This is a genomic window from Pseudomonas sp. MPDS, assembly GCF_013283895.1.
GTDB classification, from domain to species: Bacteria; Pseudomonadota; Gammaproteobacteria; order Pseudomonadales; family Pseudomonadaceae; genus Aquipseudomonas; species Aquipseudomonas rhizophila.
Genome location: NZ_CP054128.1, coordinates 3,643,666 through 3,701,336 on the forward strand (window position 1 = coordinate 3,643,666; position 57,671 = coordinate 3,701,336).

General features: G+C 60.4%; 50 protein-coding genes and 1 pseudogene (1 of these 51 running past the window's edge). 33 read left to right on the top strand and 18 right to left on the bottom strand.

Annotated features, from left to right (window positions below):
* Nucleotides 1-836 carry the 3' portion of a hypothetical protein gene (locus tag HQ912_RS16000; protein ID WP_052915293.1) on the top strand. Its footprint begins 88 nt before the window's first position, so the window shows 836 of its 924 coding nt (coding positions 89-924); the start codon falls outside the window, past its left edge; the stop codon is at nt 834-836.
* Between the two features lie 21 nt (nt 837-857).
* On the opposite strand, the pseudogene HQ912_RS27845 reads toward HQ912_RS16000, so the two are convergent.
* From HQ912_RS27845 to HQ912_RS16020, 4 genes and pseudogenes are all read right to left on the bottom strand, one after another.
* Nucleotides 858-941: pseudogene (locus HQ912_RS27845) on the bottom strand (GNAT family N-acetyltransferase); the annotation flags it as partial.
* A gap of 291 nt (nt 942-1,232) precedes the next feature.
* A complete protein-coding gene (locus tag HQ912_RS16010; protein WP_047226610.1) occupies nt 1,233-2,030 on the bottom strand; it encodes a transglutaminase domain-containing protein in 798 nt (265 codons plus the stop codon).
* Complete coding sequence (locus HQ912_RS16015) at nt 2,027-2,977, bottom strand: alpha-E domain-containing protein (RefSeq protein WP_047226611.1); 951 nt, start codon at nt 2,975-2,977, stop codon at nt 2,027-2,029. The genes HQ912_RS16010 and HQ912_RS16015 overlap by 4 nt, the downstream gene beginning before the upstream one ends.
* A gap of 3 nt (nt 2,978-2,980) precedes the next feature.
* A complete protein-coding gene (locus tag HQ912_RS16020) occupies nt 2,981-4,390 on the bottom strand; it encodes a circularly permuted type 2 ATP-grasp protein (RefSeq protein ID WP_076385079.1) in 1,410 nt (469 codons plus the stop codon).
* A 686-nt stretch (nt 4,391-5,076) separates the two neighbouring features.
* Here HQ912_RS16020 and HQ912_RS16025 point away from each other — a divergent pair.
* From HQ912_RS16025 to HQ912_RS16055, 7 genes are all read left to right on the top strand, one after another.
* Entirely contained in the window at nt 5,077-5,667 is a 591-nt protein-coding gene (locus HQ912_RS16025) for an amino acid synthesis family protein (RefSeq protein ID WP_047226613.1), read from the top strand.
* Nucleotides 5,668-5,712: 45 nt separating this feature from the next.
* Nucleotides 5,713-6,546 carry an alpha/beta fold hydrolase gene (locus HQ912_RS16030; RefSeq protein ID WP_173407017.1) on the top strand — a complete coding sequence of 278 codons (834 nt, stop codon included), beginning with the start codon at nt 5,713-5,715 and terminating at the stop codon, nt 6,544-6,546.
* Entirely contained in the window at nt 6,543-8,024 is a 1,482-nt protein-coding gene (locus HQ912_RS16035; RefSeq protein ID WP_107322613.1) for an aldehyde dehydrogenase, read from the top strand. The genes HQ912_RS16030 and HQ912_RS16035 overlap by 4 nt, the downstream gene beginning before the upstream one ends.
* Nucleotides 8,025-8,036: 12 nt before the next feature.
* The gene (locus HQ912_RS16040; protein WP_047226616.1) at nt 8,037-8,522 is read left to right on the top strand and encodes a flavin reductase family protein; all 486 of its coding nucleotides are present in this window, start codon (nt 8,037-8,039) and stop codon (nt 8,520-8,522) included.
* 116 nt (nt 8,523-8,638) lie between these two features.
* Nucleotides 8,639-9,028, top strand: coding sequence for a carboxymuconolactone decarboxylase family protein (locus HQ912_RS16045; RefSeq protein WP_047226643.1), 390 nt, complete (start codon nt 8,639-8,641; stop codon nt 9,026-9,028).
* 75 nt (nt 9,029-9,103) lie between these two features.
* Nucleotides 9,104-9,856, top strand: coding sequence for a GntR family transcriptional regulator (locus HQ912_RS16050; RefSeq protein ID WP_047226617.1), 753 nt, complete (start codon nt 9,104-9,106; stop codon nt 9,854-9,856).
* A gap of 2 nt (nt 9,857-9,858) precedes the next feature.
* On the top strand, nt 9,859-10,422 hold the full coding sequence (locus tag HQ912_RS16055; protein WP_047226618.1) for an NUDIX hydrolase: 564 nt from the start codon (nt 9,859-9,861) through the stop codon (nt 10,420-10,422).
* Nucleotides 10,423-10,428: 6 nt separating this feature from the next.
* On the opposite strand, the gene HQ912_RS16060 is transcribed toward HQ912_RS16055, so the two are convergent.
* Nucleotides 10,429-10,722 (bottom strand): DUF1330 domain-containing protein, encoded by a 294-nt coding sequence (locus HQ912_RS16060; RefSeq protein WP_107322614.1) that lies wholly within the window; start codon nt 10,720-10,722, stop codon nt 10,429-10,431.
* Between the two features lie 70 nt (nt 10,723-10,792).
* Between HQ912_RS16060 and ribBA the strand changes: the two genes are divergently transcribed.
* The 8 genes from ribBA (at nt 10,793) to HQ912_RS16100 (ending at nt 19,063) form a co-directional block, all read left to right on the top strand.
* Complete coding sequence (gene ribBA, locus HQ912_RS16065; protein ID WP_047226620.1) at nt 10,793-11,902, top strand: bifunctional 3,4-dihydroxy-2-butanone-4-phosphate synthase/GTP cyclohydrolase II; 1,110 nt, start codon at nt 10,793-10,795, stop codon at nt 11,900-11,902.
* A 349-nt stretch (nt 11,903-12,251) separates the two neighbouring features.
* On the top strand, nt 12,252-13,277 hold the full coding sequence (locus HQ912_RS16070; RefSeq protein WP_173407018.1) for an ABC transporter substrate-binding protein: 1,026 nt from the start codon (nt 12,252-12,254) through the stop codon (nt 13,275-13,277).
* Nucleotides 13,274-14,209 carry an ABC transporter permease gene (locus HQ912_RS16075; RefSeq protein ID WP_047226622.1) on the top strand — a complete coding sequence of 312 codons (936 nt, stop codon included), beginning with the start codon at nt 13,274-13,276 and terminating at the stop codon, nt 14,207-14,209. Before HQ912_RS16070 ends, HQ912_RS16075 begins: the two co-directional genes overlap by 4 nt.
* Before the next feature lie 6 nt (nt 14,210-14,215).
* Nucleotides 14,216-15,025, top strand: coding sequence for an ABC transporter permease (locus tag HQ912_RS16080; RefSeq protein ID WP_047226623.1), 810 nt, complete (start codon nt 14,216-14,218; stop codon nt 15,023-15,025).
* A gap of 17 nt (nt 15,026-15,042) precedes the next feature.
* The gene (locus HQ912_RS16085; protein WP_047226624.1) at nt 15,043-16,194 is read left to right on the top strand and encodes an ABC transporter ATP-binding protein; all 1,152 of its coding nucleotides are present in this window, start codon (nt 15,043-15,045) and stop codon (nt 16,192-16,194) included.
* A 40-nt stretch (nt 16,195-16,234) separates the two neighbouring features.
* A complete protein-coding gene (locus HQ912_RS16090; RefSeq protein WP_047226625.1) occupies nt 16,235-16,720 on the top strand; it encodes a flavin reductase family protein in 486 nt (161 codons plus the stop codon).
* A gap of 29 nt (nt 16,721-16,749) precedes the next feature.
* Nucleotides 16,750-17,793, top strand: coding sequence for an LLM class flavin-dependent oxidoreductase (locus HQ912_RS16095; protein WP_047226626.1), 1,044 nt, complete (start codon nt 16,750-16,752; stop codon nt 17,791-17,793).
* A gap of 262 nt (nt 17,794-18,055) precedes the next feature.
* Complete coding sequence (locus HQ912_RS16100) at nt 18,056-19,063, top strand: acyltransferase (RefSeq protein WP_173407019.1); 1,008 nt, start codon at nt 18,056-18,058, stop codon at nt 19,061-19,063.
* A gap of 276 nt (nt 19,064-19,339) precedes the next feature.
* Here HQ912_RS16100 and HQ912_RS16105 read toward each other — a convergent pair whose 3' ends face one another.
* From HQ912_RS16105 to HQ912_RS16120, 4 genes are all read right to left on the bottom strand, one after another.
* Nucleotides 19,340-20,365: an IS110 family transposase gene (locus HQ912_RS16105; protein WP_047230568.1), complete on the bottom strand. Its 1,026-nt coding sequence runs from the start codon at nt 20,363-20,365 to the stop codon at nt 19,340-19,342.
* A gap of 122 nt (nt 20,366-20,487) precedes the next feature.
* On the bottom strand, nt 20,488-22,614 hold the full coding sequence (locus HQ912_RS16110; protein WP_173407020.1) for a TonB-dependent siderophore receptor: 2,127 nt from the start codon (nt 22,612-22,614) through the stop codon (nt 20,488-20,490).
* Nucleotides 22,615-22,781: 167 nt separating this feature from the next.
* Nucleotides 22,782-24,551 carry a sodium:solute symporter family protein gene (locus HQ912_RS16115; RefSeq protein ID WP_173407021.1) on the bottom strand — a complete coding sequence of 590 codons (1,770 nt, stop codon included), beginning with the start codon at nt 24,549-24,551 and terminating at the stop codon, nt 22,782-22,784.
* An 11-nt stretch (nt 24,552-24,562) separates the two neighbouring features.
* Nucleotides 24,563-24,829, bottom strand: a complete 267-nt coding sequence (locus tag HQ912_RS16120) for a DUF4212 domain-containing protein (RefSeq protein ID WP_047230535.1) — start codon at nt 24,827-24,829, stop codon at nt 24,563-24,565.
* Nucleotides 24,830-25,076: 247 nt separating this feature from the next.
* Between HQ912_RS16120 and HQ912_RS16125 the strand changes: the two genes are divergently transcribed.
* Complete coding sequence (locus tag HQ912_RS16125) at nt 25,077-26,873, top strand: methyl-accepting chemotaxis protein (protein WP_107322619.1); 1,797 nt, start codon at nt 25,077-25,079, stop codon at nt 26,871-26,873.
* Between the two features lie 441 nt (nt 26,874-27,314).
* Here the strand turns inward: HQ912_RS16125 and HQ912_RS16130 are convergent, their stop codons facing one another.
* Nucleotides 27,315-27,512, bottom strand: coding sequence for a YbdD/YjiX family protein (locus HQ912_RS16130; RefSeq protein WP_047230563.1), 198 nt, complete (start codon nt 27,510-27,512; stop codon nt 27,315-27,317).
* Between the two features lie 16 nt (nt 27,513-27,528).
* On the bottom strand, nt 27,529-29,589 hold the full coding sequence (locus HQ912_RS16135; RefSeq protein WP_076385097.1) for a carbon starvation CstA family protein: 2,061 nt from the start codon (nt 29,587-29,589) through the stop codon (nt 27,529-27,531).
* Nucleotides 29,590-29,937: 348 nt separating this feature from the next.
* On the opposite strand from HQ912_RS16135, the gene HQ912_RS16140 reads away from it, so the two are divergent.
* Both HQ912_RS16140 and HQ912_RS16145 read left to right on the top strand, forming a co-directional pair.
* The gene (locus HQ912_RS16140) at nt 29,938-31,299 is read left to right on the top strand and encodes a cache domain-containing protein (RefSeq protein WP_092398613.1); all 1,362 of its coding nucleotides are present in this window, start codon (nt 29,938-29,940) and stop codon (nt 31,297-31,299) included.
* Between the two features lie 31 nt (nt 31,300-31,330).
* Nucleotides 31,331-31,963 carry a response regulator gene (locus HQ912_RS16145; RefSeq protein WP_047229883.1) on the top strand — a complete coding sequence of 211 codons (633 nt, stop codon included), beginning with the start codon at nt 31,331-31,333 and terminating at the stop codon, nt 31,961-31,963.
* A gap of 23 nt (nt 31,964-31,986) precedes the next feature.
* On the opposite strand, the gene HQ912_RS16150 is transcribed toward HQ912_RS16145, so the two are convergent.
* A complete protein-coding gene (locus HQ912_RS16150) occupies nt 31,987-33,147 on the bottom strand; it encodes a GGDEF domain-containing protein (RefSeq protein ID WP_197685212.1) in 1,161 nt (386 codons plus the stop codon).
* Nucleotides 33,148-33,334: 187 nt separating this feature from the next.
* Here HQ912_RS16150 and HQ912_RS16155 point away from each other — a divergent pair, with 187 nt between their 5' ends.
* From HQ912_RS16155 to HQ912_RS16165, 3 genes are all read left to right on the top strand, one after another.
* Nucleotides 33,335-34,126: a transporter substrate-binding domain-containing protein gene (locus HQ912_RS16155; protein ID WP_076385101.1), complete on the top strand. Its 792-nt coding sequence runs from the start codon at nt 33,335-33,337 to the stop codon at nt 34,124-34,126.
* 96 nt (nt 34,127-34,222) lie between these two features.
* Nucleotides 34,223-36,100, top strand: a complete 1,878-nt coding sequence (locus HQ912_RS16160; protein WP_076385103.1) for a DUF294 nucleotidyltransferase-like domain-containing protein — start codon at nt 34,223-34,225, stop codon at nt 36,098-36,100.
* Nucleotides 36,097-36,807, top strand: a complete 711-nt coding sequence (locus tag HQ912_RS16165; RefSeq protein ID WP_076385105.1) for a 3'-5' exonuclease — start codon at nt 36,097-36,099, stop codon at nt 36,805-36,807. Before HQ912_RS16160 ends, HQ912_RS16165 begins: the two co-directional genes overlap by 4 nt.
* 4 nt (nt 36,808-36,811) lie before the next feature.
* On the opposite strand, the gene HQ912_RS16170 is transcribed toward HQ912_RS16165, so the two are convergent.
* From HQ912_RS16170 to HQ912_RS16185, 4 genes are all read right to left on the bottom strand, one after another.
* A complete protein-coding gene (locus tag HQ912_RS16170; protein ID WP_173407022.1) occupies nt 36,812-38,482 on the bottom strand; it encodes a BCCT family transporter in 1,671 nt (556 codons plus the stop codon).
* A 277-nt stretch (nt 38,483-38,759) separates the two neighbouring features.
* Nucleotides 38,760-39,779 (bottom strand): TRAP transporter substrate-binding protein, encoded by a 1,020-nt coding sequence (locus tag HQ912_RS16175; RefSeq protein WP_047229889.1) that lies wholly within the window; start codon nt 39,777-39,779, stop codon nt 38,760-38,762.
* Nucleotides 39,780-39,835: 56 nt separating this feature from the next.
* Entirely contained in the window at nt 39,836-41,116 is a 1,281-nt protein-coding gene (locus HQ912_RS16180; RefSeq protein WP_047229890.1) for a TRAP transporter large permease subunit, read from the bottom strand.
* Nucleotides 41,113-41,661 carry a TRAP transporter small permease gene (locus HQ912_RS16185; protein ID WP_047229891.1) on the bottom strand — a complete coding sequence of 183 codons (549 nt, stop codon included), beginning with the start codon at nt 41,659-41,661 and terminating at the stop codon, nt 41,113-41,115. Before HQ912_RS16185 ends, HQ912_RS16180 begins: the two co-directional genes overlap by 4 nt.
* Before the next feature lie 1,013 nt (nt 41,662-42,674).
* Here HQ912_RS16185 and wecB point away from each other — a divergent pair.
* The 6 genes from wecB (at nt 42,675) to HQ912_RS16215 (ending at nt 51,424) form a co-directional block, all read left to right on the top strand.
* Complete coding sequence (wecB, locus tag HQ912_RS16190; RefSeq protein WP_409936829.1) at nt 42,675-43,832, top strand: non-hydrolyzing UDP-N-acetylglucosamine 2-epimerase; 1,158 nt, start codon at nt 42,675-42,677, stop codon at nt 43,830-43,832.
* A 37-nt stretch (nt 43,833-43,869) separates the two neighbouring features.
* Nucleotides 43,870-46,083 (top strand): hypothetical protein, encoded by a 2,214-nt coding sequence (locus tag HQ912_RS16195; RefSeq protein WP_107321720.1) that lies wholly within the window; start codon nt 43,870-43,872, stop codon nt 46,081-46,083.
* Nucleotides 46,084-46,095: 12 nt separating this feature from the next.
* Nucleotides 46,096-48,210 carry a glycosyl transferase family protein gene (locus HQ912_RS16200; RefSeq protein ID WP_047229894.1) on the top strand — a complete coding sequence of 705 codons (2,115 nt, stop codon included), beginning with the start codon at nt 46,096-46,098 and terminating at the stop codon, nt 48,208-48,210.
* Nucleotides 48,207-50,012, top strand: a complete 1,806-nt coding sequence (locus tag HQ912_RS16205) for an NfrA family protein (RefSeq protein WP_173407023.1) — start codon at nt 48,207-48,209, stop codon at nt 50,010-50,012. The genes HQ912_RS16200 and HQ912_RS16205 overlap by 4 nt, the downstream gene beginning before the upstream one ends.
* A gap of 39 nt (nt 50,013-50,051) precedes the next feature.
* Nucleotides 50,052-50,927 carry a hypothetical protein gene (locus tag HQ912_RS16210; RefSeq protein WP_076386684.1) on the top strand — a complete coding sequence of 292 codons (876 nt, stop codon included), beginning with the start codon at nt 50,052-50,054 and terminating at the stop codon, nt 50,925-50,927.
* A gap of 200 nt (nt 50,928-51,127) precedes the next feature.
* Nucleotides 51,128-51,424 (top strand): hypothetical protein, encoded by a 297-nt coding sequence (locus HQ912_RS16215; protein WP_047229897.1) that lies wholly within the window; start codon nt 51,128-51,130, stop codon nt 51,422-51,424.
* A 99-nt stretch (nt 51,425-51,523) separates the two neighbouring features.
* On the opposite strand, the gene hpaR is transcribed toward HQ912_RS16215, so the two are convergent.
* Entirely contained in the window at nt 51,524-51,946 is a 423-nt protein-coding gene (gene hpaR / locus HQ912_RS16220) for a homoprotocatechuate degradation operon regulator HpaR (protein WP_047229898.1), read from the bottom strand.
* Between the two features lie 123 nt (nt 51,947-52,069).
* Complete coding sequence (gene hpaA, locus HQ912_RS16225; protein ID WP_076385117.1) at nt 52,070-52,975, bottom strand: 4-hydroxyphenylacetate catabolism regulatory protein HpaA; 906 nt, start codon at nt 52,973-52,975, stop codon at nt 52,070-52,072.
* Between the two features lie 186 nt (nt 52,976-53,161).
* On the opposite strand from hpaA, the gene HQ912_RS16230 reads away from it, so the two are divergent.
* The 5 genes from HQ912_RS16230 (at nt 53,162) to HQ912_RS16250 (ending at nt 57,628) form a co-directional block, all read left to right on the top strand.
* Entirely contained in the window at nt 53,162-53,839 is a 678-nt protein-coding gene (locus HQ912_RS16230; protein WP_047229900.1) for a fumarylacetoacetate hydrolase family protein, read from the top strand.
* Nucleotides 53,836-54,606 carry a fumarylacetoacetate hydrolase family protein gene (locus HQ912_RS16235; protein ID WP_107321715.1) on the top strand — a complete coding sequence of 257 codons (771 nt, stop codon included), beginning with the start codon at nt 53,836-53,838 and terminating at the stop codon, nt 54,604-54,606. The genes HQ912_RS16230 and HQ912_RS16235 overlap by 4 nt, the downstream gene beginning before the upstream one ends.
* Nucleotides 54,607-54,611: 5 nt before the next feature.
* A complete protein-coding gene (gene hpaE, locus HQ912_RS16240; protein ID WP_047229902.1) occupies nt 54,612-56,072 on the top strand; it encodes a 5-carboxymethyl-2-hydroxymuconate semialdehyde dehydrogenase in 1,461 nt (486 codons plus the stop codon).
* Between the two features lie 229 nt (nt 56,073-56,301).
* Nucleotides 56,302-57,159 (top strand): 3,4-dihydroxyphenylacetate 2,3-dioxygenase, encoded by an 858-nt coding sequence (hpaD, locus tag HQ912_RS16245; RefSeq protein ID WP_107321714.1) that lies wholly within the window; start codon nt 56,302-56,304, stop codon nt 57,157-57,159.
* Between the two features lie 76 nt (nt 57,160-57,235).
* The gene (locus tag HQ912_RS16250) at nt 57,236-57,628 is read left to right on the top strand and encodes a 5-carboxymethyl-2-hydroxymuconate Delta-isomerase (protein WP_047229904.1); all 393 of its coding nucleotides are present in this window, start codon (nt 57,236-57,238) and stop codon (nt 57,626-57,628) included.
* Nucleotides 57,629-57,671: the final 43 nt, after the last annotated feature.

A 57,671-nucleotide genomic window follows, 5' to 3' on the forward strand; every position in this document is an offset into this window, starting at 1 on the left:
ACGGAGTCCAGGTACTCGATGGGCCTGAGACCGCCAGTTTCCTTACCACGCTTTACCATCGCAAATTTCCCAACTGCAACAATTCCGACTCGCAACCCTCGTTCCTCTGCTCGGGTGTCACCCTCAGGGTGACGGTAAAAGACCCCGAAGAACAATACAAAGTCTGGGACCCCAGCCCAACCTCAATAACCAGTGGCGGAGTGTCTTTCTCTTATCTACGGGCAGACGCCAATTTCGGGCGGCTGGCGTGGGGCCACGGCAACGGCCTTATCCTCTACCCCATCTTCGGCGCACCGCCTGACAAGATTGACCTGGACTATCTGTGCTCATACCCGATGGATGCCTGGACCTGGCACCGTACCAGCCCTTGTGGCCACCACGTGGACTATCCCGCGTTAAGCCAACTCTGCCATCTGGCCGGCGTGACCACTGCGCAACAATGGCTGGGCATATGGACTATGCCGGGGGGTAATGAACACCTGCGCCAATGCGGATTCGATGTCAACGATGACCGCAATCAACTGGCCGGACCGGCGTTCTACGCCTCGGTGCTGGGCAAGGTTCTGATAGGGGCGAGAGGATTCGCTGAGCATAACGAGATCATCATCAAGACCTGGACACCAGGACGGCCAAACACTTTCCCCATCATGGCGTTCTTCTTTGTTGCAGGAGGCACCAACGAGGGGTTGCCCGACGCTCGCTACAACCAACGCGACTTTTATAACTCCACCAATCCGAAAATTGTCGTGCCGATCATTCGTCTGACACCTGCCAACAGTGCCACCGAAAGCGCCACGTTCACCTACGTCGCGTCCGATCAGGCGGTGACTCAGTGATTCGTTCGTGCTGGGACCTACTCAGCGCAACCGCGCCATCGCCAGGGTGTCCACCCATCGCCCGTCACGCACGGCGTAGTCGCGCAGCAGGCCTTCGGTTTCGAAGCAACATCTGAGGGGCGACCCCGGGTCGTTGTAGAGCGCGGTGACCCCACCGATATGAGCTTCATTGAAGCGAGTGAGGCTGATCGAATGCTCGGACATGCGGCTCCTCCCTGGAGACCTGAAAAGGCCGTTCACTATAAGCCAGCGAACATTCAGGTATCCAGGGCCAAGCCTGTGGGAGCAAAGCTTGCTCGCGATTGCGGTGATCCGATTGCATCAATACTGACTGTGCCGCCGTCTTCGCGAGCAAGCTTTGCTCCCACATGGGGTTGGGCTTGAGTGCTCTCTTCGCTACTGATGCTGCACCTGAACCATTGAGTTCACCTGCACCCGCGCGTGCATCTGCTCTGCCCCGCCACCGCGGCGCATGCCGCGTACCGGACAGGCGTCGAGGTAGTCCAGGCCGACCGCCAGTTTCAAATGCCGATCCGGACAGGTCAGGCGATTGGTCACGTCGAAGCTGTACCAGCCGTCCTCCAGCCAGGCTTCAGCCCAGGCGTGGCTCGCCAGATGACTTTCATCTTCGGTGCACAGGTAACCGGAGACATAGCGCGCCGGAACCCCCAGGCTACGCGCGCAGGCCAGAAATGCGTGGGTATGATCCTGACAAACCCCCACGCCCCCGGCGAAGGCTTCGGCGGCGGTACTGCTGACCTCGGTCGTGCCCGGGCTGTAGGGCATGCGTGCAGCCAGGCCGTTCATCAAATCGGTCAGTGCCGAGCGATCACGTCGGGCTGCGCATTGCTCCACAGCAAAGGCCGCGAGAGCATCATCGGCCTGGGTGAGGCGGCTGGGGCGCAGAAATGGCAGCGGTGACTGGCTGTCCGGCTCCATCTGCACCGCCTGATGGATTTCCACCTCGCCATAAGCCGTGAGCACCAGAGCGCCATGGGGCTCGTCCATGGTCATCACATGCAGGATATTGCCGTAGGGATCGAGCTGGCTGCGCACCAGACGTGGCAATTCCAGATGCCATTGCAGGATGCGTTGACGCTGAGTGTCTTTGGGGGTCAAGCGCAGGAACTGGATGCTGGTGCACACTTCATCGGCATAGCTATAGGTCGTGTCGTGGCGTATGGAAAGTTTCATACCACCTCCAGATAAGACTCGTGAACGGTCTGGCCCAGGTGGCGAATCTGGCCAATGAGGTCGGTCAGCCATTGATGCAGGCCCGATGCCAGGATCTCGTCGATGCCGGAGTAACGCAGCCGCGCGTTCAGTTCAGCGGCCAGGCGTTGGGCCGGGCGGCCATTGTTGCCCGGCAGGCTGGAGAGGATCTGGTCCAGCTCCTCGATACAGGCATGCAACGAGCGCGGAACGTCGGCGCGCAGCAGCAACATTTCCGAGACCTGCTCGGCGTTGGGCGCATTGCGGTAGATCTCGTTGAACGCTTCAAACGAAGACAACGCCCGCAGCAAGGCGCTCCACTGGTAATAACCGCGTGCCGAGTTGTCGCTGACCTCTTCCGACTCCTCACCAAACATTTCGTAGCGGGCGTCCAGCAGACGCAGGGTGTTGTCCGCCCGCTCGATAAAGGTTCCCAGACGAATGAATCTATAGGCATCGTTGCGCATGATGGTGCCCGACGTCGCGCCACGGAACAGGTGCGAGCGCTCCTTGACCCATTCACAGAAGTGGCTGATGCCGTAGCGGCCCAGACCATTGCTGGCAATGTTGCGCATCTCCAGCCAGGTGGCGTTGATGTTCTCCCACATATCGGCGGTGATGCGTCCACGCACCGCATGGGCATTGGTCCGCGCCGCCCGCAGACAGCTATAGATGCTTCCGGGGTTGGTTTCGTCCAGTGCGAAAAAATGCAACATGCGTTCGGTGTTCAGCGCGTCATAACGGGCGTTGTAATCGTCCAGCGTGCCGGCCGCCAGCAACGACATCGCCAGCTCGGCATGCCCGTCGCTGCGCCCGGCCTGGGGCATGAGCGACAGCGAGTAACTGACTTCGAGCATGCGCGCCAGGTTCTCGGCGCGCTCCAGGTAGCGGGACATCCAGTAGAGGTCCGAAGCGGTTCTTGAAAGCATGTCTTAGTCCTCCACTACCCAAGTGTCTTTGGTGCCGCCACCCTGGGACGAATTGACCACCAGCGAGCCGTCGCGAAGTGCCACGCGGGTCAGTCCGCCGGGCACCAGACGAGTTTCCTTGCCCGACAACACGAACGGACGCAGATCGATGTGGCGCGGGGCGATACCGCTCTCGACGAAGGTCGGGCAGGTGGAAAGGCTCAACGTCGGTTGGGCGATGTAGGCTTCGGGGCGGGCCTTGAGGCGTGCGCGGAAGTCTTCGATCTGCGCCGCTGTGGCTGCCGGCCCTACCAGCATGCCGTAACCGCCGGAGCCCTGGGTTTCCTTGACCACCAGGTCAGGCAGGTTGGCCAGCACGTGGGACAGATCCTGGGGCTTGCGGCACTGCCAGGTCGGCACGTTCTTCAGAATCGGCTCTTCGGTGAGGTAAAAGCGGATCATCTCGTCGACGTAAGGGTAGATCGATTTGTCATCGGCCACGCCCGTGCCCACCGCATTCGCCAGCACCACGTTGCCTGACCGGTAAACGGCGATCAGTCCGGGGACGCCCAACATGGAGTCGGGGTTGAACGACAGCGGATCGAGGTAATCATCGTCAAGGCGGCGATAGATCACATCCACCTGCTGGGGGCCTGCGGTGGTGCGCATGTAGACATGGTCGTCGCGCACGAACAGATCGGCGCCCTCCACCAGTTCCACCCCCATTTCACGAGCCAGGAACGCATGTTCGAAATAGGCACTGTTGAAACGACCGGGGGTCAGCACCACGGCGGTCGGGTTGTCCAGGGGGCTTGAACTCTTGAGGGTGTCGAGCAACAGATTCGGGTAGTGATCAATGGGCGCCACGCGCTGGGCGGCGAAGAGCTCGGGGAACAGGCGCATCATCATCTTGCGGTCTTCGAGCATGTAGCTCACGCCGCTGGGCGTACGCAGGTTGTCCTCCAGCACGTAATAACTGCCATCACCGTCGCGAACCAGGTCAACACCCGCGATGTGGGCATAAATGCCTCGGTGCAAGTCCAGGCCTTGCATCGCGATTTGATAACCCTCATTGGCGAGCACCTGCTCGGCCGGAATGATTTTTTCCTTGAGGATCCGCTGCCCATGGTAGATGTCGGCCAGAAACATGTTCAGGGCCTGGACCCGCTGAATGCAGCCACGCTCGACCATCTTCCATTCGCTGGCCTTGATGCTGCGAGGAATAATGTCGAACGGAATCAATCGTTCGGTACCCTGCTCGTCACCGTAAAGGGTGAAGGTGATACCGGCTCGATGAAACAGCAGATCGGCTTCGCGACGCCGCTGTTCCAGCAGCTCCAGCGGCGTGTCCGCCAGCCAGCGCGAGAAGGCTTGATAGTGCGGGCGGCAGTCACCCTTTGCATCATACATTTCATTAAAAAAAGCTTGGGGCATAGCCAACTCCCAGCCGCGTTCTACACGGCATTTTTTATCACTTCGTCATTCCAATGGTCCGGCCTTGCTTTGTTTTAATGAGCCCTGTTTTTCTGAGTACCTCGATTGCACCGGTCTCTGATCTGGCCTTTGCGTCTGGATGACGTGCGCCCCCTGATTAAATCTGCGCCGTGAATGCTCCTCTGATAACCCCGCGCTGTAGTGGCCTACTTTCTTGAGCTCTAGCAAAGGCTGTGCCTAAGCCCGGTGCACCAGGACATTGCTGGAGAAACCGTCGTAGATGTACGCCCCCGCGATATTTAGTTTCATTTTTGCGACATACGCTCCTTTATACGCTGAAACGTTTATTTCAGCTTTTTCCTACATGCGCCCGAACGAGTCGAATCGGTGCAATAAGTCAGGTAACAGGTCGGTAATGCCCCGAAAGAGGGAAATTTATACTCACCGCCCTTCAGAGCGCTCAAAAGCGACTCTCCTTTTTAAGCAAGAGACTTATCCCGCACTCAGGATTAAAGCACTCATCAGGCAGAGCGCTCAGCGATCACAGCCCCCCCCACGCCCCTCACTATCCGGCTCGGCCATTTGTCGCCTCCCTGCGAACAAACTCAAAGCAGACACTTGCGCCAGTAGTATTATGGTATACCATCATACGCACAGACCAATTCCACCCTCCTACGGAGCAGCTCATGAGTTTCGAAATTCGCAAGATCGTCAGCTATGTCGAAGAAACCTTTATCGAAGGCGGCAAGGCCACCGACAAGCCGGTGACCATGGTCGGGTTGGCGGTGGTGATGAAAAACCCTTGGCTGGGCCGTGGCTTCGTTGAAGACCTGAAACCGGAAATCCGCGCCAACTGCTCCGACCTCGGTGCGCTGATGGTCGAGCGTCTGGTGGGCATCATCGGTGGCGCGGAAAAAATCGAAGCCTATGGCAAGGCCGCGGTGGTGGGTGCCGACGGTGAAATCGAGCACGCCTCCGCCGTGATCCACACCCTGCGCTTTGGCAACCATTACCGTGAAGCGGTGAAAGCCAAGAGCTACCTGAGCTTCACCAATAAACGTGGCGGCCCCGGCACCTCGATCCAGATCCCGATGATGCACAAGGACGACGAAGGTCTGCGCTCGCACTACATCACCCTGGAAATGCAGATCGAGGATGCACCACGCGCCGACGAAATTGTTGTGGTGCTGGGTTGCGCCGATGGCGGTCGCCTGCACCCGCGCATCGGCAATCGCTACATCGATCTGGAAGAACTGGCCGCCGAGAAGGCGCAGTGATCCAGCCTGGGCAACCACTATAAAAAAGGCATGCAGGAGCGCTCCATGATTCGGCTCACCGCTGAACTCACCCCGGCCGGCACCAGTTATCTGGCGACCGGCCAAGGCCAGCCCGTGGTCTTGATCCACGGCGTGGGCCTGAACAAAGAAATGTGGGGCGGCCAGATCGTTGGCCTGGTCACAAAATACCGCGTGATTGCCTATGACATGCTTGGTCACGGGGCCAGTCCGCGTCCCGAAAGCGGCACCGGCCTGCTGGGTTACGCCGACCAGTTAGTGGAGCTGCTCGACCACCTGCAAGTGCCCCAGTCGACAGTGATCGGTTTCTCCATGGGCGGCCTGGTGGCCCGTGCGTTTGCCTTGCATTATCCGCAACGCCTGCAAGGCCTGGTGGTCCTTAACAGCGTATTCAACCGCAGCGCCGAGCAGCGTGCCGGGGTCATCGCCCGCACCGCCCAGGCCGCCGAACATGGCCCGGACGCTAACGCCGAGGCCGCGCTGTCACGCTGGTTCAGCCGCGAGTATCAGGCCGCCAACCCGGCGCAGATTGCCGCCCTGCGCCAGACCCTGGCAGGAAATGATCCTCAGGGTTACCTGACCACCTATGAACTGTTTGCCACCCAGGATATGTACCGCGCCGACGACCTGGGCAGCATCACGGTGCCAACGTTGATTGCCACCGGCGAACTGGACCCGGGCTCGACGCCGGAAATGGCCCGTGAACTGGCCGAGCGAATTCCCGGTGCAACGGTTGCCGTGCTTGACGAGCAGCGGCATATGATGCCGGTAGAATCGCCGCGCCTGGTCAACCAGTTGCTGCTGGAATTTCTCGACAGCGCAAATACCCGACAAAATCCAATAAAGGGGATCGTTGCATGACACTCGCACGCTTTTCGATGTGCATCGGCGGTGAATGGGTCGATGCCCTGTCCGGCAAGACTTTCGAAAGCCTGAACCCGGCCCTGGCCAAGCCCTGGGCCGAGTTGCCCGATGCCGACGAAGCCGATGTCGAGCGCGCCGTGCAGGCTGCACAGACGGCGTTCGAAAGTCCTGCCTGGCGTGGCTTGACCGCCACCGCTCGCGGCAAACTGCTGCGGCGTCTGGGCGACCTGATCGCTGAAAACAAAGAACAACTGGCCCAACTGGAAAGCCGCGACAACGGCAAGCTGATCCGTGAAACCCGCGGGCAGGTCGGTTACCTGCCGGAGTTTTTCCATTACACCGCGGGTCTGGCCGACAAACTTGAGGGCGGCACCCTGCCCCTCGACAAACCGGACCTGTTTGCCTACACCGTGCACGAAGCGATGGGCGTCGTTGCAGCGATCATTCCCTGGAACAGTCCGCTGTACCTGACCGCGATCAAGCTAGCCCCGGCGCTGGCGGCCGGCAACACCATCGTGATCAAACCCTCCGAGCACGCTTCGGCCACCATCCTGGAGCTGGCTCGCCTGGCCTTGGAAGCCGGAATACCGCCGGGAGTGGTCAATGTCGTCACCGGCTACGGCCCGAGCACCGGCGCCGCCCTCACCCGTCATCCGCTGGTGCGCAAGATCGCCTTCACCGGTGGCGCCGCCACGGCCCGGCATGTGGTGCGCAGCAGTGCTGAAAACTTCGCCAAGCTGTCGCTGGAGCTGGGCGGAAAATCACCCAATATCATCTTCGCCGACGCCGACCTGGACAGCGCCATCAATGGCGCGATAGCCGGGATCTACGCCGCATCGGGACAGAGTTGCGTCTCTGGTTCGCGACTGCTGGTGCAGGATGAAATCTACGATGAGTTCGTCTCGCGCCTGGTAGAGCGGGCCCAGCGCATCCGCATCGGCAACCCTCAGGAAGATGCCAGTGAGATGGGCCCGATGGCCACCGCGCAGCAACTGGCAGTGGTCGAAGGTCTGGTGGCCGACGCTATCGCTGAGGGCGCTCGTCTTCGCTTGGGCGGCAAGCGCCCAGCGAACCTGGGCGAAGGCTGGTTCTACGAGCCGACCCTGTTCGAATGCGACCGCAACTCCATGAAGATCATGCAGGAAGAAGTGTTCGGCCCGGTGGCGTCGGTCATTCGTTTCAAGGATGAAGCCGAGGCATTGGCGATTGCCAACGACTCGCAGTTCGGCCTCGCCGCCGGTATCTGGACCCGCGACCTGGGCCGCGCCCATCGCCTGGCCCGGGACGTGCGTTCGGGGATCATTTGGGTCAACACTTACCGCGCGGTCTCGGCCATGGCGCCCATTGGCGGCTTCAAGAACAGCGGCTACGGACGCGAGAGCGGCATCGATTCGGTGCTCGCTTATACCGAACTCAAAACGGTGTGGATCAATCTCTCTCAGGCGCCCATGCCTGACCCGTTCGTGATGCGCTAGGAGTCCTGAGAAATGATCGAGCCCGGCATTTACAAAGAAGTCATGAGTTCGTTCCCATCCGGCGTCACGGTGGTGACCACCCTGGACCCAGACGGCAATATCGTCGGCATCACCGCCAGCGCCTTCAGCGCGCTGTCGATCGACCCGGCGCTGGTGCTGTTTTGCCCCAACTACGCCTCCGACACCTACCCGATCCTGCGTGACAGCAAACAGTTCGCGATCCACCTGCTGTCCGCCGACCAGACCGCCGAAGCCTATGCCTTCGCCGGAAAAGGCAAGGACAAGGCCAAGGGTATCGACTGGCACCTGAGCGAGCGCGGTAACCCGCTGCTGAGCAAAGCCACAGCGATCATCGAGTGTGAACTGTGGCGCGAATACGATGGTGGTGACCACGCGATCATCGTCGGCGCGGTGAAAAACCTGATCCTGCCCGAGCAGCCGGTGACGCCGATGATCTACCACAAAGGCAAGCTCGGCCCACTGCCGGTGCTGGCCTGAGTCTTCCGGGCGCAGATCCAATGTGGGAGCGCCCCATTTTCTCAGGAGCCGGCATGAGCCAAGCAGACGTGCAACTGCACAACCAACCTCTATCGACGATGTTGAGAGCCACCACGATGAGCAACGACAAATATGAACAAGGCCTGAAGATCCGCACCCAAGTGCTGGGCGAGGACTACGTCAACCGCTCCATCGAGAACGCCGACGATTTCACTCGCCCCTTGCAGGAAATGGTCACCGAATACTGCTGGGGCCATGTCTGGGGCCGTGAGGGTTTATCGCTCAAGGAACGCAGCATGATTAATCTGGCCATGATCTCGGCGCTCAATCGTCCGCACGAACTCAAGCTGCATGTGCGTGGCGCCTTGCGTAACGGCCTGAGTCGTGAGCAAATACGCGAAATTCTGCTTCAGGTCGGCATCTATTGCGGCGTCCCTGCTGCCGTAGACAGTTTCCGGCTCGCCCGTGAAGCCTTCGCCGAAGCCGATGCCGAGGCCTCCAGTTAACCCTCGGCTGTTTGATCTGAGCGGGCAAGCCTCTTGCCCCTTCTGCATGGACAGCCACATTACAGAGCGGACCCGATGAAACGCCTGCCACTCGACGACAGCTTCAAGGTCAATCGCAACCCCGTTACCCTGCGCGAAATCGTGCTGGATAAACTGCGAAGCGCCATCATGAATTTCCAGCTTCTGCCGGGAGATCGTCTGGTCGAACGCGATCTGTGCGATCGCCTGGGCGTGAGCCGCACGTCGGTGCGCGAAGCCTTGCGTCACCTCGAATCCGAAGGGCTGGTGGAATTCGCCGATGCCAAGGGCCCACGAGTCGCGATCATCACGTTGGCCGATGCCGGCGACATCTATGAACTGCGCTGTGTACTCGAGGGTTTGATCGTTCAGCTGTTCACCCTGCGGGCCAAGGCCAAGGACATCAAAGCGCTGGAAAAAGCCCTGGAGGAGAACCGCAAGGCCCTCAAGGACGGCGAACTGCAACAGGTCATCGATTCAGTACAGGGCTTCTACGATGTGCTGCTGGAAGGCTCCGGCAACCATGTTGCCGCCACTCAGTTGCGCCAGTTGCAGGCCCGGATCAGCTATCTGCGGGCGACCTCGGTGTCCCAGCAGAACCGTCGCGGTAGCAGCAACCAGGAAATGGAACGCATGGTCGAGGCAATCAAGAGTGGCGATCCGCTGGCCGCCCACCAGGCTTGTGTCGACCATGTGCGCGCCGCCGCCAAGGTCGCCCTGGAGTACCTCAAGCGCCAGCAGGAAGAAACCGGCGACATCCCTGAAATCACGGCGCCCATCGCCCTCAAAGAACCTCGCATAGGTCGCTGATCATGTTCAGCCCCAGCTTTTGTCCAAGGTGCGGCGGCAGCGACTTGAGTCACCGCCTGCCAGCGGGCGATACCCACGAACGCCTGATGTGCGGTGGCTGTGGCTATATCCATTATGTGAATCCGAAGATCATTGCCGGCTGCATCATCGAGCAGGACGGCAAGTACCTGCTGTGCCAGCGCGCAATTCCTCCGCGCCCCGGCACCTGGACGCTGCCGGCGGGCTTCATGGAGGGCGGTGAGACCACCGAGCAGGCGGCACTGCGCGAAGTCTGGGAAGAGACCGGCGTTCGCGCGGACATTCTCTCGCCCTACTCGATCTTCAGCGTGCCGAAAATCAGCGAGGTGTACATCATCTTTCGCGCCATCGCGCTGGAGATCACTGGCCAGTTCGGCCCGGAAACCCTCGCTTGCCAGTTCTTCGCCCCTGAAGATATTCCGTGGGACAGTATTTACTACCCGGCCATCCGCCAGATCCTCGAACGCTACATCGAGGAACGCCAGGCCGGGGTCTACGGCATCTACATTGGCAACGACGACAGCGGCAAGATTCATTTCATCCGCTGACAGGCCTCAGGGCGCAATACCCTCGACGATGATCACCTCAGCCTTGGCTACGTCCAGGCGATAGCGCTTGGCCGCCTGATACTGCTGCGAGTGATAACAGGCCAGCGCCTGCTCGTAAGAATCGAACTCGATCACCACGCTGCGTTGCGGCGTGGCCCTGCCTTCCATCGCCTCGCTACGCCCGCCCCGGGCCAGCATCCGTCCGCCATACAGAGCAAACGCCGCTGGCGCCCGCTGGGTGTATTGGCTGTATTGATCGGGGTCGGTGACATCTACATGAGCAATCCAGTATGCCTTCATGGTGACCTCTCGGTTTATTTTGTATTATGGTATACCACAGGTATTTTAACCTGACACCGAGAATTCCAGCATGGCCTTCAACAGCATCGAAGAAATCATCGAAGACTACCGACAAGGCAAGATGGTGCTCCTGGTTGACGACGAGGATCGGGAGAACGAAGGCGACCTGTTGCTGGCCGCCGACCGCTGCAGCGCCGAAGCCATCAGCTTCATGGCTCGCGAAGCGCGCGGATTGATCTGCCTGACCTTGACCGACGAACACTGTCAGCGCTTGGGCCTGGAGCAAATGGTGCCCAGCAATGGCAGTGTCTTCAGCACCGCCTTCACCATATCCATCGAGGCGGCCGTTGGCGTGACCACCGGCATATCCGCTGCCGACCGCGCGCGCACCGTTGCCGCGGCGGTCGCTGTCGGCGCCGGTCCCGCAGACCTGGTGCAGCCGGGCCATATCTTTCCGTTGCGCGCCAAGGAAGGTGGCGTGCTGACCCGCGCCGGTCACACCGAAGCCGGTTGCGACCTGGCGCGCCTGGCAGGCTTCACACCGGCGTCGGTGATCGTCGAAGTGATGAACGACGACGGCACCATGGCCCGCCGTCCTGACCTTGAGATTTTTGCCCACAGGCACGGGATCAAGATCGGCACCATCGCCGACCTGATCCACTACCGCTTGAGCACCGAGCACACCGTGGTGCGCATCGGTGAACGCGAATTGCCCACGGTGCACGGTACCTTTCGCTTATTCACCTTCGAAGACCGCATCGAAGGCGGTGTGCACATGGCGATGGTGATGGGCGATATTCGCCGGGAAGAACCGACCTTGGTGCGAGTGCACGTGATCGACCCGCTGCGGGACCTGGTGGGTGCCGAATACAACGGGCCTTCCAATTGGACGCTGTGGGCGGCCCTGCAACGGGTCGCCGAAGAAGGCTGCGGCGTGGTGGTCGTACTGGCCAATCACGAATCGTCCCAGGCGTTGCTCGAGCGCGTCCCGCAGCTGACTCAGCCGCCACGCCAGTTCAGCCGGTCGCAATCGCGCATCTATTCTGAAGTAGGCACCGGTGCGCAGATTCTCCAGGACCTGGGCGTCGGCAAGTTGCGGCACCTGGGGCCGCCGCTCAAATACGCGGGGTTGACGGGGTATGACCTGGAGGTGGTGGAGAGTATTCCCTTTACCGGATAAGCATGAGGCATCACCGTCCTCTGTGGGAGCGAGCCTGCTCGCGATAGCGGTAGACCTATCGGTCTCAAATGTTGACTGACACACCGCTATCGCGAGCAGGCTCGCTCCCACAGAGAGTGCAAAAAATCCCGGCCAGACAGATAGCCGGTACGGCAAAATGCTTGCAGAAAGTTTGGAATACCATAATATGATATTCCATAGACCGACCACTCCAGCCAAGTGCGCCCAGCGGGCAAGCACACAAAACCAGCCCTTGGCCCGGTCGCCTGCAAGGCCAGATGGACCTGAAGCTCCCGATAAGCGGGTAAACACAAGCCCGCTCAATAAACACAACAATGAGGGCGTGAAAATGGTGTTGAAGAAAAGTGCAGCCGCAATTTTTTTTGCAGGTCTGCTGAGCGTTACCAGCCAGGCATCGATGGCGGCCGAAAGCATCAACTTCGTCAGTTGGGGCGGCAGCACCCAGGACGCCCAGAAGCAGGCTTGGGCCGCCCCGTTCAGCAAGGCCAGCGGCATCACCGTGGTCCAGGATGGTCCGACCGACTACGGCAAACTCAAGGCCATGGTCGAAAGCGGTAACGTGCAGTGGGACGTGGTAGATGTCGAAGCTGACTTCGCCTTGCGCGCCGCCGCTGAGGGTTTGCTCGAACCCCTGGACTTCTCGGTCATCGAACGCGACAAGATCGATCCACGCTTCGTGTCCAATCACGGCGTCGGCTCGTTCTACTTCTCGTTCGTCCTCGGCTACAACGAAGACAAGCTCGGTTCCGGTAAACCTGAGGACTGGTCCGCGCTGTTCGACACCAAGACCTACCCTGGCAAACGCGCCCTGTACAAGTGGCCAAGCCCTGGCGTGCTTGAACTGGCTCTGCTGGCCGACGGCGTTGCAGCGGACAAGCTTTACCCGCTGGACCTGGACCGCGCCTTCAAAAAACTCGACACCATCAAAAAAGACATCGTCTGGTGGGGCGGCGGTGCCCAGTCCCAGCAACTGCTTGCCTCCGGCGAAGCCAGCATCGGGCAGTTCTGGAACGGCCGGATCTATGCGCTGCAGCAGGACGACGCCCCCGTCGGCGTAAGCTGGAAACAAAACCTGGTCATGGCCGACATCCTGGTCATTCCAAAAGGCTCGAAAAACAAGGCCGCAGCCATGAAGTTCCTGGCCAACGCCAGCAGCGCCAAGGGCCAGGCGGACTTTTCCAACCTGACCGCTTACGCGCCGGTCAACGTCGACAGCATCGCACGCCTGGATTCGGTGCTCGCTCCCAACTTGCCGACCGCCCACGCCAAGGATCAGATCACACTTGATTACGCGTACTGGGCCAAGAACGGTCAGGACATCGCGACACGGTGGAACGAATGGCTGGTGAAATGAAAATTTCGGCAACGGCAACTCCTCGCACCGGGAGCGCCCCTGGCGCTGCCGGCGCGGCAACCGCCAAGGCAGCGATGGTCGCGCAAACGCCGTCGCTGGCACAGCGCTGGCGCGGGGCCGGCAATCTGCTCCCCGCCCTGCTGTTCCTGGGCCTGTTCTTCCTGGCGCCGTTGATTGGGTTGCTGCTGCGTGGCGTGCTGGAACCGGTGCCCGGGCTGGGCAACTACGAGCAATTGTTCGCCAATTCGGCCTATGCAAGGGTGTTGTTCAACACCTTTTCGGTAGCCGGGCTGGTGACGCTGTTCAGCCTGTTGCTGGGCTTCCCCCTGGCCTGGGCCATCACCCTGGTGCCTCGAGGCTGGGGCCGCTGGATGCTGAACATTGTCTTGCTGTCGATGTGGACCAGCCTGCTGGCCCGTACTTATTCCTGGCTGGTGCTGCTGCAAGCCTCCGGGGTGATCAACAAGACGCTGATGGCGCTGGGCATCATCGACCAACCGCTGGAGATGGTGCACAACCTCACCGGCGTGGTCATCGGCATGAGCTACATCATGATCCCATTCATTGTCCTGCCGTTACAGGCGACCATGCAGGCCATCGACCCGATGATCCTGCAAGCCGGCTCCATCTGCGGCGCTAGCCCGTGGACCAACTTCTTCCGGGTGTTCCTGCCGCTGTGCCGGCCGGGTCTGTTCTCCGGCGGGTTGATGGTGTTCGTGATGTCGCTCGGTTACTACGTGACCCCGGCGTTGCTGGGCGGTGCGCAGAACATGATGCTGCCCGAATTCATCATCCAGCAGGTGCAGTCGTTCCTCAACTGGGGCCTGGCCAGTGCCGGCGCTGCCTTGTTGGTGGTGATCACCCTGGTGTTGTTCTACTTCTACCTGAAGCTCCAGCCGGAATCCCCGGTGGGTGCCAGCAACGCGAGGTAAGCCGTCATGCTCCTGACCCCCAATGCCATGAGCCGGCGCATGCGGTTCGGTCTGTACTTCACCACTGGCCTGATTGCGCTGTTCCTGCTGTTGCCGATCGTGTTCATCGTGCTGCTGTCGTTCGGTTCGTCCCAGTGGCTGGTCTTCCCGCCACCGGGCTGGACATTGAAATGGTACGGCCAGTTTTTCTCCAATCCCGACTGGATGAGCTCGGCATTGACCAGCCTCAAGGTCGCGGTACTGACCACCGTCTGCGCTGTCGCCCTGGGCCTGCCGACCGCATTTGCCCTTGTACGTGGACGCTTCCCCGGCCGGGAAATGCTCTACGGCCTGTTCACCCTGCCGATGATCGTGCCACTGGTGATCATCGCAGTGGCGGTGTACGCGCTGTTTCTCAAACTCGGCTACACCGGCACGATGTTCGCGTTCGTGGTCAGCCACGTCATCGTCGCGCTGCCGTTCACCATCATTTCGATCATCAATTCGTTGAAGCTGTTCGACCAGTCCATTGAGGACGCTGCGGTGATCTGCGGCGCCTCACGCCTGCAAGCGGTGTTCAAGGTGACCTTCCCGGCGATCCGCCCAGGCATGGTCGCCGGTGCCCTGTTCGCGTTCCTGGTGTCGTGGGACGAGGTGGTGCTGAGCGTCATGATGGCCAGCCCGACCTTGCAAACCCTGCCAGTAAAGATGTGGACCACCCTGCGCCAGGACCTGACGCCTGTGATCGCCGTCGCTTCGACGCTGCTGATCGGCCTCTCGGTTTTGGTGATGGTGATCGCCGCCGCCCTGCGCCGGCGCAATGAAATCAGCGCCTGAGCGCCTAGGAGAACACGATGAGTGCCGTCAAAGACCCCGCACAACAGAACAACAAGACTCTGGTCAGCCTGCGCAACCTGAACAAGCACTACGGCGACTTTGCTGCCGTGGACGACATCTCCCTGGACATCCAGGACGGTGAATTCCTGACTTTTCTGGGCTCCAGCGGCTCGGGCAAAAGTACCACGCTGTCGATGCTGGCCGGGTTCGAGACCCCCAGCAGTGGCGAGATCCTGGTGGACGGCAAATCCCTGGTAAACGTTCCACCCCACAAACGCGACATCGGCATGGTGTTCCAACGGTATTCGCTGTTCCCGCATTTGTCGGTGCGTGACAACATTGCCTTCCCGCTGGCGATCCGCAAACTGGCCGCTGCTGAACGTGATCGTCGCGTCGACGCCATGCTCAAGCTGGTGCAGCTTGAGCAATTTGCCCACCGCCGCCCTTCGCAACTGTCCGGCGGCCAGCAGCAGCGCGTGGCGATTGCCCGGGCGCTGGTCTACGAACCACGCATTTTGTTGATGGACGAGCCTCTCGGCGCCTTGGACAAAAAGCTTCGCGAAGACCTGCAGGATGAACTGCGTCAGTTGCATCGTCGCCTGGGCATCACCATCGTCTACGTCACGCACGACCAGGAAGAAGCCATGCGCCTGTCCCAACGCATTGCCATCTTCAGCCACGGCAAGATCGTCGGCCTGGGCAGCGGCTACGACCTCTATCAGAACCCGCCGAATGCCTTTGTCGCCTCGTTTCTAGGCAATTCCAACTTTCTCAAGCTCAAGGCCCAGGGCAACGCGGTGGCGACGTTTGAAGACCAGTCCTTGTCTATTCGCCTGACCGCCGGTCTGCAAAGCGATCAGGCTGTATTGCTGATGGTGCGCCCGGAAAAAGCCTTGGCCCTGAGCGTCGAACAAGCCGCCCAGGAGCCCTTGGCGGCCGGCTGGAATGAGGTCTCGGCCAAGGTCGTCGAGGTGCTGTTTCTCGGTGAGAGCCAGACCTGCAGCGTGGTGACTTCGGGCGGCACTGCCATGACGGTCAAAGCGCTTTCCGCCGCCGGCATGCCCCTCAAGACCGGCGACCCGGTGCGCGTGCGCTGGGCCACGACCGATGCGTGCGTCTACACCCAATGGGCCGAAAGCGACCTCAACAAGGCCGCCGGGGCTCATTGAGGAACCGCGTCATAACCGAATTGCGTACGAGGACTGCTAAATGATCGATGCCAGCGTTTACAAACAAGTCATGGGCTCGTTTCCGTCCGGTGTGACAGTGATCACCACACTTGATGACGACGGGCACATCGTGGGCCTCACCGCCAGTGCCTTCAGCTCATTGTCGATGGAGCCGGCCCTGGTGCTGTTTTGCCCCAACTACAGCTCCGATTCCTATCCGGTGCTGATCAAGAACAAGCGCTTCGCCATTCACCTGCTCTCCGGTGGGCAACAGAACGAAGCCTACGCATTCGCCCGCAAAGGCAAGGACAAGGCCCAGGGCATCGAATGGACCCTGAGCGAGTTGGGTAACCCGCTGCTGAGCAACGCCACCGCCATCATCGAATGTGAACTGTGGCGCGAATACGAAGGCGGCGACCACGCCATTATGGTCGGGGCCGTGAAGAACCTGATCGTGCCGCAACACACACCAGGGCCGCTGGTTTACTGCCACGGCAAGATGGGCGCCCTGCCCGTCCTCGCCTGAACCGATCGCCAACCATAAGAGAAAGCGCCATGAAATTTTCCCTGTTCGTACACATGGAGCGCTGGGACGAAAGCGTCAGCCATCGCCAGTTGTTCGAAAACCTGAGCGAGCTGACCCTGATGGCCGAGGCCGGCGGTTTCAGCACCGTGTGGATCGGCGAGCACCACGCCATGGAGTACACCATCTCGCCAAGCCCGATGCCATTGCTGGCGTACCTGGCCGGCAAGACCACCACGATTCACCTGGGCGCAGGCACCATCATCGCGCCGTTCTGGCACCCGCTGCGGGTGGCCGGCGAATGTGCGCTGCTGGATGTGATCAGCAATGGCCGCATGGAAGTCGGTCTGGCCCGGGGCGCCTATCAAGTGGAATTCGACCGCATGGCGGGCGGCATGCCCGCCTCCTCCGGCGGTCAGGCTCTGCGGGAAATGGTCCCGGTGGTGCGTGCCCTGTGGCAAGGCGACTACGCCCATGACGGCGAAATCTGGAAATTCCCCACCTCCACCAGCGTGCCCAAGCCGATTCGCAAACCCCACCCACCGATGTGGATCGCCGCCCGCGACCCGGATTCCCACAACTTTGCCGTCGCCAATGGCTGCAACGTCATGGTTACGCCGCTGATGAAGGGTGATGAAGAAGTCCTGGACCTGAAGAACAAGTTCCAGGCTGCCCTGGACAACAACCCTGACGTGCCGCGTCCACAACTGATGGTGCTGCGTCACACCCACGTGCATGCCGCCGACGATCCCGAAGGCTGGAAAATCGGCGCCCAGGCAATCTCCAAGTTCTACCGCACCTTCGATGCCTGGTTCGGCAACAAGCAAGTTCCGGTCAACGGCTTTCTGGCACCAAGCCCGGAAGAAAAATTCGCCGAGCGTCCGGAGTTCCAGTTGGAGAACATTCGCAAGAACACCATGATCGGCACCCCGCAGCAGATCATCGAACGGATCAAGTATTACCAGGATCTGGGCGTGGATGAGTTCAGCTTCTGGTGCGACAACAGCCTGTCCCATGCCGAGAAGAAGAAGTCCCTGGAGCTGTTTATCCAGCAGGTGGTGCCGGCCTTCAATTGATATCCAACCCTGGAACCCACGGGGTCAGTTCCACCGTCATCGCGAGCAGGCTCGCTCCCACAGGGGGGCTATGGCGTTCACATAATGAGTGAACACCCGCGGCCAATGTGGGAGCGAGCCTGCTCGCGATGGCGGCCTGACTGAGACAACGATGTCATATCTGCCAAATTCCCCCACTTCCCCGTCGCCGCCCCGCAAACCTCTGTTCAGCGCCGATAAACCCCAATAACTTAACCGTTCAACGGATCAACTCTGATTAAGGATGATGGGCGTGGGGAGTTATCGGTTGCTGCTGGCCATGCTCGTGGCGATTTCCCACATGGGCGTGATGTTCGTAGGCTTCAACCCCGGCGTTGTTGCCGTGGTGTCGTTTCTGATTATCAGCGGTTTTGTGATGACGCCCTTGATCGACAGGAGCTACAACGTCCCAGGGAAAATCGGCCTGTTCTACCTTGACCGATTGTTGAGACTTTACCCGCAGTTCCTTCTGTATTTCGTCCTCTCCTGCGCGGTGATCCATTTCCTGCTGCCGGGCACGCCACAGGCAGCGGCGCTGACAATCGAAAACATCGCCACCAGCCTGCCCATCGTGCCGCTGGGTTTCTATATGTTCGGCATCACTGTGCCGGAGATCCTGCCACCTGGCTGGTCTCTGGGGCTGGAGATGTGCTTTTACCTGCTGATCCCGTTTCTGATCCTTTATAAGGCCCGAGGCATTGCGTTCGCGGTGTCCGTAACGGTTTTCCTGGTCGCCTCGCTGGGCTACGTCAACACCGACATCTACGGCTACCGTCTACTGCCGGGCGTGTTGTTCATCTTCCTGTGCGGCAGCTACCTGTACCACGCCCAGGCCAAAGGACTATGGGTCGCCTCCATCACCACGGTCGTGGCAGCGATAATGTTCCTGGCCATTGTTGTCGGGTTCATTCCCCGCCGCCCCTTCAACGCAGAAGTAACCTTGGGCATAGTCTTGGGTGTGCCGGCGGTGCATGTGCTCAGCAGGCTCAAGCATCACTGGATGGATGAGTTTCTGGGGAATATCAGCTATGGCGTGTTCCTCAACCATTTTGTGGTGATGTACGTGTTGCGGGCGTTCTGGCCGGTTGAGTACAGCGCCCTGATGATTACACTGGTGCTGGTGTTGTCGCTGGCATTGAGTGGCTTGTCGTATTACTGCGTTGAGCGACCGGCGCTGAAGCTGCGCCACGCGTTGAGGGCGGGCGCTAAACGTGACATCACGCAGGTACCCGTTGGCCGCACACTGGCTTAGCCGCTGGCCCCGAATAAAAATCTATGGTCACCCCCATTTTTGCAATACTGATTAATGGGTGAAGTGGTTGGCTTGCTTAAATCTATCCGGCGTCGATCCAGGGCATGCCCCGCGCCACGATGAGAGTCGCGCCTGACGATCCTGAAAAATGCCGCGGCTTCTGAAGCCGATTTTTATGTCAGGTTCTTCGTCAGGCCGGTGGGCCGTTCACGTCATCCGTTGTTCAGCTATCGCAAAACCTGAAGGGTGATTCGTGGTACTGCAACAACCGCAGGGTCAGGCGTTCAGCGCGTCTGGCCCTGCTTCATATTGCGTATGGTGAGCCGCTAGCGCCCACGCGATCCGCGCCAGCTTGTTAGCCAGGGCGCAGGCCACCACGTTCGAGTGTCGTCGCCCAAGCAATGAGCGCACCCAGTCGGCCAGAGCCCCTTTCTGGTGTTCTAGCCTCTGCATATAGACCCGAGCACATTGAACCAGCAACTGCCTGAGGTGCTTGTCGCCGCGCTTGCTGATACCCAGCAAATTAGCCCTGCCGCCGGTGCTGTACTGCCTGGGTACCAAGCCCACGGAGGCGGCGAAGTCACGGCTGCATCGGTACTGCCTGCCGTCCCCCATCTCTACAGCCAGCAGGCTGGCGGTGATCGGCCCGACACACGGCAAGCTCAGCAAGCGGCTGCCGAGATCATCGTCGGCCAGTTGGCTTGCCAGCTCTTTATCCAGCGCCTTGATCTGTTCATCCAGATAACAGAAATGCTCATGCAAGCGCTGTAACAGCACTGTCAACCGAACGGGCAACTCATGCTCAGCCAAAATACTCGCCAACCGCTTCATGATCGCCAGGCCCTTGGGCAGGCTGATGCCGAACTCCAGTAGGAAACCATGCATTTGATTGGCGGTTTTGGTGCGATCGCGTACCAGCGACTCGCGCAGGCGATGCAGAACGGAAAGCGTCTGCTGTGCCTCGGTTTTAGGCGAAACGAAGCGCATCGATGGACGCGAAGCCGCCTCGCAAATGGCTTCGGCATCCACGAAGTCATTTTTGTTGCCTTTGACGAAGGGGCGGACGAATTGCGGGGAAATCAGTTTGGCTTCATGCCCCATGGCCATCAGCTGGCGAGCGACGAAATGCGCCCCGGCACAAGCTTCCATCACCACGGTACAGGCCGGCAGATTGCCGAAGAGCGTCATCATCTGTTGACGCGAGAACTTCTTGCGAAACACCTCTCGGCCCAATTTGTCTTGGCCGTGCAGGTGGAAACTGTGTTTACCGAGATCGATCCCGATCAGCGCTGACTCGCTCATAATGATGGCCTCCGAAAACAAAACACCCTGCGAAAGCGTAGCCCTCGCAGGGTGTGGGGGTGACCATCTCATTAATGCCCGGAACTCGGTTCCGGGCATTTTTTGTTTTCAGAACAGCGCACTCAGAACGTCACGCTGGCACTCAGGCGGGCGGTACGCGGTTCGCCGACATTGACCTGCAATTGGCTGCCGGTGGAAGACGGGTAGTAATGTTTATCGAACAGGTTGTCCACGTTCAACTGCAACGAGGTTTTGTGCCCCAATACCGGTGACTCCCAGCGCAGGAAGGCATCAGCCACGGTGTAGCTGCTGAGCCAGAAATCGTTGGCGTTGTTGGCGGCGCGCTCGCCGACGTAACGGGCACCGGCGCCGGCGTGCCAGGCGCCGAATTCGGCAGGCACGTTCAGGTGGTGGGTCAGGTACAGGCTGGCGGTGTGCTTGGGTGCGTTGGCCAGGCGGTGGCCTTCGTCATCCGGATCGTCGAGGATTTCCGTGTGGGTGTAGGCGTAGGTGCCGATCAGATCCCAACGCTCGGCCAGACGACCGGTGACGTCGAGTTCCAGACCTTGGGAGCCGACTTTGCCGGCGGCTTCTGCCAACGTGACGCCATTGACCGTGGAGGACGTTACGACGTTCTTCTTCACGATGTCATACAGCGCAAGGTTGATGTTCAGGCCCGGTAGCGGGTCGTATTTGGCGCCGATTTCATAACTGCGGCCCTCCTCTGGATCGAAGGTGTTGCCGGCATCGTCCACGTCATCGTTGGGCTTGAAGGAGCGACTGTAGTTGCCATAGAGCGACAGGTTGTCGGTGGCTTTGTAGACCAGCCCCAGGAACGGTACAAAAGCGTCGCCGTTGTCATCGCGGTTGACCACATAACGGCTGCCCAAACCTTGGTCGCTGTATTGATCGTAATGCTGGTAGCGGCCACCCAAGACTAGAATCCAGTGGTCGTCGAGGTGCCAGTTGTCCTTGAGATAAACGGAGCTGGAGGTCAACTGGTTACTCAGGTCGCTTTGGGGAGCACTGATCTGGCTTGGCTCTGGCAGGTTGCCGTAGGTCGGCGAAGTGATGTCGAAACCACCCTGAGCAGTATTGCGGTAGGTCTTGCCACGAAATTGGTCAGACACTTGATTGTCAGCCCCAACCAGCAGGTCATGACGCTGACCAAACAATTGCTGCCTGCCGATGAAATCCCAGCTGGCGTAGCGGGTTTCATCGTCATAGTGAGCACCGTTGGCGGCACGGCGCAAATTATTACCCGTCAGCGAATTGGGCTGCGCAATCGAAAGACTATACCGATCATTGTTCCAGCCATAGGTCACGCGGGTCTTCCACGCTTCACTCAGCTCATACTCAAACCGCGCTGTCGCCGTTTCGCGAATCCCCACGCTTTTGGCCCAAGGCTCATCAAGGCGCTTGTTGTAGTTAATGTCGGCCGGATGCCCGTCGGTGAATACAGTGCCGCGGTCGAAGGGATTGGAATATTCGTTGTACTCATAACTGAGGTTCAACGAGGCCCGCTCACCCGTCCAGGCCAGGGACGGCGCCACCAGCGTGCTCTCGTTGACGCCATAGTTGCGCCAATAATCCTCATGCCCACGCTCGGCGATCAACCGATACGCCAGGCCGGTATCGCCCAACGGCCCGGTGGTATCCAGGGCCATGGTGCCGCCACCTTCGCTGTAGGCCGAGCCGCTCAGTGTGGTGCTCTGGGTGTATTCGGGTTTCTTGCTGATGATGTTGACCAGGCCGCCGGGCTCCAGCGCGCCGTATAACATCGAGGCCGGGCCCTTGAGCACTTCGACCCGCTCGGTGGTGGCGCTGAAGTTACGTCCCAGGTTCGAACGCACACCATCGCGCAGGATCGAGCCGTCATCGTTGGTGCCGAACCCGCGCTTGACCAACGAATCCCGCGAACCGCCCAGGGTATTGCCCTGGCTGACGCCGCTGACAAATTTCATCGCATCGCCCAGCGAGCGCACCTGATAGTCCGCCAGGGTCTGCCGGGTCACCACGTTGATCGACTGCGCCTCTTCCTTGATCGGTACATCGCTTTTGCTCGCGGTGCTGGCTTGCGACGCCGTGTACCCTTCGTCCTGAGTGATGCGACTGCCCTGGATATCCGTGGTTGGCAGTTCGAGAATGTCCTGCGCCCACAAAGGGCTTGCGATGAAACAGCAGGACAGCGTTGGCAACACGCGTTTGAAAAAGGCGTTGCGGGTAGCGAGAGGGGTGGAACGATTCAAGACGCAGCACTCACAAAGGGATGTTAATGAGAGAGAATATACTTTGAGAATGATTCCCAGTAAATATTTCTAACGCTTTCCCGCTTGACCCGCGCAAAAAAAAAGACGCCGGATCACTCCGGCGCCTTTGTTCGTTTCCCACCCCTGTTATCAGGGCTTACCGCACATCAATGATCGATGGCCGCACCCGCCCCCCTTGGAACCCGGATATCTTCCACCAGGTGCTGAATGTGCTCCGGCGGCGGCGCGGTAAAGCGTGACACCACCACCGCGGCTACGAAGTTGAAGAGCATCCCCAGGGTGCCGATGCCTTCCGGCGATACGCCCAGCCACCAGTGCTCGGCAGTGTTCATCGCCGGATTGATGAATTTGAAGTAGACGATGTAGGTGAATGTAAACGTCAGCCCCACAATCATCCCGGCGATCGCGCCTTCGCGGTTCATGCGTTTGGAGAAGATCCCCATGACAATCACCGGGAAGAACGAGGACGCCGCCAGTCCAAAGGCGAACGCCACCACCTGGGCCACGAATGCCGGCGGGTAGATGCCGAACAACCCGGCGATCAGCACCGCCACGCCAGCGGCGATCCGGGCGGCCAGCAACTCTTGCTTTTCAGTGATCCTGGGCATGATGTTGCTTTTGAGCAGGTCATGGGAGACCGATGTGGAAATCACCAGCAGCAACCCCGCTGCCGTCGACAGCGCCGCCGCCAGGCCACCGGCGGCAATCAGGGCGATGACCCAGCCTGGCAACCCGGCAATCTCCGGGTTGGCCAGAACCATGATGTCGTTGTCGACATACAGTTCGTTGGCCACCGGTGAAACCTGGTTGCTCAGCAGCCGCTGCTCGTTCGCCCCGCGTTCACCCGTGAAGCTCGGCGCGCCGACCAGGGCTGCCCCCGGGCCATACTGGATGATGCCGTCGTTGTTCTTGTCCGCCCAGGCGATCAGCCCCGAATTTTCCCAGGTCTTGAACCATGTTGGCGCGGTGGCGTAGCTGACGTTGGGGATCGAGGTCAGCAGATTGGTGCGCGCGAAAGCCGCCACGGCCGGTGCGGTGGTGTAGAGGATGGCGATGAACAGCAGTGCGTAACCTGCTGACTTGCGCGCATCACGCACTGTCGGGGTGGTGAAGAAACGCACGATCACATGAGGCAGGCCCGCAGTCCCGACCATCAGCGCCATGGTGATGAAAAACACGTCGGTGGTCGATTTGGTGCCGTCGGTATAGGCCGTGAAACCCAGCTCCGCACCCAGCCCGTTGAGCCGCTCGATCACACTCTGGCCGGAGCCGGTGACCTCGCTGATGAAGCCCAGTTGCGGGATCGGATTACCGGTGATCATGATCGAGATGTAGATAGCCGGCACCATGTAGGCAAAAATCATCACGCAGTACTGCGCCACCTGCGTGTAGGTGATGCCCTTCATGCCGCCCAGCACGGAATAGAAGAACACGATGGCCATACCGATCATCACGCCGGTATTGATATCCACTTCCAGGTAACGGGAGAACACGATGCCCACACCGCGCATCTGCCCTGCCACATACGTGAAGGAAATGAAGATCACGCAGATCACCGCCACCACCCGCGCCGTCTGCGAGTAGTAACGCGCGCCGACGAACTCCGGGACAGTGAACTTGCCGAACTTGCGCAGATACGGCGCCAGACACATCGCCAGCAGCACATAGCCGCCGGTCCAGCCCATCAGGTAGACCGAGCCGTCATAGCCGGCGAAGGCGATGATCCCGGCCATGGAGATGAACGAGGCGGCCGACATCCAGTCGGCCCCGGTGGCCATGCCGTTGAGTACCGGGTGCACCCCTTTGCTGGCGACGTAGTACTCGCTGGTGGAGCCGGCGCGCGTCCAGATGGCAATGGCGATATAGAGCGCAAAGGACGCACCGACGAACAGGTAGATCAGGGTTTGGGTATCCATGCTCGTCGGCCTCAGTCTTCGTGGACGTCATATTTGCGATCGAGCTGATTCATCTTCCAGACATAGAAGAAGATCTCGAGCACAAAGACATAGATGGACCCCTGCTGGGCGAACCAGAATCCCAGGGGCGTACCGAAGAAGCTGATGGTGTTGAGCTGGTCAACCAGCAAAATGCCAAAGCCGAACGACACCAAGAACCAGATTGCCAGCAATACCAGCATCCAGCGTAGGTTCTCCGTCCAGTAGGCACGCGCAGCCTGTTGCTTTTGAGTGGACATGGAAATCAACTCCCGTTGTTTTTATTGTTTTCCACTCAAACCGTAGCAGTCGCTGGGCAGAGCGCTAGTACGACTTTCGTCTACCTTCGCCACTCTGGATATTGACATCCGCGTTCCCTCACTTACTGGGACGGGTTAAAGATCGCGGAAACCGCCGCAGTGATATCAAATCGCCCATTTCCCTAAAGCTTTGCCGTGCGCGGTCGAATGTATGCAATCAAAGTGATTTTTTACCCGGGAGCAACGGATGCAGACGCTAAAGGCCTTGTACGAGTCTATCGAGATGCAGTTTTTCGATACGCTCACCAAAAAGCTGTCGAGCCTTTTCCTGCTGGTCGTGGTCAGTGGCTTGCTTTACTGGGTGGCAGTCAGTGCCCGCGCCGACATTGTGCTGCAGTTGCACACTGCGCAACTGGACCCCGCGCTGCTGGGGCAAGTCGAAGGCCGGCTCGACAGCCTCACCCATGCCCTGCTCTTCGGCGCGCTGCTGACGCTGTGCATGATCAGCTTCATGGTCTGGTACTTTCGCCACCTCATCGTGCGCCCCGTCACGGCCATGACCAAGGCCCTCGAGGAGATCGCCAGCGGCGAAGGCGACCTGTCCAAAGACCTGCCCCTGGTGACCCACGACGAAATCCGCGTGCTGGCCGACACTTGCAACCGCTTCCTGGCCAAGCAGCGGGAGATCATCAGTAATGTCCAGGCGCTGACCGTGCACATTGCGGTCGAATCGGCCCGCTCGTTGAAAAACATCAGCGACTCCAGCGACAGCGCTACTCACCAGGCCCGCTTCGCCAAGGAAGTGATGGACCAGAGCAACACCGCCGTAGGTCGCATCGAAGAAGTCTCGCGCCAGACTCAGGGCATTTCCAGCACCACTGCGCAGAACCTGAGCATGGCTCGCGACTCCTATGCAGAACTGCTGGAAGTGACGGGCAACATCAGTGAAATCTCCAGCAGCCTCAATGAATTCGCCACGCTGGTAGGCGCCCTGAACCAACGTTCTTCGAGCATCAAGTCCATCGTTGGGCTGATCCAGCAGATCTCTGCCCAAACCAACCTGCTGGCCCTCAACGCGGCCATCGAAGCCGCCCGGGCCGGTGAAAGCGGTCGGGGGTTTGCCGTGGTGGCCGATGAGGTGCGCACCTTGGCGCAGAATGTCAGCCGGGCTACCGACGACATCTCACGAAACATCGACGCCATGCTCGAAGAAGTCAGTTCCACACATGAACAGACCAACCAGATCAGCCACAGCGCCCGGGAAACCCAGAAAGTCGTGGAGCGTGCCTCGGGCCATTTCGAAAGCATGATCGGCGACTTCGAATCCACCAATGGCAAGTTGGCCGATATCGCGTCCCATATCCAGCTTTTCGCCGAATCCAACACGGGTATCAACGAACGGGTTACGCAGATCCATGCCGACAGCCAGTCGATTGATCAGCGCATGCAACATTCGGCAACGGCTACCCGTGACTTGTCCGGTGTCGCTGAAAAGGTCCAGGCATTGTTGGGCCGGTTCGTGCTCGGCCATGGCAAGCTGGATGCCGCCATCACCCGGGCCAGCCAGTGCCGCGACAACCTCCAGGTCCAATTGGAGGCGCTGCAGCAGGATGGCCTCAACCTGTTCGATCAGAACTACCAACTGATCCCCGGCACCGATCCCAAGCAATACATGACCAGCTACACCGAGCGTTTTGCCCAAGTCTGCCAGGAAGAATGCGACAAACTCACCCGCAGCACCCCGGGCGGCAAAGTCTCATTCATCGTCGACACCAAGGGTTATTGCCCAGTGAACAACAGCTGGGTTTCGAAACAACCGACCGGTGACCGCGCCGTCGACCTGCCGGTGTGCCGCAACAAGCGCATCTTCAACGACCCGATCGGCCTGCGCGCGGCGGGCAACACCCAACGCTTCCTGCTCCAGACCTACCTGCGCGATACCGGGGAAATCATGACCGAGATCGACGTACCGTTCTTCTTCGGCGGCCGCCATTGGGGCAATTTGCGGGTCGGGTTCGATGCAGCGGTGCTGTTGGCAGAGTGATGCATTGCACCTGGTTCGGTGCTGATGCACATCCCGAGGCCACCCCAAAACAACGGTGGGAGCAAGCCTGCTCGCGAAAGCGGTAGATCAGCAAACATCAATGCTGCTGACCTGATGCCATCGCGAGCAGGCTCGCTCCCACAAGGGGTCTGTGGTGTATGCGAACCCAAGGCCACCCCAAAACAACTGTGGGAGCGAGCCTGCTCGCGATGACGGTGGATCAGTCAACATCATCGTAACTGACCCGACGCCATCGCGAGCAGGCTCGCTCCCACAAGGGGATCGGTGGTGTATGCAAATCCCGAGGCCGCCCCAAAACAACTGTGGGAGCGAGCCTGCTCGCGATGGCGGTCGGTCAGTCAACATCATCGTAACTGACCCAACGCCATCGCGAGCAAGCTCGCTCCCACAGGGTTACCTCATCAACCTGAAATCAGTTGATCAACAGCACTTGGGTCCCGCCTTGCCACCGTATCGGGCTTCCTGGCGTTCGCGGAAGAACGCCTCGTAGTCCATCAGCGGTTTGTCCGGGTGTTTGCTTTGCATGTGCTCGACGTAGTTGTCGTAGTCGGGCATGCCGACCATCAGGCGGGCGGCCTGACCGAGGTATTTACCGAGGCGACTCAAGTCATTGAACATCGTTGCAATCCTCGATTCAGGCGTCCGGCACGGCCTGGAAGGGCGCTTCTTTATCCGTGCGTTCCTTGTGACCCCAGGCAGCGATGCCGACCTTGAGCGCGTAGAACAGGATGCTGAAGACCACCAGCAGGAACAACACCGTCAGCGTTGCGTTGGTGTAAGCGTTGTACACCACGTGCTGCATCTGCTCGATGCTCTTGGCCGGGGCCAGGATCTGGCCGGCGGCCAGGGCATCGTTGTATTTGCGCGCCAGGGCCAGGAAGCCGATCGCCGGGTTGGCGTCGAACAGCTTGATCAGGCCCGCCGTGGTGGTGCAGATCAGCAGCCAGACCGCCGGCAGCATGGTCACCCAGACGTAGCGCTGGCGCTTCATCTTGATCAGTACCACGGTGCCGAGCATCAGGGCGATACCGGCCAGCATCTGGTTGGAGATGCCGAACAGCGGCCACAAGGTGTTGATGCCGCCCAGCGGATCGATCACGCCCTGGTACAACAGGTAGCCCCACAGCGCCACACAGCCGGCGGTGGCGATCAGGTTGGCAACCCAGGATTCGGTCCGCTTGAGGGCCGGGACGAACGAGCCCAGCAGGTCCTGCAGCATGAAGCGCCCGGCACGGGTGCCGGCGTCTACCGCCGTGAGGATGAACAGCGCCTCGAACAGGATTGCGAAGTGGTACCAGAACGCCATGGTGTTCTCACCCGGCAACACCGAGTGCAGGATCTGCGCGATCCCCACCGCCAGGGTCGGCGCACCGCCGGCACGGGCCAGGATGGTGGTCTCGCCGATGTCATTGGCCACCGCCTGCAGCGCTTCGGGGGTGATTGCAAAGCCCCAGCTGCTGACAGTCTGCGCCACGCTCACCACATCACCGCCGACGATCGCCGCCGGGCTGTTCATGGCGAAGTACACACCCGGCTCGATCACCGAAGCGGCGACCATTGCCATGATGGCCACGAACGACTCCATCAGCATGCCGCCGTAACCGATGTAGCGGGCGTTGACTTCGTTATCGAGCATCTTCGGCGTGGTGCCCGAAGAGATCAGCGCGTGGAAACCCGAAACCGCGCCACAGGCGATGGTGATGAACAGGAACGGGAACAATCCGCCCTTCCACACCGGGCCCGTGCCGTCGGTGAACTGGGTCAGTGCCGGCATTTTCAGCTCGGGCATGGTGACCAGGATGCCGATCGCCAGGGCGACGATGGTGCCGATCTTCAAGAAGGTGGACAGGTAGTCGCGCGGCGCCAGGATCAGCCAGATCGGCAACACCGCGGCAACAAAACCGTAGCCGATCAGCATCCAGGTGATTTGCACGCCGGTGAAGGTGAAGGCCTCGGCCCAGACCGGGTCTGCGGCCACTTGCCCGCCGAGCCAGATCGAACCCAGCAGCAACAGCACGCCGATGAGGGAGATTTCACCGATGCGGCCCGGGCGGATGTAGCGCATGTAGATGCCCATGAACATCGCGATCGGGATGGTCGCCATCACCGTGAAGATCCCCCACGGGCTCTCGGCCAGGGCCTTGACCACGATCAGCGCCAGCACCGCGAGGATGATGATCATGATCAGGAAGCAGCCGAACAGCGCGATGGTGCCGGGAACGCGGCCCATCTCTTCGCGGACCATGTCGCCCAGGGAGCGACCGTTACGACGGGTGGACAGGAACAGGACCATGAAGTCCTGCACGGCACCGGCCAGCACCACCCCGGCGATCAGCCAGAGCGTACCGGGCAGGTAGCCCATCTGCGCCGCCAGTACCGGCCCGACCAGCGGCCCCGCACCGGCAATGGCCGCGAAGTGGTGGCCGAACAGGATGTGTTTGTTGGTCGGGACATAGTCCAGGCCATCGTTGTTGAGCACGGCGGGAGTGGCCCGGCGCGCATCGAGTTGCATCACGTTATTGGCGATGAACAGGCTGTAGTAGCGGTAGGCGACCAGGTAGATGGCCACGGCTGCGACGACGATCCAGAGGGCGTTGATCGGTTCGCCGCGGCGCAAGGCCACGACACTCAACGCACAAGCTCCCAGAACAGCCACGGCAAACCAGGCAAGGTGTTTAACCAGACGGGTTGTCATTGCGTGTCTCCTGCCGATATCCAGTGGATTGCGGCGATTGTTTTTATAGTGTGCCCCGACTATTCGGAGCCGGCCCAATATCCGTGGAAGCCGTCAATAAATAAATCCGCAGTACTACGTACGGGCCATCTACGTAGTTCTACGTAGATTCTCGTGGAATCCCTCTGTGTGAGCCCATGCAAAGCCAATGCAGGCTAACGACTGTGGGAGCAAAGCTTGCTCGCGATAACGCTGGGTCTGTTGGCAACAGTCCAGGCTGATCCGTCGCGATCGCGAGCAAGCTTTGCTCCCACAGCGTTATGATGCCGACCATTCGCCTCCCCCCGTTGAGTCCGGACAGGAGTACACATGCTGCTCAAACACAAAATCGTCGCCTTGGGAATTCTGCCCCTGGTCCTGGCGATTGCCGTCATCTGCGCCTTGGTGATCTCGCTTAATCGCCAGTTGGGTGATCAACAGGCGCAACTGATCGAAGACAGCATCCTGGCCAGCAAGCGAGCAGAGCTGAAAAACTACGTCGAAATGGCGCAAAGCCTGATCGCCCCGCTGTATAACAACGGCCAGGGCGACGCACGCGCGCAGCAGCAGGTGCTGGAGGAGCTGCGCAAGCTCAGTTTTGGCATCAATGGCTATTTCTTCGTCTACGACCGCCAGGGGCGCAGCCTGATGCATGCCCGGCAGTCCGAACTGGTGGGCCAATACCTCTGGGACATGAAAGATCCCCAGGGGCTGCCGGTGATCCAGGCATTGCTCAAGAGCGCTGAATCCGGCGAAGGTTTCCAGCGCTACGCCTGGAACAAGCCCTCCTCCGGCCAGGTGACCGACAAGCTGGCCTATGTGGTGATGCTGGATCGCTGGGGTTGGATGCTCGGGACCGGGATTTACCTGGAGGATGTCGAGCGCGCCACCCAGCAAGCCCGCGCTGAAGTGGCCCAGGGCATCCACACCACCATGCAGGCCATCGCCGCCATTGCGCTGGTGGCGGTCCTGCTGGTGTTTGCCGGCGGCATGACCCTCAACGTCAGCGAACATCGCTTGGCCGACAAAAAGCTGCAACGACTGAACCAGCGTATCGTCAGCTTGCAGGAAGAGGAACGCGCGCGAGTTTCACGCGAGCTGCACGACGGCATCAGCCAATTACTGGTGTCGATAAAATTCCAGTTTGAACTGGCCAGTCACGTCCTCGAAAAGGGGCAGGAAAACGGCCTGGGCATCCTGAAGAACGCGACAGACCGGCTGGGGGAAGCCATTGGCGAGATCCGCAACATCTCCCACGACTTGCGCTCCTCCCTGCTCGACACCCTGGGCCTGTCCGCCGCCATCGGCCAGCTCGCGGCCGAATTTCAGCAACGCAGCGGGCTTGAAGTGTCGTACAAAAGCAACGAATTCGATTGCCGCCTGGAAAATGGAGCACCGGTTTCGCTGTTTCGCATTGCTCAGGAAGCCTTGACCAATATCGAGCGTCACGCCGGGGCGAAAAGTGTCGGCATCACCCTGTTCGGGTCCGGCCAGTCCTTGCGCCTGACGGTGGTGGACGACGGGATGGGTTTCAACGTACCGCAGGTCGAACGTGGCCACGCCGGCATCGGCCTGCGCAATATCCGCGAGCGGGTCGAGCATTTCGGCGGACGGCTGGAAATGACCTCGGTGCCGGGACGAAGCGAGCTCGATATCCTGCTGCCCATGAACATGATGGCGACACAAAGCTGATGCGCGCCCAACCTGACAAGAGCACCTGCCGATGAACCTGCCCTCTGTGATCCGCGTCGCGCTGGTCGATGATCATTCCCTGGTCCGCGATGGCATCAGGGCCCTGTTGTCCGTCATGCCCCAACTGGACGTGGTGGGCGAAGCCGAGAATGGTGCACAGGCCATCGAGATGGTCGGGCGCTGCCAACCGGACCTGTTGCTGATGGACATCAGCCTCAAGGACATGAACGGGCTTGAATTGACCCGCTTGCTGGGCAAGCAATACCCCAACCTCAAGATCCTCATCCTGAGCATGTACGACAATTATGAGTATGTGAGTGAGTCCGTGCGCTGCGGCGCCAGTGGCTACGTGCTCAAGAATGCCCCTTCGCGGGAAATCATCGCGGCCATTGAAGCCATCATCAGCGGTGGCACCTTCTACAGTGCCGAGATCGCCCAACGGCTGGCCACCGACCCAACCACCGACAACGAGCTGACGCCGCGCGAGAGTCAGGTGTTGTACAAAATGGTCCAGGGGCTGAACAACAAGGAAATGGCCCGGGAACTGGACATCAGCGTGCGTACCGTCGAAACCCATCGCCTGAGCATCCGCCGCAAGCTCAACATCGACAAGCCCGCGGCCCTGGTGAAATACGCCATCGATCACGGGATCATTTCACGCTAGCAACCCCGGCTCGCGCTCGCGGCTTATGACTGAACCTCGGTGGGCCTTTCGATCCGACCCGGAACTTCATCGGCCACCGTGCGATTGCGCCCGGTTCGCTTCGCCTGGTAAAGCAAGGTATCTACGCGCTTGTAAAGATCCTGCCAGGTTTCCCTGGGGCCTAGACTGCCGACACCGAAACTCGCGGTGACCGGCCCGACAGTATCGCGCGTGACAGGCGTACCGTTCTCGATGGCCGCCCGCAAGCGCTCGGCACATTCGTAAGCTTCCCGGGCATCGGTGTCCGGCAGGAGCACAGCGAATTCTTCACCACCGAGGCGCCCGACGATGTCCCGTTTGCGCGCCGAAGTGCGCAGCAGTTGGCCAACTTCGCGCAAGACGTTATCGCCCACGTCATGGCCATGGCTATCGTTGATGTTCTTGAAGTTGTCGATATCGCACAGTGCCAGCGCTGTCGTGCCGCGCGGGCTCTTCATCAGCAGCATCGACACCCGTTCTTCGAAGCCGCGCCGGTTCAAGACACCGGTCAACGGGTCAAAGTCGCGTTCGCGACGCAGGTCATCGATCACGTCAGCAATGGCCGCGGCGAGAATCACAAAGGCAAGTCCGATACCGAGCACCGCCAGGGACAACTGGAGCGCCTGCCAGAACACCGAGTTGGCGAAAGCGACCCGGTCCAGCGGCACCGACAGCCCGACAGTCAACAGGGTCCGCGGAAAGAAATGCAACGCGAAGACCAGCAACACCCAGAACAGCGCCTTGTCAACGAGTCGCCCGCGTAACAGCGATCTGAGCTTGACCGCCGCCACAAGCAAAATCGCACCATAGCCGAAGTTCTGGATGTAGATGCGCGCAAGCAGGTTGCGGTCGATATAAAAGAACCAGGCCAGTGCCAGGGAAATGACGCATACCACGGCCACGTCCAGCCGCCAGCCGAGGCGTTTTTGCGAGCGCAGCAAAACGCCTTCGGCCACTGCCAGGACCGCCGAGGTATACAGCGCGCCGGACACAATGGCATTGGGCCCGACCCCAGGAGGCCAGCCGAAAAGCTGCGACGTGGCACCACATGCGAACAGGCCACAGCCACCAGCCAGGAGCAGCAGATAGTCGCGTTTTTTGTCGATAAACCAGGCGCAGACGAACGCAACCCCAAAGACCGACAGGATCCCTGGGACCATCAACATAAGCGTAATTCTGACGACTGATGCGTCCATCCGAAACGTGTTTCTCCCCTGACCCAAGTCTGCCATCGCCCATGATGACAGAGGCGAAGGCAGCACACCTGCGAAGTTTGAGGCGCCAATGACAGCCCGCCAACCTTTTCACTACACTGCCCTTCTTGTCCCCTCCCTTGCGAGACGTGCAATCCCTATGAAAAACATAACAAACACAATGACGTTCTGTGGCCTGCTGGCGTTCTGCGGCAGCGCCCTTGCCGAGCCAGCCCCTTCGCACCTTGATCAGGTCCTGCAGCGCGGCGAGCTGAAAGTGTGTACGACGGGCGATTACAAGCCTTACACCTACAAAGCCGAAACAGGTGAATACGAGGGGATCGACATTGACATGGCCCGTTCGCTGGCCGCCAGCCTAGGGGTCAAGGTTCAATGGGTGCAGACCAGCTGGAAAACCCTGATGCCGGACATGGTCGCCGGTAAATGCGATATCGGCATGGGTGGGATTTCCGTGACCCTGGAGCGTCAGAAAAAAGCCAACTTCAGCACCACCCTGGATGTGGATGGCAAAATCCCGCTGGTGCGTTGCGAGGACCAGGCGCGCTACCAGACCATTGAGCAGCTCAACCAGCCTTCGGTGCGCCTGGTGGAACCGGCCGGCGGCACCAACGAAGCTTTCGTCCGGGCGTTCCTGCCCAAAGGGCAACTCAAGTTCCACGACAACGTGACCATCTTCCAGGAACTGCTGGACAAGCGGGCAGACGTGATGATCACCGATGCCTCGGAAGCGCTCTACCAGCAGAAACTCAAGCCCGGTCTTTGCGCCGTCAACCCCAGCCGCTACTTGCAGTATGGCGAGAAGGCCTACCTGCTGCCACGGGACGACATCACCTGGAAAATGTACGTCGACCAGTGGCTGCATCTGAGCAAAGCAAATGGCAGCTACCAGAAGGTCATCGGCCAGTGGCTGGCGGTGCCCCAGCAACAGTGACAACGCCTGCGCCGCACACGACTCACTCACCCAGGGTTTGTGTGCGGCCCCTGGAACTGGCATGTTGGTCTCTCAATTGATCAGCCACGAGGTTCCATGCAGATCGAGTTACTGGAAATCAGCGAGCACCTGCATCGTTTTCCCCCTTTCGATGCCCTGCCCCAGCAAACCCTGGAGGCCATAGCGCAGCGCGTCGAAGTCAGCTACTTCAAGGCCGGCAGCGATATTCTTGAGGCCGGCTCCATCGTCCACGACCTGCATTATGTGCGCAGTGGCGCAGTCGAGATCTACCGGCGCAACGGCCAGTTGTACAACCGGCTGGTGGAAGGCGACATCTTTGGTCAGGCCAGCCTGCTGCGCAGCAACAAAGTGCGTTTTCCGGCGCGGGCCCTTGAAGACAGCCTGATCTACTTCATCCCGGCGGATGTGTTTGCCCAGCTGTGCGAGCAACATGACAGCTTCGCCGACTTTGTCGAGGCCGAAGGACACTCCAGGCTCAAATCCGCCGTCGAGGCCCAGGGCCGCGCCAGCGAACTGATTCAATTGAAATCCCGCGCGCTGATTTCCCGGGACCTGGTCTGGGTCACCCCGCACACCAGCGTTCACGAAGCAGCACGGTTGATGTCCCAGGAAAGCGTTTCCTGCGTCGTCGTCCTGGAACCTGCCGGGCATCACCCGGAAAAAATGCTCGGCATCGTCACCGACCGCGACCTGCGCACCCGGGTAGTGGCCGCCAACCGCAGCGGCGATACCTGCATCGGTGAAGTGATGTCGACCGATCCGGTGGTCATCCAGGCCGACGACTCGTTGTTCGAAGCCATGTTGTGCATGCTTCGCAGCAACATCCACCACCTGCCGGTGGTGCACAAGGGGCGCACGCTGGGGTTGATCAACCTGTCGGACATCATCCGGCACGAGTCCCAGAGCAGCCTGTACCTGGTCAACAGCATCTCCAACCAGACCTCTGTCGAGGGCTTGCGCTCATTGTTGCGAGATCTGCGCGGCACCTACATTCGCATGGTGCGCGACGGTGCGACGGCTCACATGATCGGCAGCGCCATCTCGGGCATTGGCCGCGCCTTCACCCAGCGGTTGCTCGAATTGGCCGAGCGGGAACTGGGGCCGCCGCCGGTTCCGTACTGCTTCATGGTGCTGGGATCGATGGCGCGGGACGAACAACTGCTGGTAACCGACCAGGACAACGCCCTGGTGCTGGATGATCGTTTCGACCCGGCCCTGCACGACGAATACTTCAAAAGCCTGGCCACCTTCGTCAGCGACGGCCTGGCAGAGTGCGGCTACAGCTACTGCAAGGGCGGCATCATGGCCACCAACGCGCAATGGCGGCAGCCGTTGCGAGTATGGCGCGAGTATTTCAGCCAGTGGATCGAGAAGCCCAATGCCGCCACCCTGCTCAACAGTTGCATCTTCTTTGACCTGGACGGGGTCTATGGGCAACTGGAAATGGTCAACGAACTCAAGGTGCTCTGCGCTGAAAAATCCAGGGTGACCCCCGCCTTCCTGGCGGCGATGGCCCGGAATGCCTTGAACCGCACGCCCCCCTTGGGTTTCTTTCGCACCTTCGTAATGGAAACCGACGGCAAGCAAAAACAGATCATCAACCTCAAGGGCCGTGGCACGGCGCCATTGACCGATCTGATCCGTATCCACGCCCTGGCCTGCGGGACCACGGCACAGAATTCCTTTGATCGTCTCGAAGCCATCAGCACCACACAGCTCGTGCAACCGCAGGCCATTGAGCATCTACGCTACGCCTTGGAGTTCCTGTCGATGGTGCGCATCCGACACCAGGTCGACGCCATCGAACAGGGCCAGAAACCGGATAACTACATCGAACCGGAGCGGTTTTCCACCACTGAGCGGCACAACCTCAAGGAAGCGTTTCAGGTATTGAGCAATGCGCAGAAATTCCTGCGATTCCGCTACCCCGGTCACGCTCGGCCATCCCGATGAACAATCCGAAGGGGCAAGAAACGCTGGATTGGGCGGCACGTTTCAAACGTCTGGAACAGCAAGCCCGGCACCCGCTGCTGCAACGCTTCTACCAACAGGGTGTCATCGATGCCGGGACTGCACTGGAGCAGGTGGAACTGCTGGCCATGGACCTTGAAACCACCGGTCTGAACGCGCGCACCGACAGTATCGTCAGCATCGGCCTGCTGCCGTTCACCCTCAGGCGCATACGCTGCGGTGAAGCCCTGTACTGGGTGATCAAGCCCTCGCAGCTCAGTCATGAGTCGGTGACGTTTCACCACATCACGCACTCCGACATCCGTCATGCTCCCCGATTGCCGGACGTCATGGAGAAAGTGCTGGAAGCCATGGCGGGGAAGATCATGGTGGTGCATTACCGGGCCATCGAACGCAACTTCCTGGATCAGGCGTTACGCAATCACCTTGGGGAGGGCCTGCAATTTCCGGTGATTGACACGATGCAGCTGGAAGCGCGGCAGGTGCGCGGTCAGCGGCGTTGGCTGGACCGGCTGTTACGCCGTCCACCCGAGTCCATCCGGTTGGCGGACAGTCGCTTGCGCTACCACCTGCCGCCCTATCACGCCCATCATGCCTTGACCGATGCCCTGGCGACGGCCGAGCTGTTGCAAGCGCAAATAGCCACTCACTACAGCCCGTCCGTCCCTATCGGCCAGCTGTGGGATTAAAAGGTCAGGTGCGCGGTTCCGACATCAATCCCTTGACCAGGGAAACACAGCCCAGCAGCAGGACGATGGCAAACGGTAAGCCGGTGGAAACCGCCATGGCTTGCAACGCGATCAAACCGCCGCCCAACAACAGCGCAATAGCGATCACACCTTCGATGATGGCCCAGAACACCCTCTGTGGAACCGGCGCATCGACCTTGCCGCCAGCAGTGATGGTGTCGATGACCAGCGAACCGGAATCCGAAGAGGTGATGAAAAACACGATCACCAGCACGATACCGAGCAGTGACGTGATTTCCTTGAGCGGAAGCCCTTCGAGCATGGCAAACAGCTTGAGCTCCAACACCGCATCCTTGACCCCACTCAGCCCCTGGAGGGTGGCTTGGTCGATGGCTGTCCCGCCAAAGGTGGTCATCCACAATACCGACACCAGCGAAGGCACCAACAGCACCGAGATCAGGAACTCGCGAACGGTACGGCCGCGACTGACGCGGGCAATGAACATCCCCACAAACGGCGACCAGCTGATCCACCAGGCCCAGTAGAACGCCGTCCAGCCTTGGGTGAATTCAGTGTCTGTGCGACCGAAGGGGTTGGACAATGCCGGCAGGTACTCGGCGTAGGTCACCAGGTTCTTGAAGAAGCCGGTGAGGATCGCCAGGGTTGGTCCCACCACGATAATGAACACAAGCAACAACAGGGCCAGGCCCATGTTGATTTCGGAGAGCAGCTTGACGCCCTTCTCCAACCCGGCGAGCACCGACCACAGGGCAATCAGGGTGATGCCGATGATCAGCACGACTTTGCTCACGCTGGTCGATTGAATGCCAAACAGGTGTTCAATCCCCGCAGCGGCCTGCTCGGCACCGATGCCCAGCGAAGTCGCCAGCCCGAACAGGGTGGCGAATACCGCCAGGATGTCGATGATATGGCCGGGCCATCCCCAGACGCGCTCACCCAGCAGCGGGTAGAAGATCGAGCGTATCGACAGCGGCAAGCCTTTGTTGAAGGAGAACAGGGCCAGGGACAACGCGACAATGGCGTAGATGGCCCAAGGGTGCAGACCCCAGTGGAAAATGGTCGCGGCCATGGCCAGGTCGGCGGAGGCTTTCATATCGCCCGCCGCACCGCCCAGAGGCGCCCAGTCGGTACGCGCCCCGCTGGCGTCGAGTGTGACACCGCCCATGGCGGCAGCGTAATGGGACATGGGTTCTGCCACGCCGTAGAACATCAGGCCGATGCCCATCCCGGCGGCGAACAACATGGAGAACCAGCCCACATAGGTGTGGTCCGGCGTGGCATCCTGACCGCCCAATCGAACCTTGCCCAAGGGCGAGACGATCAGCGCCAGACACAGCACTACGAAGATGTTGGCCACGCTCATGAAGAACCAGGCCAGATGCTTGGTCAACCAACTGCGCATGGCGCTGAAAAGCGGTTCGACTTCATTCTGCAGTGCAAGCGTCACGATGACGAACAGCAGAATGGTCGCCGCGGAGATGATGAAAACTTTGCCGTGGATATCCAGAGAGAAAGAGAACTGACCTCGGATATTGTCTTGCCCGATCACGTAGTCGGTGTCGATGAGATTGGCTTTGCCGCTGGGGGCTGGTATCCCCTCTGTGCCGGTTGACTGGGGTTGTCCTGATAGATCGTCTACAGGGTTTTTTCCCACGAGAACCTCCTTTTGTTATCCGCGCGCTTGGGCGCGCATGGTCTGATAAGCCCCGCTGTTCCTATGGTAAAAACGAGATGTGTGCGCATGTATCTTAACAAGCTTATGAGCCAGTCTGGGACATTGCGGCCGTTCAAGCGTTCCCCGGCTGGGAAAATGGCCCGTGCGCGAGCCCTCAGGGGACCGGCATCACGGCTGGGAAAAGCCTGAATCGCAAAGAAAAAAAAGGCGCCGGGATTGCCCCGGCGCCCTTTGATCAGCCTGTGTGTCGCTCAGCTCACTGCGCGGCGCGTACCTTGGCAATTTCGTCGTACATCATCTTCACCAGATTGGCATCCAGGGACTTGGCGAACTTGTCGATCACCGGTTGCACACGCTCGCGAAAGCGATCTTTCTCGGCCGGGGTGATCTCGTTCACGGTCATCGCACCGGCCAGTGTTGCTTTGGCCTTGTCCATGCTCGCAGCGGTGACTTCCCGCTGGTACTTCTGCGCCTCGGCGGCGGCCTGGCGGATCAGGTTTTTTTCATCCTCATTCAGACGGCTCCAGGTTTTCTGACTGATGATCAGCGACTGGGGATTGAAGATGTGGCCGGTCACCGACAGGTACTTCTGCACCTCGAAGAACTTGTTGCCCTCAATCACCGTGAAGGGGTTCTCCTGGCCGTCGATGGTGTGCTGCTCAAGGCCAGTGTAGACCTCGGGAAACGCCATCGGCACCGGGTTAGCGCCCAGGGCGGTAAAGGTTTCCAGGTAGATCGGTGACTGGATCACGCGAATCTTCAAGCCCTGCATGTCTTCAAGCTTGGCCACTGGATGCTTGCTGTTGGTCAGGTTGCGGAAACCCAGGTCCCAGTAGCCCAGGCCAACCAGCCCTTTGCTGTCCAATTGCGCCGCCAGTTTCTGGCCGACCGGCCCGTCGATCACCGCGTGGGCTTCTTCGGCGTTGTTGAACAGGAAGGGGAAATCGAGCATCGCGAAATCCGCTGCCTGGGCGGCCAGGATGCCGGAGTTGAGCACGGTGATGTCCAGCGTACCGCCCTGCAGGGCCGAGACCGTCTGCACGTCACCACCCAGGGTTCCGCCGGGGAACAGACGGACCTTGAGCTTGCCGCCGCTCTTCTCGCTCAGCAGGTCGGCGAACTTCTGTGCGCCCTGCCCTTGGGGGTGCTCCTTGACGTTCTGGAACGCAAATCGCAGGGTACGCTCGCGGATCTCGTCCGCGTGGCTGACCACGCTGCCCAGCAGCAGCCCCGTTGCACATGCCCCGGCCAACAAGGTTTTCATCAGTTGTCCCATGTCACTCTCCGATCATTATTGTTTTAGAAGTCGAGCTACTACCGCTTGCACCGGCGTCAACCGGTGAAGAATTTCAAAGGTCCCAGAACCAGTTGCGGAAACAGGACCAGAAGGAACAGCACCGCCAGTTGCGCGAGCAGGAACGGCCACACGCCACGAACGATCTCTTCGATATTGAGTTTCGAAACCCCGCTCACCACATTGAGCACGGTACCCACCGGTGGCGTAATCAGGCCGATGGCAGTGTTGATGAGAAACAGCACGCCGAAATAAACCGGATCGATACCCGCCTGGGTCACCGCTGGCATCAGCACCGGGGTGAGGATGAGGATGGTGGGCGTCATGTCCATGACCGTACCGACCATGATGATCAACAGCATGATCACCACCAGGAGCAAGGTCGGGCTGTCCATGAACGGTTCGAGCACTGCCGCCAACTGGCCCGGCAAGTCGGCAATGGTCACCAGCCACGAGGACACCATGGCCGCCGCCACCAGGAGCATCACCACCGAGGTGGTCTTGGCCGAGGACAGGATCACTTCGTACAGCTGGCTGACTTTCATTTCCCGGTAGATGACCAAGGACACAAACAACGAATAGACCGCTGCCACCACCGCCGCTTCCGTCGGGGTGAAAATGCCGAACTTGAGACCCAGGATGATGATCAGCGGCAGGCCCATGGCCCAACTGCCCTCGACCAGGGCCCGCATCACTTCGGCCCGCGAGCGCTTGGGTGGTGTCTGCACATGCTCGCTGCGGGAGATGAACCACCAGGCGATGGCCAGGGCGACACCGAGCATCAGACCCGGCACGATCCCGGCCAAAAACAGCTTGGAAATCGATACCCCGGACGCCACGCCAAACACAATGAAGCCAATGCTCGGCGGAATGACCGGGGCAATGATGCCTCCGGCGGCAATCAAGCCGGCCGAACGCGCCCGGTTGTGCCCCGCCAGCACCATCATCGGCACCAGCAAGGCCGCCAGCGCCGCCGCGTCGGCCACCGCCGACCCCGAAAGCGATGCCAACAGGCAGGACGCGATGATCGCCACGTAACCCAGGCCGCCACGCTTGTGTCCCACCAGCGCCATGGCGATGTTGACGATGCGTTTGGACAGGCCGCCGGAGTTCATCACTTCGCCGGCCAGCATGAAGAACGGCACAGCCATCAACGGAAAACTGTCGGCACCGTTAAGCAGGTTCTGGGCGATGATTTGTGCGTCAAACAGATCCAGATAAAACATCAACGCCACACTGACCACCAGCAAGGCAAAGGCAATGGGAATGCCCAGCGCCATGCTGCCTATCAATGACCCGAGGAAAATAACCAGTGTCATGGGCGGGTACTCTTGATGGGGTTATGGGCGATCACTTCGGCGGCGTCGTTGTCCTTGACCATGACCATTTCGTCATCCCTGAGCTTGCCGAACAGCGCCAGGTAGAGCTCATAGACCAGGATGGCGGCGGCGCTGGCGCCGAACACCAGGCCGGCAGCGTAGAACACGGCCATCGACAAACCCGAGGCCGGCGCGACCACATCCAGGTTGATGACCGCCTGCTGCCAGCTGCCGCTGAAGATCAGCCAGCAGATGTACAACATCATCAGGTGCCCGATGACCAGGCAGAGGCGCTTGCCGGCCGGAGGCAGGCGTTTGACCAGACTGTCGAGCCCCAGATGGGCACGGTCCTTGAGCGCCACCAAGGCGCCGAGAAAAATCATCCAGACGAAGAACCAGCGCGACAGTTCCTCCGAGACGCTGATGCCTGAGTTGAAGGCATAACGCAGCACCACATTGCCGAACACCAGCACGATCATTGCGACCATGCACAGCACAATCAGCAGTTTGAGCAGTTTGAAATACAGATCGACGACCTTTGTCATCTTGAAGACCTCCCGGACTTGTCGAGCACCGGCATCTCGCAACCGGCGCGATAGGACCGCAACGATGGGCGGGGAGCTATCGGGTCAGGACACAGCGACTGAGCGTTGTTCCGGGGCCGGAGCAACGAAGCGAGGGATAGGGGCTGAGCGCTTGCAGACGGGTACGCATGGGGGTTCCTCAATTTTTTATTATGGTCTTGGTCAAGCTGAGCAAGAGGTGTTGCGCCTAAAATGTACCAACCGGTTAGTTCGGTCAATCACCTTGGCGGGAGGCCCACACAAAGCGTGCGATTATCGGATAAGCGTGTGGGCCGGCTTATCCGGTCTTTTTCCTGTTCGACCCCGTGCCCGAGTGCGTTTTTTTATTTATCAACAGACAACTTTATTTATGAACTAGCGCCACACAAAACTGTTCAACTCCGCCGATCTGAAAATCCAATAATAAAATTGAACCTTATTTAACTTCCGCACTTCACCGGCAACCCGCCAACTCGATAATACTTCCAACCTCGACAACAAACAGGCGTCATTTCAATGACAAACATCCAGGCACCTTTATATAAAGCGGCGCCAGAAATAAGACCTCGATAGACCTGGCGTGATCAAGACGCCCTTTCCAGCACTCAATAAATCACGAAAAAACCTTATTATTCAAAATCTTATACTATTTTAATTTCAGAATAAGAGCGCAACTTTCCAACCTCCCCTCAACCCGTCTTAGTCAAAACAACAAAATACCTTTCAAATAAAACTTTGCGCCCGTGTTCTTTGGTGTTATTACTTCGCCGCTCCAAACTGCAATAGGCCATTACGCAACTTTTCCGCGTGCGTAACGCGCCTGCCTGATATTGGATCCCACTTAATTCAACTTGCTTGTTTACTCAAACGCATGATCGCGCTTGGGCGAACGGCTGTGCAGCGCAGCAAACTGCGCGAGGAAGGGCGTCATCGCTACTCATCAGTCACGGATCAGGATTCTTTCGATCTTCGGTACCCGTCCGGAAGCCATCAAGATGGCACCTTTGGTCAAGGCCCTCGCCGCCGAACCGGGCATTGAGTCGCTGATCTGTGTCACCGGCCAGCATCAGAGCATGCTTGAGCAGGTGCTGGACCTGTTCGATCTCAAGGCGCATTTCACCCTCAACGTGATGACGCCGCACCAGACGCTCAACTCGCTGACGGCTGCGTTGTACGGCGCGATCGACCCGGTGCTGGAACAGACCCGGCCGGATCGGGTGCTGGTCCATGGCGACACCACCTCGGCCATGGTGGCTTCGATGGCCTCCTTTCATCGACGCATTCCCGTGGGCCATGTGGAAGCCGGGCTGCGCACCGGCGATATCTACAGCCCATGGCCGGAAGAAATGAACCGTCGTTGCATCGACCTCAGCGCCGACCTGCTGTTTGCCCCCACCGCCCAATCTCGCGATAACCTGCTGGACGAACGTCTGCAGGGCCGCTGCCTGGTGACCGGCAATACCGTCATCGATGCGTTGCAGATGACCGCCCGGCGCATCGAGCAGGATGCACAACTGCGACAAGCACTGGACCAGCAGTTCCCGTTCCTGCAAACCGGACGCAAGCTGCTGCTGGTCACCGGCCACCGCCGGGAGAACTTTGGCGAAGGCTTCCTGGACATCTGCAAGGCCTTGCGTCACTTGGCCCAGCGTCCCGACATCCAGATCGTATACCCGGTGCATCTCAATCCCAGCGTGCTGGGCCCGGTGACTGAACAACTGGGTGACCTGCTCAACGTGCACCTGATCAAGCCTCTGGATTACCTGGCGTTCGTGCGCCTGATGCAACACGCCCACGTCATCCTCACGGACTCCGGTGGTGTGCAGGAAGAAGCGCCGTCCCTGGGCAAACCGGTGCTGGTGATGCGCGACGTCACCGAACGCCCCGAAGCCGTAGCTGCGGGTACGGTGCGTCTGGTCGGCACCTCCCCGGCCTCGATCATTGCCGGCGTGGACGCACTGTTCGACGACAAGGCCTTGTGGCGCCGTGCGTCTCAGGCAGCCAACCCCTATGGTGATGGCAAGGCCAGCCAGCGCATCGTCGATACCCTGATGGGGCGCCCGGTGGACGAATTTCTCGTGGGCCAGTCGCAATTGCCCCAAGGCTGGGCTCACCCACCGATGTACGCGCCACGGCAGTTGCTCGCCTCCTAATCGCTGCTCCCCCTTATCAGAATCGAGATTTACCTGAATGAAGCCTTCCGTTGCCATCTCTACGGGTGCGCTCAGCGCCCTTGCCTGTGGCCTGAGCCTGCTTGCGCTCATGCCAACCTTTGCCCTGGCTGCCGACAGCCCGCTCACCCAGGCAATCCATCGGCTCAACGCCGATACCCGCCAGGAGCGCGAAGTCCGCTTGAGCGACCTGGGCATCAGTGCGCCGATCCTGCTGGGCGCCAGCGATTCCCGACGGGAACTGTATCTACCCGTGCCGGCCGGGGTTGCCCTCAATGAGGCGACCCTGCAACTGGACGCCAGCTATCTCAATGGCGAAGGGGGCCGCAACACCCTGCTGCTGTCGCTCGATGGCTACCCAGTGCGCGCCGAAGGACTCAGCGAGCCGCAAGGCAGTGCCAGCGCCACACTGGGCGTCGACAAGGCTGCGCGCGACAACGGCCTGGTGCGGCTGGGCATTGCCTGGTCTTCGGTGGTCTCCCGGCCGTTGTGCGAAGACGACCGGGTCATCGGCAACGTGCTGCGCATCCAGCCCGACACACGCCTGAACTACAGCTACGACGCCAGCCAACTGCAGGATGTCGGTGCCGCCTGGACGGCATTGCCTGCTCAACCCGGGATCCTGGTTGCACCGGGTTCGTTGTCCGCCGACAGCTATGACGCGGCCTGGCGATTGGGCGTGGCCCTGGAGCGAATGGGCAAGCACAGCCGCATCTTGCCGTTCCCTGCCGTACAAGACAGTGTGGATTTGAGCGCTCTGCGCATCCCGGCCGAACTGTTGAGCCTCCCCGCCTTCGCCAGCCTCAACGCGAAGGGTCAGCACAGCCTGGCCAACCCGGCTGAGATCGGCGCGCTGCTGATGCTGGGGCAAACCCCGAACGTACAGGCCGATCTGGCCATCAACGACCCGCAATTGCTCCAGGCCATCAATCAGTCCCTGGATGCGTTGCAGAGTCAGGTCCAAAGCGTCGACCCAACGGCGGCCAGTGCATTGACCCAATGGCGCGCACAACACGTCAACGCAGCCACGGCAGGCGCCGGTCCGGACGATGTGCGCCTAGCGCTGCTGGGTACTCGCCCGGTCCTGATGATCGCCCCGCACGCCACCGGCAAAGCCCTGTCGCTGCTTGGTTCAGCGTGGAACAAACTGGCGCGCAGCCGTCAGTTGACCGTCAGCCAAGCGCAAACGCCTTTGAGCAACGATGGCCGCGTGGCCCTGTCGCGACTGGGCGGCGCACCTGGCACCTATGACGTGGCCTCCCGATTCGACTGGAGCACTTCGTTCCCCTTGGGCAGCGTGGCGTATGACGGTCGCTTGCCGGTAACGGCCGTGGTGGATCTATCCGCGGCACCGGGGGCTTCACACACCCCGCCCGTGGCCTCGCTGTTTTTCAACGATTTCCTGATCGGTGCCCAGCAGTTGACCACCGATGGTCAATCACAACGTATCCAGGCCCATATCCCCAGCTATGCCCTGGGTTCAAAAAACGTATTGCGCGTCTCGTTCCAGCGCCAGCCTGTCAGCGATCGCTGCCTGGAAACACCCCAGGCCTTCCCGGTAGCGGTGCTGCCGAGCAGCCATATCGTGCTGGAAAAAATTGCCCTGGACGACGGTTTCTCCGGCATGGCCGCGCGCTTCGCCGTGGCGACCCAGATCCTCGTTCCCCAGGCATACCTCGACCAACCGGCCGCCAGTCTGGCCCGGGTGATCTCGGTGGCCGATGCCGCCGGTGTTTCACCGTTGCGCGCGCAGTTAAACGTCAGCGCCGATCCCAAAGCCGTGGTCAGCCCGGACAAAGCCTTCCTGGCGTTCGAGTTGCCGCTTGAGGACAGCAAGGAATCGGTCCTGGTCGATGAACAGGGACGTCTGCGCATCAACCATGAAGATCACTTGCTGCTGGATGTGCAGCCCCTCAACCAACTGGCTTCGCTACAAGTGGTGCAAGCCTCGGGACAACATGGCCTGGTGTATCGGACCCTGGGCAGCCAAGCGCCCGACTTCGCCCAGCCGATTGTGCTGACCCGTGGCGATGTGGCGATTCTCGGCGACAGCGGCGCGGTGACGATCATCGACAGCAAGGACCCCAGCGGCAGTCGGTTGCTCGGCCGTGAAGAACCCAAAGGGCTGGATGCCTGGCGTAAACCCTCGCTGCTCTGGCTGATCCCTGGCGCCATTGTGTTGTTCCTTCTCCTGTTGCTGGCTGGCCGTAGCGCCCGTCGCAATCGCCAGTAACGGTACCCTTCGATGACGTCGCTTTATTGGCCCTATTGGCTGGCCCACTACTACAACTACCTGGAAGCGGCGACCATCGTCGTCGCGGTGGTGATCCTGATCTCCAGCCTGGACGACCTGATCATTGACCTGTGGTACTGGTCTCGCCGCCTGTACCGCAAGCTCACCGCGGACCGCAAATACCGGTCGCTGACCGTCGACCAACTGCTGGCCCGGGACGAACAGCCCCTGGCGATCATGGTGCCGGCCTGGCTGGAATACGACGTCATCGCACCGATGATCGAGAACATGGTTTCGACGCTCGATTACCAGAACTACGTGGTCTTCGTCGGCACCTATGTCAACGACCAGCGCACCATCGACGAAGTCGAGCGGATGCGCCGGCGCTACAAGCAACTGCACCGCGTGGAAGTGCCCCATGCCGGACCGACCTGCAAGGCCGACTGTCTGAACTGGGTGATCCAGGCGATCTTCCTGCACGAGAAAACCCATGGCATGACCTTCGCCGGGGTGGTGTTGCACGACAGCGAAGACGTGCTGCATCCATTGGAATTGCGGCTGTTCAACTACCTGCTGCCGCGCAAGGACATGATCCAGTTGCCCGTGGTGTCGCTGGAGCGCAACTGGTACGAATGGGTGGCGGGCGTCTACATGGACGAGTTCGCCGAATGGCACGGCAAGGACCTGGTGGTGCGTGAAAGCATGACCGACACCGTGCCCTCGGCCGGCGTCGGCACCTGTTTCTCCCATCGCGCGTTGCGGGTACTGGCCGGCGAAACCGAAAACCAGCCGTTCAACACCGACAGCCTCACCGAGGACTACGACGTCGGCGCGCGGCTGGCCAAGGTCGGCATGAACGCCATCTTCGTGCGTTTCCCGGTGCAGTTTCGGGTGCTGCGCAAATCCTGGTTCCGCAAGCCCTACGAATCGACCCTGACAATGCCACTGTGCGTGCGCGAGTTCTTCCCGGACACCTTCCGCACGGCGTTCCGACAAAAGGCCCGCTGGACCCTGGGCATCGGCCTGCAAGGCTGGGAACAGATGGGCTGGAGCGGCTCGTTGGCCAACCGCTACCTGCTGTTTCGCGACCGCAAGGGCGTGGTGACGGCGTTCGTCAGTATCATCGCCTACGTGATTCTGGTGCAGCTGCTGGGCTTGATCATTCTGCGCAACAGCGGCTGGTGGGACGTCACCTTCCCGACGCCCTTTGAAACCAACGACCTGATCAAATACCTGCTGGTGGCCAACGGCATTGCCCTGCTCTGGCGGATCCTGCACCGTTGTTATTTCACCACCGTGCTGTACGGCTGGCAGCATGGCTTGCTGTCGATCCCGCGCATGCTGGTGGGTAACTTCGTCAACTTCATGGCCGCGTCCAGAGCCTGGCGGATGTTCCTGGTGGGCAAGGTGATGAATCGCAAACTGGTCTGGGACAAGACCATGCACGACTTCCCTTCCACCGACCTGGTGGCCATCGCGCCCCGCCGCCTGGGCAGCGTGTTGCTGTCCTGGCAGGCCATTACCGACACCCACCTGCAGAGTGCCCTGGACCAGCAACAATCACGCAACATGCCCCTGGGGCGCATTTTGCTCAACAACGGCTGGCTGGACGACGAAACCCTAGCCGAAGCCATCGCGTTCCAGAATGACCTGCCCCGGGTCTTCGACGTGTCGCAAAAAGCCGCCGCCTCGACCTCGTCACTGACCGGCGAGTTTGCCCTGCGCTGGCGGGTCATTCCCCTGGGCCGCAACGCTGACGGCTGCGAACAGATCGCCGTTGCCAACCCCCTGTCCGACGAAGGCCTGCAACAGATCGCCGCCGAACTGGGCAGCGAGCCGGTGCAACTGATTGCCAGGGAAAGTGAAATTCTCGCGCTGTTGCGCCAATTGCCGGAACGCAACGGCCACGCCGTACCGAATGCCAGTGCACCGCTACTGGGTGACTTGCTGATCGAAATGGGCCTGCTCGATCGCGATCAGTTCAGCCGCGCCATGTTGCAGTATCGACCGCAGCACCACGGTCGGATCGGCGATTACCTGGTCGACAGCGGTGTGCTGCCCCGGGCCACTATCGAACAGGTGGTGGCGCGTCAGCACAGCGTCTACCCCATGGAGCTTCCGGCATGAACCGCGCCCTTCTGACCCTCTTGGCCACGGGGCTGAGCCTGATACCGGCCGTGGCTGCTGCCGAAACCTTGCCATTGCCGTTGTCCGGCCCGGCCTACACCGCCGCCAACCAAGCCTACAGCGCCTACGAGCGCAAGGACTACGACCTGGCCATCGCCAAGGCGCGCGAGGCCCTGCGACTGCGCGCCGACGTGACGCGTCTGCACACCCTGATCGCCATGGCCGAACGTGACAAGAAACGGCGCGACCAGCCCCGGACCGCCGCTTCGTCCGCCGTGGCCGCGGCACCGGGCTTCATGGCCGCCACCCAAGGGTACAGGGCCTATGATCGCGAACGGTTCGGTCTGGCTGCGCAATCGGCTCGCGAGGCGATTGCCCAGGCTCCCCGTCGCCGGGAGTACCGGCTATTGCTGATCGACGCCTTGCAGCGCCAGCATCTTCTGGTCGAAGCCGACCAGGCTGTGGGCGAGGCGCTCAGGGTCTTCGCCAACGATGACGCGCTCCTGATGCGTCGAACGGCGATTCGTCGCCAACTGGCGGCGCCGCTGGCGGTCCAGGGCTACCGTGCCTTGCAGCAAGGCGATGCGGTGCTGGCCGTGGACAAGGCTCGCCAAGCCGTGGCTTGGGCTCCGGAAATCGCCGCCAACCAACAATTGCTCAACAGCGCGCTGCTGACGGCCGAGGATCGCGACGCACCGATTCTCGAGTGCCAGGAAAGTACCTTCGGCCTGACGTGCGCCACCCGGCCGGATAATACCGAAGGACAGGCACCGGTCAGTGATTTGCAGCTGGCCTATGATTCAGTCCGGGCCGGTGACGACGAGGCGGCCCACGCCGCGTTCCGCAGGGCCGATGCCAGCACCCGGCTCGCCCCGGCAGCGGCTCAGGATGCAGCTTACAACGCCATGCGCGTTCATGAAGACGACGAAGCGGTGGCGTATTTCAAGCGCGTCATCGATGCCCAGGCAACCGCTGAGTCGCCCATGTCAGCACAACAGCTGTTCGATACCCGTCGTGCCGTGGGCGACATTTCACGCACCATGGGCTTGACCAGCACCACCAGCTATCGCGGCAACAGTTCCAGTGGCCTGAGCGCTGCTCCGGGCACCAGCAACAGCGGCAGCCAAAGCAATGATCAACTGCAGAACAGCACTGAGCTGTCCTGGCGGCCGCTGGGGTATCGCAATGCGCGTTTCGTCGAACTCTACGGGCGCGTCACCGACACCCTGTGGAGCAAGAACAGCGACTCGGACACCGGTGCGGATGCCTTGCAAGGGGCGCTGGGGGTACGGATCAAACCCTTCAGCTCCATCAACATCATGGCCGCCTTTGAACGCACCTTTCCCCTAGGCTCCTCGAACGTCGAGGGCGACTGGCTCGCGCGCCTGGGCTACGGTTCGAGTATCGGCACCGACCTGCGGGTCGATGCGCCCAGTTGGTGGACTTCGCAGCTGTACGCCGAAGTCGGTCAATACATCAACGACGAACGCAATTATTTCAACAGCGAATGGCAAGTGGGACGCAGCTATGCCATCGGCGGTACCGGCTCGCGCTGGGTGACCTTCCCCCATGTCGTGGCGGCGGTCGACTACGATTCCAAGATGAAAAGCGGCGCCGACGGTGACTTCTCGTCAGGCAACGCCGGCGGGATCGGCGTGGGCAACAACGTACGCTACTGGTTCCGCGAAGACGCCTACAACGCCCCGCGCTCCTATGTGGATTTTTCCCTGCAGTACAGGGCCAGGGTATTTGGCGAGGAACGCGCCAAAGGCGTGTTCGCTCGCTTGACCTACTCCTATTGAGGCCGTTGATGTGATGTGCAATTGCAAGAAGACGCTCGCTTGAAAATCTTCGGCCATATCATCAGTCGCACAGCTGTGGCGGCGCTCTCGCTGGCCACGGCCCTCGGCGCAGGCACAGGGACGTATTACATGATGAACCAGGAGGTTGCACCGAACATCGTTGGCATCGTCTGGCAGCCAGACAACCAGACCGTGGGCATCAAAGGCAACTGGGAAAAGCTGGGGGTGCGCGAGCTGCTGGTGCAATGGACGGTGGTGGATGACCAGGCCTTCGTGCCCGGCACCGGCCTGCCCAGCGTGCCGCTGCTGCCTGACTGGGCGCGCATCGCCAAGGCGCCCTGGGCCCAGGATGTCATCCTCGGGCTGGCCGGCCATTTCAGTGAAAACCGCTCCAGGGACAACATCGAGCAACTGGCCACGGTGTCGGAGCGCATTGCGCAACTGCCGACGCCACTGCACGTGACTGGGTGGTACTTTCCGGCCGAGGTCGATCCCAGCTGGTCTCGCGCCAAGGAACTGCCCGCCTTGCTGGCCAAGCTGCCGCGCCCGTTGTGGATCAGCGTCTACGACGGCGCCAACATCGGCCCCGCCGCCACTGCCGACTGGCTCAAGCAATGGTTGCCGGACGATATTGGCGTGTTCTTCCAGGATGGCGTCGGCGTCTACGCCCGCACCGCCCCGGTGGCCCGGGACTACGCCGACACCCTGCGTGACCGGCTCGGGAAGGATCGCGTGCGGATCATCGTCGAAGCCTTCCGCCCCAAGTTCGGCGGCGGCTTTCGCTCGGCCACGGTTGCCGAACTCACACCCCAACTGGCCGCCTATGCCGGCTATCCGCTGTACCTGTTCGACGGCCCCCATTATCTGACGCCTGAGTTGGTGGAGCAGCTGGAGCAATCCTTGGCCAAGCCGTGATCATGGCTCGAGGCCTTCGTCCTGGCCTGGCCCCATAGATTTGTATCGCTGTGTATATGAACGGCGAGTTGATACGAAATCGCTGACTTCGAGCCTTGCCGACACACAACGTCGATACACCTTCGCGTTTAACTGTGATCACCGGACAACAGCACACCCGTTGCCACCGGCCCACTCAATCAAGCGCAAGGAGAATCACCATGTTCACTTTCTCGAAAGTTTCGTCCCTGGCAATCGCTCTGACACTGATGGGCGGGCTCGGCCTGTCGAACATCGCTTCGGCCACGGCCATGAGTGCAGCGGCGAAGGGTCAGGCTGCACAGTTGGTGGTTGAAGGCGGCTCCGATCGTCTGAGCCAGAACCGCGTAGCCGAGGGTGGCTCCGATCGCCTGCTTCAAAACCGCGTGGCTGAAGGTGGCTCCGATCGTCTGCTTCAAAACCGCGTGGCTGAAGGTGGCGCTGATCGTCTTCAGGAACTGCGCGAACGCAACGCTTAAGAGTTGCCGATAGCCGTGCCGAGTTTGGATCGAAGTCTCAGCGCAATGGATTATTCGGGGTGAGGGAGCTTGCCCTCTCACCCCGAATGTTTGCCTGGCTCACGGCTTGATGTTCTTCAGCTCGTTGAGCAGCGCCAACAGTTGCTGCATCTTTTCTTCACCAAACTGGTCTTCGATGCGGCGATAGTTGCTTTCCATCCCCTCACTCATCGACACGAAGCACTGCTGCCCACGCTCGGTCAGCCCTACGAAAACCCGACGCTGATCCTGGCTCGACTTCTGCCGACGCACCAGCCCATCACGCTCCAGACGGCTGAGCACACCGGTCATGCTGGGTTTGAGGATGCAGGCCTGATGAGCGAGCTGGTGGCTCTCCAGCTCTCCTTGCTGATGCAGGATACGGATCACCCGCCATTGTTGTTCCGTAAGGTCATGCTGGTTCAGCGCCGGGCGGAAAAAAGCCATGGCCGCTTCGCGCGCTTGCAACAGGGTCAGTGTCAATGAAGGTCTGGGGTTGGCCATGTTCGGACTGTTTGGATGGACGAGCTGGCAGCTTAGTGTTGCGGACAAGCGGCTGCAAGAAACAACGCCGCGCACTGGACGGCTGCATGACGCCGGTGGCGAGTGCTCCACCAGCAGCGACGCTCAACGCAACCCCGATTGCCGCTGGCGATACTCCCCTGGTGTGAGCCGGGCGTAGCGCTGGAAGAAACGACTGAAATACGCCGGGTCCTTGAACCCGAGCTGGTAGCAGATTTCATTGGCTGAACTGCCGGTAAACAACAGCAACCGCTTGGCCTCCTGCATCAGCCGTTCCATGATCAGCTGCTTGGAAGGCAGGTCGGCGATCCGTCGGCACACATCGTTGAGCCGCGCCTCGGTGACGCCGATGCCCTCGGCGTAGCGCGACAACGGCCAATGTTGCAGATAGTGAGCTTCGATCAGCTCATTGAAGCGGTGGAAAATCTTCAGGTCCTCATGCCGGGCCGGTCGTGCCTGCAGAGAATTGGAACACAGACGCAGCAGACTGATCATGATCAGCCGCGTCAAACCGTCCAGCGCCGCGCTGCGCCCCGGCCGCTCGGCACAGACCTCCTCGCTCAGCTCCTCGAACAGATACTCCAGTCGCCGCACCTCCCCCGCCTGTTCCGGCCCCAACTGCGCCAACGCAACGCAGGCCGCAGGCATTTGCACACCCGCCGGCGCCAGGCTCGGATCAGCGTCGATCAACTGCCACACCAATTGCTGACGAACGGTCAACACATGCCCGTCACTGTCGGCTTCGGTCACAAAAGAATGGGGAATGGTGGGTGGCGTAAGGAAAAACATAGGCCCGGATTCGACGTATTGCTGGTCGTCCAGATACACCCGTACGGCGCCGCTTTTCACGTAGTGAACCTGAAAGAAACGGTCATGCCGATGCACCGGCATATTGCGACCGAAGAAACCCGCCAGGTTGGCAAGCCGATCGTAGTGAACCTCGGCATCGCTGTAACGCTGGTCGTACACCTGGCCAATGTTGATGTTGGGGATTGGCTGACGGTCAGTCATCACGCATTTCTCGTTTTTTATTCTGATTCAGGCAGCGGCTTGGATTCATCCTGCGCCGATTTCCCGAGGGCAACCAGTGTCCGGTGATTCTGCCACGCTTGACGATAGTTAACATCTTAATTATAACTGTTAACACATTAACAATATCTGCAGAGCCCTCATCTCTGCCGCTGCCAGGAGACAAGCATGAGCCGTGCCCTGCATGACGTCGCGACCGGCACCCTGTTTGGGGTTGCACTGAACTATCAGGGGCTGCTGAAACAGCGCCTCGCCGAGTTCGAGCAACCGCCTTACCAGAAGCCGCCGGTCAAACCGGTGTTGTTCATCAAGACACCCAACACCCGCAACCGGCACGACGCCGACGTGGTTCATCCAGGTCACGGCCAGCGGCTGCAACCGGGGCCTGCGCTTGGCGTGGTGATGGGCAAGTCGGCCAGCCGTGTCAGCGCCGCCGAAGCACTGGACTATGTGGCCGGCTATACCGTGGTCAATGAATTCAGCCTGCCGGAAGACAGCTATTACCGCCCCGCCGTCAAGGCCAAGTGCCGGGACGGCTTCTGTGCCATCGGGCCTGAACTGGTGCCCACGGCCAACGTTGCCGACCCCCATAGCCTGACAATCAGGCTGTACGTCAACGGCGAGGTGCGCCAGCACAACAACACGGCCAATTTCGTTCGCAACATTCCCCAATTGATCGCCGAGATCAGCGAGTTCATGACGTTGCATGCCGGCGACGTTCTGATCACTGGCACGCCCGAGGGCCGGGTTGATGTCGTGCCTGGCGATCGCGTCGAAGTGGAGATCAGCGGCCTGGGCCGCCTCGTCAATAGCGTTGTGGCCGAGCACACAGGAGCACGTTCATGAAACACGCGCGCATTGGTTTTGAAGGCCAGGTCCACACGGTCACCGTTGAAGCTCACAACGCCGTTCGCCTGGCCGACGGTAGGCTGCTGGCCGAGGATCAGGTCCAGTGGTTGCCGCCGGCCACCGGCAGCATGTTCGCCCTGGGCCTGAACTACGCCGATCACGCCGCCGAACTGGCGTTCAAGCCGCCAACCGAACCGTTGGCGTTCATCAAATCCCCGGGCACCTACACCGGCCACAACCAGATGACCTGGCGCCCCGACAACGTCGCTTACATGCACTACGAGTGCGAGCTGGTGGCGGTCATCGGCAAAGCCGCGCGCAACGTCAAGCGCGAGGACGCGCTGGGTTACCTGGCCGGTTACACCGTGTGCAACGACTATGCGATCCGCGACTACCTGGAAAACTACTACCGCCCCAACCTGCGGGTGAAAAACCGTGATGCCACCACACCTGTCGGCCCGTGGATGGTCGATGTGGCCGATGTACCGGACCCCGGCAACCTGAAATTGCGTACCTGGATCAACGGCGAACTGCGCCAGGAAGGCTCGACCCGCGACATGATTTTCGACATCCCCTACCTGATCGAATACCTGTCCAGCTTCATGACCCTGCAGCCCGGCGACATGATCGCCACCGGCACACCCGAAGGTCTGGCGGACGTGGTGCCCGGTGATGAAGTAGTGGTGGAAGTGGAAGGCGTCGGCCGCCTGGTCAATCGAATTGTCAGCGAAGCCGAGTTCTTCGCATCCCGTAAAGAGGCGTGAGCAGCATGATCAAGCACTGGATCAACGGCCGTGAGGTCGAAAGCAAAGATGTGTTCGTCAACTACAACCCGGCCACCGGTGAAGCCATTGGCGAAGTTGCCAGCGGCGGCGCCGAAGAAGTTGCCCAGGCCGTGGCTGCGGCCAAGGACGCTTTCCCGAAGTGGGCCAACACGCCGGCCAAGGAGCGCGCCCGACTGATGCGCAAGCTCGGTGAACTGATCGAGCAGAACGTGCCGAAACTGGCCGAACTGGAAACCCTCGACACTGGCTTGCCGATTCATCAGACCAAGAACGTGCTGATCCCGCGCGCCTCCCACAACTTCGACTTTTTCGCCGAAGTCTGCACGCGGATGGACGGCCACACCTATCCGGTCGACGACCAGATGCTTAACTACACCTTGTACCAACCAGTCGGTGTCTGTGCATTGGTCTCGCCCTGGAACGTGCCGTTCATGACCGCAACCTGGAAGACCGCGCCGTGCCTGGCGCTGGGCAACACCGCCGTGTTGAAAATGTCCGAGCTGTCGCCGCTGACCGCGAACGAGCTGGGGCGCCTGGCGGTGGAAGCCGGCATTCCCAACGGCGTGTTGAACGTGATCCAGGGTTACGGTGCCACGGCCGGCGACGCATTGGTGCGGCATCCGGATGTGCGGGCGATTTCCTTCACAGGCGGCACCGCCACCGGCAAGAAGATCATGCAGACCGCCGGGCTGAAAAAGTATTCGATGGAACTGGGCGGCAAGTCGCCGGTACTGATTTTCGAAGACGCCGACCTTGAACGGGCCCTCGACGCAGCGCTGTTCACCATCTTCTCGCTCAATGGCGAACGTTGCACCGCCGGCAGCCGGATCTTCATCCAGGAAAGCGTCTACCCGCAGTTCGTCGCCGAATTCGCCGCCCGGGCCAAACGCCTGATCGTCGGTGATCCGCAAGACCCGAAAACCCAGGTCGGCTCGATGATCACCCAGGCCCACTACGACAAGGTCACCGGCTACATCAAGATCGGCCTCGAAGAAGGCGCCACGCTCCTGGCCGGCGGTCTGGAGCGCCCGGCCAACCTGCCGGCGCACTTGAGTCGCGGCCAGTTCATCCAGCCGACAGTGTTCGCCGACGTGGACAACAACATGCGCATCGCCCAGGAAGAAATCTTCGGCCCAGTGGTGTGCCTGATCCCGTTCAAGGACGAAGCACAAGCCTTGCAACTGGCCAACGAGACTGACTATGGGCTGGCCTCGTACATCTGGACCCAGGACATCGGCAAGGCCCATCGCCTGGCCCATGGCATCGAGGCCGGCATGGTGTTCATCAACAGCCAGAACGTGCGCGACCTGCGCCAGCCTTTCGGCGGCGTGAAGGGTTCCGGAACCGGCCGCGAAGGTGGACAGTACAGCTTTGAAGTCTTCGCCGAGATCAAGAACGTCTGCATCTCCATGGGCGGGCATCACATTCCGCGCTGGGGGGCATGATCACAGACAAATCGGGTGATTAACCTTGTGGCGAGGGGATTTATCCCCGCTGGGCTGCGCAGCAGCCCTACACCCGACGACTCGGTGTGTCAGGCCTATTGAGGGGCCGCTCCGCGCCCCAGCGGGGATAAATCCCCTCGCCACAAGTGCAGTGATCCACCCAGAGCATCAAGACCCGATTCACCCGTTATCCGAGATTCAACAAGAACAATTTTTCAGGAGAATCATCATGGGCGAAGTCGTCCTGGCTGCGAAAATCTGCCACGTTCCCTCGATGTACCTGTCGGAGCTGCCGGGCAAACACCACGGCTGCCGCGCAGCGGCCATTGCCGGCCATAAGGAAATCGGTCGCCGCGCCCGTGAACTGGGCGCCGACACCGCCGTGGTGTTTGACGTGCACTGGCTGGTCAACAGCGCCTACCACGTCAACAGTGGCGCGCACTTCAAAGGCATCTACACCAGCAACGAGTTGCCGCACTTCATCAAGAACATGGAGTACGAATACTCCGGCGCTCCGGAACTGGGCGAATTGATCGCCGCCGAGGCCAATGCCGCCGACGTGCGCACCCTGGCCCACAACATCCCGAGCCTGGAGCTGGAATACGGCACGCTGGTGCCCATGCGCTACATGCACATGGATGTTCCGCAAGACCAGAAATTCAACGTGGTGTCGGTTGCCGCCTGGTGCGCCTGGCACCGTCTGCAAGACAGCTTCACCTTCGGTGCCGCCGTGCGCCGGGCCATCGAAAAAAGTGATCGCAAGGTGCTGGTGCTGGCTTCCGGCTCGCTGTCGCACCGCTTTTCCGATGATCGCAATGCCGAAGCCAACATCCACAACTGGACGCGCGAGTTCGACAAACAGGTCGACCTGCATGTCGTGGAGCTGTGGCGCCAGGGTCGCTGGAAAGAGTTCTGCGCCATGCTGCCCGATTACGCCGAGCACTGTTTCGGTGAGGGCAAGATGCATGACACCGCCATGCTTCTGGGGCTGCTCGGTGGGCCGGACTATGCCAAACCCGCCGAAATCATCACCGAACCTTTCGGCAGTTCCGGTACGGGCCAGATCAACGCCATTTTTCCAGTTTGAGCCACAGCGGCAGCCGACCACCCTCGACTTGCCGCTTGAAGCTTGCCACTCACAGCTGCCGACGCAGGAGGCCTCCATGCCCCACTTCATTGCCGAATACACCGACAACATCGAACAACAGGCCGATCTGCCCGGCCTGTTTGAAAAGGTTCACACCCTGCTGGGTGACAGCGGTGTGTTTCCCCTGGGTGGTATCCGCAGCCGTGGTGTGCGCCTGGATACCTGGCGCATGGCCGACGGCAAGCACGACTATGCCTTCGTCCACATGACCTTGAAGGTCGGCCATGGCCGTGACCTGGCTACCCGCCAGAAAGTGGCGCAAAAGCTCTTTGAAGTGATCACCGCGCACTTCGCCGAACTCCAGGCCCAGCGCTTGCTGGCGCTGTCGTTCGAGATGATCGAGCTGCACGAACAGCTCAACTTCAAGGCCAACAACGTTCACGCCTTCCTCAACGCCCAGGCCCATTAAACCCGCCTGCCCGTTCGCCCTTCGGCCTCTCTGACAAAAAGTA

Bases quoted from the DNA above. Each gene is read 5' to 3' on its own strand.
- HQ912_RS16010 (WP_047226610.1), bottom strand. From the start codon at position 2,030: ATGAAACTTTCCATACGCCACGACACGACCTATAGCTATGCCGATGAA.
- HQ912_RS16015 (WP_047226611.1), bottom strand. From the start codon at position 2,977: ATGCTTTCAAGAACCGCTTCGGACCTCTACTGGATGTCCCGCTACCTG.
- HQ912_RS16020 (WP_076385079.1), bottom strand. From the start codon at position 4,390: ATGCCCCAAGCTTTTTTTAATGAAATGTATGATGCAAAGGGTGACTGC.
- HQ912_RS16025 (WP_047226613.1), top strand. From the start codon at position 5,077: ATGAGTTTCGAAATTCGCAAGATCGTCAGCTATGTCGAAGAAACCTTT.
- HQ912_RS16030 (WP_173407017.1), top strand. From the start codon at position 5,713: ATGATTCGGCTCACCGCTGAACTCACCCCGGCCGGCACCAGTTATCTG.
- HQ912_RS16035 (WP_107322613.1), top strand. From the start codon at position 6,543: ATGACACTCGCACGCTTTTCGATGTGCATCGGCGGTGAATGGGTCGAT.
- HQ912_RS16040 (WP_047226616.1), top strand. From the start codon at position 8,037: ATGATCGAGCCCGGCATTTACAAAGAAGTCATGAGTTCGTTCCCATCC.
- HQ912_RS16045 (WP_047226643.1), top strand. From the start codon at position 8,639: ATGAGCAACGACAAATATGAACAAGGCCTGAAGATCCGCACCCAAGTG.
- HQ912_RS16050 (WP_047226617.1), top strand. From the start codon at position 9,104: ATGAAACGCCTGCCACTCGACGACAGCTTCAAGGTCAATCGCAACCCC.
- HQ912_RS16055 (WP_047226618.1), top strand. From the start codon at position 9,859: ATGTTCAGCCCCAGCTTTTGTCCAAGGTGCGGCGGCAGCGACTTGAGT.
- HQ912_RS16060 (WP_107322614.1), bottom strand. From the start codon at position 10,722: ATGAAGGCATACTGGATTGCTCATGTAGATGTCACCGACCCCGATCAA.
- ribBA (WP_047226620.1), top strand. From the start codon at position 10,793: ATGGCCTTCAACAGCATCGAAGAAATCATCGAAGACTACCGACAAGGC.
- HQ912_RS16070 (WP_173407018.1), top strand. From the start codon at position 12,252: ATGGTGTTGAAGAAAAGTGCAGCCGCAATTTTTTTTGCAGGTCTGCTG.
- HQ912_RS16075 (WP_047226622.1), top strand. From the start codon at position 13,274: ATGAAAATTTCGGCAACGGCAACTCCTCGCACCGGGAGCGCCCCTGGC.
- HQ912_RS16080 (WP_047226623.1), top strand. From the start codon at position 14,216: ATGCTCCTGACCCCCAATGCCATGAGCCGGCGCATGCGGTTCGGTCTG.
- HQ912_RS16085 (WP_047226624.1), top strand. From the start codon at position 15,043: ATGAGTGCCGTCAAAGACCCCGCACAACAGAACAACAAGACTCTGGTC.
- HQ912_RS16090 (WP_047226625.1), top strand. From the start codon at position 16,235: ATGATCGATGCCAGCGTTTACAAACAAGTCATGGGCTCGTTTCCGTCC.
- HQ912_RS16095 (WP_047226626.1), top strand. From the start codon at position 16,750: ATGAAATTTTCCCTGTTCGTACACATGGAGCGCTGGGACGAAAGCGTC.
- HQ912_RS16100 (WP_173407019.1), top strand. From the start codon at position 18,056: ATGATGGGCGTGGGGAGTTATCGGTTGCTGCTGGCCATGCTCGTGGCG.
- HQ912_RS16105 (WP_047230568.1), bottom strand. From the start codon at position 20,365: ATGAGCGAGTCAGCGCTGATCGGGATCGATCTCGGTAAACACAGTTTC.
- HQ912_RS16115 (WP_173407021.1), bottom strand. From the start codon at position 24,551: ATGGATACCCAAACCCTGATCTACCTGTTCGTCGGTGCGTCCTTTGCG.
- HQ912_RS16120 (WP_047230535.1), bottom strand. From the start codon at position 24,829: ATGTCCACTCAAAAGCAACAGGCTGCGCGTGCCTACTGGACGGAGAAC.
- HQ912_RS16125 (WP_107322619.1), top strand. From the start codon at position 25,077: ATGCAGACGCTAAAGGCCTTGTACGAGTCTATCGAGATGCAGTTTTTC.
- HQ912_RS16130 (WP_047230563.1), bottom strand. From the start codon at position 27,512: ATGTTCAATGACTTGAGTCGCCTCGGTAAATACCTCGGTCAGGCCGCC.
- HQ912_RS16135 (WP_076385097.1), bottom strand. From the start codon at position 29,589: ATGACAACCCGTCTGGTTAAACACCTTGCCTGGTTTGCCGTGGCTGTT.
- HQ912_RS16140 (WP_092398613.1), top strand. From the start codon at position 29,938: ATGCTGCTCAAACACAAAATCGTCGCCTTGGGAATTCTGCCCCTGGTC.
- HQ912_RS16145 (WP_047229883.1), top strand. From the start codon at position 31,331: ATGAACCTGCCCTCTGTGATCCGCGTCGCGCTGGTCGATGATCATTCC.
- HQ912_RS16150 (WP_197685212.1), bottom strand. From the start codon at position 33,147: ATGTTGATGGTCCCAGGGATCCTGTCGGTCTTTGGGGTTGCGTTCGTC.
- HQ912_RS16155 (WP_076385101.1), top strand. From the start codon at position 33,335: ATGAAAAACATAACAAACACAATGACGTTCTGTGGCCTGCTGGCGTTC.
- HQ912_RS16160 (WP_076385103.1), top strand. From the start codon at position 34,223: ATGCAGATCGAGTTACTGGAAATCAGCGAGCACCTGCATCGTTTTCCC.
- HQ912_RS16165 (WP_076385105.1), top strand. From the start codon at position 36,097: ATGAACAATCCGAAGGGGCAAGAAACGCTGGATTGGGCGGCACGTTTC.
- HQ912_RS16175 (WP_047229889.1), bottom strand. From the start codon at position 39,779: ATGGGACAACTGATGAAAACCTTGTTGGCCGGGGCATGTGCAACGGGG.
- HQ912_RS16180 (WP_047229890.1), bottom strand. From the start codon at position 41,116: ATGACACTGGTTATTTTCCTCGGGTCATTGATAGGCAGCATGGCGCTG.
- HQ912_RS16185 (WP_047229891.1), bottom strand. From the start codon at position 41,661: ATGACAAAGGTCGTCGATCTGTATTTCAAACTGCTCAAACTGCTGATT.
- wecB (WP_409936829.1), top strand. From the start codon at position 42,675: ATGGCACCTTTGGTCAAGGCCCTCGCCGCCGAACCGGGCATTGAGTCG.
- HQ912_RS16195 (WP_107321720.1), top strand. From the start codon at position 43,870: ATGAAGCCTTCCGTTGCCATCTCTACGGGTGCGCTCAGCGCCCTTGCC.
- HQ912_RS16200 (WP_047229894.1), top strand. From the start codon at position 46,096: ATGACGTCGCTTTATTGGCCCTATTGGCTGGCCCACTACTACAACTAC.
- HQ912_RS16205 (WP_173407023.1), top strand. From the start codon at position 48,207: ATGAACCGCGCCCTTCTGACCCTCTTGGCCACGGGGCTGAGCCTGATA.
- HQ912_RS16215 (WP_047229897.1), top strand. From the start codon at position 51,128: ATGTTCACTTTCTCGAAAGTTTCGTCCCTGGCAATCGCTCTGACACTG.
- hpaR (WP_047229898.1), bottom strand. From the start codon at position 51,946: ATGGCCAACCCCAGACCTTCATTGACACTGACCCTGTTGCAAGCGCGC.
- hpaA (WP_076385117.1), bottom strand. From the start codon at position 52,975: ATGACTGACCGTCAGCCAATCCCCAACATCAACATTGGCCAGGTGTAC.
- HQ912_RS16230 (WP_047229900.1), top strand. From the start codon at position 53,162: ATGAGCCGTGCCCTGCATGACGTCGCGACCGGCACCCTGTTTGGGGTT.
- HQ912_RS16235 (WP_107321715.1), top strand. From the start codon at position 53,836: ATGAAACACGCGCGCATTGGTTTTGAAGGCCAGGTCCACACGGTCACC.
- hpaE (WP_047229902.1), top strand. From the start codon at position 54,612: ATGATCAAGCACTGGATCAACGGCCGTGAGGTCGAAAGCAAAGATGTG.
- hpaD (WP_107321714.1), top strand. From the start codon at position 56,302: ATGGGCGAAGTCGTCCTGGCTGCGAAAATCTGCCACGTTCCCTCGATG.
- HQ912_RS16250 (WP_047229904.1), top strand. From the start codon at position 57,236: ATGCCCCACTTCATTGCCGAATACACCGACAACATCGAACAACAGGCC.